Annotated in this window: 49 protein-coding genes (1 of these 49 running past the window's edge); 22 read left to right on the top strand and 27 right to left on the bottom strand. The window is 64.9% G+C overall.

Annotated elements, in window-relative coordinates; translation table 11 throughout:
• Nucleotides 1-669 carry the start of a twin-arginine translocase subunit TatC gene (locus tag GWG54_RS01715; protein ID WP_167936133.1) on the bottom strand. The gene continues 1,692 nt to the left of window position 1, outside the view, so the window shows 669 of its 2,361 coding nt (coding positions 1-669); the start codon lies at nt 667-669; the stop codon falls past the left edge of the window.
• 143 nt (nt 670-812) lie between these two features.
• Here GWG54_RS01715 and GWG54_RS01710 point away from each other — a divergent pair, with 143 nt between their 5' ends.
• Both GWG54_RS01710 and GWG54_RS01705 read left to right on the top strand, forming a co-directional pair.
• A complete protein-coding gene (locus tag GWG54_RS01710; RefSeq protein WP_167936132.1) occupies nt 813-1,745 on the top strand; it encodes a twin-arginine translocase subunit TatC in 933 nt (310 codons plus the stop codon).
• A gap of 303 nt (nt 1,746-2,048) precedes the next feature.
• Nucleotides 2,049-3,821, top strand: coding sequence for a nitrite/sulfite reductase (locus GWG54_RS01705; RefSeq protein ID WP_167936131.1), 1,773 nt, complete (start codon nt 2,049-2,051; stop codon nt 3,819-3,821).
• Between the two features lie 25 nt (nt 3,822-3,846).
• Here the strand turns inward: GWG54_RS01705 and GWG54_RS01700 are convergent, their stop codons facing one another.
• Nucleotides 3,847-4,206: a hypothetical protein gene (locus GWG54_RS01700; protein WP_008420914.1), complete on the bottom strand. Its 360-nt coding sequence runs from the start codon at nt 4,204-4,206 to the stop codon at nt 3,847-3,849.
• 209 nt (nt 4,207-4,415) lie between these two features.
• Entirely contained in the window at nt 4,416-5,288 is an 873-nt protein-coding gene (gene larE, locus GWG54_RS01695; RefSeq protein ID WP_167936130.1) for an ATP-dependent sacrificial sulfur transferase LarE, read from the bottom strand.
• 194 nt (nt 5,289-5,482) lie between these two features.
• On the opposite strand from larE, the gene GWG54_RS01690 reads away from it, so the two are divergent.
• Nucleotides 5,483-6,052: a DUF6789 family protein gene (locus tag GWG54_RS01690; RefSeq protein ID WP_167936129.1), complete on the top strand. Its 570-nt coding sequence runs from the start codon at nt 5,483-5,485 to the stop codon at nt 6,050-6,052.
• A gap of 46 nt (nt 6,053-6,098) precedes the next feature.
• Here GWG54_RS01690 and GWG54_RS01685 read toward each other — a convergent pair whose 3' ends face one another.
• Nucleotides 6,099-7,190, bottom strand: a complete 1,092-nt coding sequence (locus GWG54_RS01685; protein ID WP_167936128.1) for a glutamate-cysteine ligase family protein — start codon at nt 7,188-7,190, stop codon at nt 6,099-6,101.
• 220 nt (nt 7,191-7,410) lie between these two features.
• Between GWG54_RS01685 and GWG54_RS01680 the strand changes: the two genes are divergently transcribed.
• On the top strand, nt 7,411-7,878 hold the full coding sequence (locus GWG54_RS01680) for a DUF2391 family protein (protein ID WP_167936127.1): 468 nt from the start codon (nt 7,411-7,413) through the stop codon (nt 7,876-7,878).
• Between the two features lie 437 nt (nt 7,879-8,315).
• Here the strand turns inward: GWG54_RS01680 and GWG54_RS01670 are convergent, their stop codons facing one another.
• The 4 genes from GWG54_RS01670 to GWG54_RS01655 form a co-directional block, all read right to left on the bottom strand.
• A complete protein-coding gene (locus tag GWG54_RS01670) occupies nt 8,316-8,537 on the bottom strand; it encodes a hypothetical protein (RefSeq protein ID WP_167936276.1) in 222 nt (73 codons plus the stop codon).
• A gap of 71 nt (nt 8,538-8,608) precedes the next feature.
• A complete protein-coding gene (locus GWG54_RS01665; RefSeq protein WP_167936126.1) occupies nt 8,609-9,424 on the bottom strand; it encodes a TrmB family transcriptional regulator in 816 nt (271 codons plus the stop codon).
• 246 nt (nt 9,425-9,670) lie between these two features.
• Nucleotides 9,671-10,138, bottom strand: coding sequence for a response regulator (locus tag GWG54_RS01660; RefSeq protein WP_167936125.1), 468 nt, complete (start codon nt 10,136-10,138; stop codon nt 9,671-9,673).
• A gap of 38 nt (nt 10,139-10,176) precedes the next feature.
• On the bottom strand, nt 10,177-10,479 hold the full coding sequence (locus GWG54_RS01655) for a hypothetical protein (protein WP_167936124.1): 303 nt from the start codon (nt 10,477-10,479) through the stop codon (nt 10,177-10,179).
• A 182-nt stretch (nt 10,480-10,661) separates the two neighbouring features.
• Between GWG54_RS01655 and GWG54_RS01650 the strand changes: the two genes are divergently transcribed.
• Nucleotides 10,662-12,671 carry a helix-hairpin-helix domain-containing protein gene (locus GWG54_RS01650; RefSeq protein ID WP_167936123.1) on the top strand — a complete coding sequence of 670 codons (2,010 nt, stop codon included), beginning with the start codon at nt 10,662-10,664 and terminating at the stop codon, nt 12,669-12,671.
• Nucleotides 12,672-12,833: 162 nt separating this feature from the next.
• A complete protein-coding gene (locus tag GWG54_RS01645) occupies nt 12,834-14,510 on the top strand; it encodes an alkaline phosphatase family protein (RefSeq protein ID WP_167936122.1) in 1,677 nt (558 codons plus the stop codon).
• A 43-nt stretch (nt 14,511-14,553) separates the two neighbouring features.
• Here the strand turns inward: GWG54_RS01645 and GWG54_RS01640 are convergent, their stop codons facing one another.
• Nucleotides 14,554-15,645 carry a polysaccharide deacetylase family protein gene (locus GWG54_RS01640; protein ID WP_167936121.1) on the bottom strand — a complete coding sequence of 364 codons (1,092 nt, stop codon included), beginning with the start codon at nt 15,643-15,645 and terminating at the stop codon, nt 14,554-14,556.
• A gap of 270 nt (nt 15,646-15,915) precedes the next feature.
• Between GWG54_RS01640 and GWG54_RS01635 the strand changes: the two genes are divergently transcribed.
• Together GWG54_RS01635 and GWG54_RS01630 are read left to right on the top strand one after the other, a co-directional pair.
• Nucleotides 15,916-17,556 carry an oligosaccharide flippase family protein gene (locus tag GWG54_RS01635; protein ID WP_167936120.1) on the top strand — a complete coding sequence of 547 codons (1,641 nt, stop codon included), beginning with the start codon at nt 15,916-15,918 and terminating at the stop codon, nt 17,554-17,556.
• Nucleotides 17,557-17,673: 117 nt separating this feature from the next.
• On the top strand, nt 17,674-18,648 hold the full coding sequence (locus GWG54_RS01630) for a glycosyltransferase (RefSeq protein WP_167936119.1): 975 nt from the start codon (nt 17,674-17,676) through the stop codon (nt 18,646-18,648).
• Between the two features lie 230 nt (nt 18,649-18,878).
• Here GWG54_RS01630 and GWG54_RS01625 read toward each other — a convergent pair whose 3' ends face one another.
• Nucleotides 18,879-20,228 carry a polysaccharide deacetylase family protein gene (locus tag GWG54_RS01625; protein ID WP_167936118.1) on the bottom strand — a complete coding sequence of 450 codons (1,350 nt, stop codon included), beginning with the start codon at nt 20,226-20,228 and terminating at the stop codon, nt 18,879-18,881.
• Nucleotides 20,229-20,555: 327 nt separating this feature from the next.
• Here GWG54_RS01625 and GWG54_RS01620 point away from each other — a divergent pair, with 327 nt between their 5' ends.
• Nucleotides 20,556-22,244 carry a hypothetical protein gene (locus tag GWG54_RS01620; RefSeq protein ID WP_167936117.1) on the top strand — a complete coding sequence of 563 codons (1,689 nt, stop codon included), beginning with the start codon at nt 20,556-20,558 and terminating at the stop codon, nt 22,242-22,244.
• Nucleotides 22,245-22,465: 221 nt separating this feature from the next.
• Nucleotides 22,466-22,906, top strand: coding sequence for a hypothetical protein (locus GWG54_RS01615; RefSeq protein ID WP_167936116.1), 441 nt, complete (start codon nt 22,466-22,468; stop codon nt 22,904-22,906).
• A gap of 16 nt (nt 22,907-22,922) precedes the next feature.
• Here the strand turns inward: GWG54_RS01615 and GWG54_RS01610 are convergent, their stop codons facing one another.
• Nucleotides 22,923-23,510: a hypothetical protein gene (locus GWG54_RS01610; RefSeq protein WP_167936115.1), complete on the bottom strand. Its 588-nt coding sequence runs from the start codon at nt 23,508-23,510 to the stop codon at nt 22,923-22,925.
• Nucleotides 23,511-23,910: 400 nt separating this feature from the next.
• Between GWG54_RS01610 and GWG54_RS01605 the strand changes: the two genes are divergently transcribed.
• Both GWG54_RS01605 and GWG54_RS01600 read left to right on the top strand, forming a co-directional pair.
• Complete coding sequence (locus GWG54_RS01605; protein WP_167936114.1) at nt 23,911-24,903, top strand: DUF1616 domain-containing protein; 993 nt, start codon at nt 23,911-23,913, stop codon at nt 24,901-24,903.
• Between the two features lie 234 nt (nt 24,904-25,137).
• Complete coding sequence (locus GWG54_RS01600) at nt 25,138-25,461, top strand: hypothetical protein (RefSeq protein ID WP_167936113.1); 324 nt, start codon at nt 25,138-25,140, stop codon at nt 25,459-25,461.
• A 401-nt stretch (nt 25,462-25,862) separates the two neighbouring features.
• Here the strand turns inward: GWG54_RS01600 and GWG54_RS01595 are convergent, their stop codons facing one another.
• Genes GWG54_RS01595 through GWG54_RS01575 form a run of 5 tightly spaced genes read right to left on the bottom strand, consistent with a single transcriptional unit; the run spans nt 25,863 to nt 32,312 of the window.
• On the bottom strand, nt 25,863-27,851 hold the full coding sequence (locus GWG54_RS01595; protein ID WP_167936112.1) for a hypothetical protein: 1,989 nt from the start codon (nt 27,849-27,851) through the stop codon (nt 25,863-25,865).
• Nucleotides 27,841-28,830, bottom strand: a complete 990-nt coding sequence (locus GWG54_RS01590; RefSeq protein WP_167936111.1) for a glycosyltransferase family 4 protein — start codon at nt 28,828-28,830, stop codon at nt 27,841-27,843. Before GWG54_RS01590 ends, GWG54_RS01595 begins: the two co-directional genes overlap by 11 nt.
• Nucleotides 28,831-28,836: 6 nt before the next feature.
• Nucleotides 28,837-29,904 carry a DUF354 domain-containing protein gene (locus GWG54_RS01585; RefSeq protein ID WP_167936110.1) on the bottom strand — a complete coding sequence of 356 codons (1,068 nt, stop codon included), beginning with the start codon at nt 29,902-29,904 and terminating at the stop codon, nt 28,837-28,839.
• Nucleotides 29,905-30,945, bottom strand: coding sequence for a glycosyltransferase family 2 protein (locus tag GWG54_RS01580; RefSeq protein WP_167936109.1), 1,041 nt, complete (start codon nt 30,943-30,945; stop codon nt 29,905-29,907).
• Nucleotides 30,945-32,312: a nucleotide sugar dehydrogenase gene (locus GWG54_RS01575; protein WP_167936108.1), complete on the bottom strand. Its 1,368-nt coding sequence runs from the start codon at nt 32,310-32,312 to the stop codon at nt 30,945-30,947. The genes GWG54_RS01580 and GWG54_RS01575 overlap by 1 nt, the downstream gene beginning before the upstream one ends.
• A gap of 337 nt (nt 32,313-32,649) precedes the next feature.
• Between GWG54_RS01575 and GWG54_RS01570 the strand changes: the two genes are divergently transcribed.
• A complete protein-coding gene (locus GWG54_RS01570; RefSeq protein ID WP_245242729.1) occupies nt 32,650-33,294 on the top strand; it encodes a MarR family transcriptional regulator in 645 nt (214 codons plus the stop codon).
• A gap of 510 nt (nt 33,295-33,804) precedes the next feature.
• Complete coding sequence (gene glmS / locus GWG54_RS01565) at nt 33,805-35,610, top strand: glutamine--fructose-6-phosphate transaminase (isomerizing) (RefSeq protein ID WP_167936107.1); 1,806 nt, start codon at nt 33,805-33,807, stop codon at nt 35,608-35,610.
• A gap of 676 nt (nt 35,611-36,286) precedes the next feature.
• On the opposite strand, the gene GWG54_RS01560 is transcribed toward glmS, so the two are convergent.
• Nucleotides 36,287-36,919 (bottom strand): hypothetical protein, encoded by a 633-nt coding sequence (locus GWG54_RS01560; protein ID WP_209438214.1) that lies wholly within the window; start codon nt 36,917-36,919, stop codon nt 36,287-36,289.
• Between the two features lie 415 nt (nt 36,920-37,334).
• On the opposite strand from GWG54_RS01560, the gene GWG54_RS01555 reads away from it, so the two are divergent.
• Together GWG54_RS01555 and GWG54_RS01550 are read left to right on the top strand one after the other, a co-directional pair.
• Nucleotides 37,335-38,465: an ORC1-type DNA replication protein gene (locus tag GWG54_RS01555; protein WP_008420861.1), complete on the top strand. Its 1,131-nt coding sequence runs from the start codon at nt 37,335-37,337 to the stop codon at nt 38,463-38,465.
• A 69-nt stretch (nt 38,466-38,534) separates the two neighbouring features.
• Nucleotides 38,535-39,629 carry a trans-acting enoyl reductase family protein gene (locus tag GWG54_RS01550; RefSeq protein WP_167936106.1) on the top strand — a complete coding sequence of 365 codons (1,095 nt, stop codon included), beginning with the start codon at nt 38,535-38,537 and terminating at the stop codon, nt 39,627-39,629.
• A 282-nt stretch (nt 39,630-39,911) separates the two neighbouring features.
• Here the strand turns inward: GWG54_RS01550 and GWG54_RS01545 are convergent, their stop codons facing one another.
• A complete protein-coding gene (locus GWG54_RS01545) occupies nt 39,912-40,181 on the bottom strand; it encodes a hypothetical protein (protein WP_209438213.1) in 270 nt (89 codons plus the stop codon).
• A 269-nt stretch (nt 40,182-40,450) separates the two neighbouring features.
• On the opposite strand from GWG54_RS01545, the gene GWG54_RS01540 reads away from it, so the two are divergent.
• Together GWG54_RS01540 and uvrB are read left to right on the top strand one after the other, a co-directional pair.
• Nucleotides 40,451-41,335 (top strand): DUF4397 domain-containing protein, encoded by an 885-nt coding sequence (locus tag GWG54_RS01540; protein WP_167936104.1) that lies wholly within the window; start codon nt 40,451-40,453, stop codon nt 41,333-41,335.
• Nucleotides 41,336-41,481: 146 nt separating this feature from the next.
• Nucleotides 41,482-43,539 carry an excinuclease ABC subunit UvrB gene (gene uvrB / locus GWG54_RS01535; protein WP_167936103.1) on the top strand — a complete coding sequence of 686 codons (2,058 nt, stop codon included), beginning with the start codon at nt 41,482-41,484 and terminating at the stop codon, nt 43,537-43,539.
• 25 nt (nt 43,540-43,564) lie between these two features.
• Here the strand turns inward: uvrB and GWG54_RS01530 are convergent, their stop codons facing one another.
• From GWG54_RS01530 to GWG54_RS01510, 5 genes are all read right to left on the bottom strand, one after another.
• Nucleotides 43,565-44,788 carry a putative manganese transporter gene (locus GWG54_RS01530; protein ID WP_167936102.1) on the bottom strand — a complete coding sequence of 408 codons (1,224 nt, stop codon included), beginning with the start codon at nt 44,786-44,788 and terminating at the stop codon, nt 43,565-43,567.
• 148 nt (nt 44,789-44,936) lie between these two features.
• Complete coding sequence (nrfD, locus tag GWG54_RS01525) at nt 44,937-46,256, bottom strand: NrfD/PsrC family molybdoenzyme membrane anchor subunit (RefSeq protein WP_167936101.1); 1,320 nt, start codon at nt 46,254-46,256, stop codon at nt 44,937-44,939.
• Between the two features lie 91 nt (nt 46,257-46,347).
• The gene (locus GWG54_RS01520; RefSeq protein WP_167936100.1) at nt 46,348-46,830 is read right to left on the bottom strand and encodes a GNAT family N-acetyltransferase; all 483 of its coding nucleotides are present in this window, start codon (nt 46,828-46,830) and stop codon (nt 46,348-46,350) included.
• 67 nt (nt 46,831-46,897) lie between these two features.
• The gene (locus tag GWG54_RS01515) at nt 46,898-47,194 is read right to left on the bottom strand and encodes a translation initiation factor (RefSeq protein WP_167936099.1); all 297 of its coding nucleotides are present in this window, start codon (nt 47,192-47,194) and stop codon (nt 46,898-46,900) included.
• 88 nt (nt 47,195-47,282) lie between these two features.
• Nucleotides 47,283-49,040 (bottom strand): excinuclease ABC subunit C, encoded by a 1,758-nt coding sequence (locus GWG54_RS01510; protein WP_167936098.1) that lies wholly within the window; start codon nt 49,038-49,040, stop codon nt 47,283-47,285.
• Between the two features lie 139 nt (nt 49,041-49,179).
• On the opposite strand from GWG54_RS01510, the gene GWG54_RS01505 reads away from it, so the two are divergent.
• The 4 genes from GWG54_RS01505 (at nt 49,180) to GWG54_RS01490 (ending at nt 52,504) form a co-directional block, all read left to right on the top strand.
• Nucleotides 49,180-49,437, top strand: coding sequence for a hypothetical protein (locus tag GWG54_RS01505; protein WP_167936097.1), 258 nt, complete (start codon nt 49,180-49,182; stop codon nt 49,435-49,437).
• A gap of 89 nt (nt 49,438-49,526) precedes the next feature.
• Nucleotides 49,527-50,447, top strand: coding sequence for an ABC transporter ATP-binding protein (locus tag GWG54_RS01500; protein WP_167936096.1), 921 nt, complete (start codon nt 49,527-49,529; stop codon nt 50,445-50,447).
• Entirely contained in the window at nt 50,444-51,403 is a 960-nt protein-coding gene (locus GWG54_RS01495; protein WP_167936095.1) for an ABC transporter permease, read from the top strand. Before GWG54_RS01500 ends, GWG54_RS01495 begins: the two co-directional genes overlap by 4 nt.
• A gap of 99 nt (nt 51,404-51,502) precedes the next feature.
• Nucleotides 51,503-52,504 carry a TRC40/GET3/ArsA family transport-energizing ATPase gene (locus tag GWG54_RS01490; protein ID WP_167936094.1) on the top strand — a complete coding sequence of 334 codons (1,002 nt, stop codon included), beginning with the start codon at nt 51,503-51,505 and terminating at the stop codon, nt 52,502-52,504.
• Between the two features lie 498 nt (nt 52,505-53,002).
• On the opposite strand, the gene ligA is transcribed toward GWG54_RS01490, so the two are convergent.
• The 4 genes from ligA to GWG54_RS01470 form a co-directional block, all read right to left on the bottom strand.
• On the bottom strand, nt 53,003-55,093 hold the full coding sequence (ligA, locus tag GWG54_RS01485) for an NAD-dependent DNA ligase LigA (RefSeq protein WP_167936093.1): 2,091 nt from the start codon (nt 55,091-55,093) through the stop codon (nt 53,003-53,005).
• Between the two features lie 80 nt (nt 55,094-55,173).
• Nucleotides 55,174-55,566 (bottom strand): 2Fe-2S iron-sulfur cluster-binding protein, encoded by a 393-nt coding sequence (locus GWG54_RS01480; protein ID WP_167936092.1) that lies wholly within the window; start codon nt 55,564-55,566, stop codon nt 55,174-55,176.
• Nucleotides 55,563-56,963 carry a selenium-binding protein SBP56-related protein gene (locus GWG54_RS01475; protein ID WP_167936091.1) on the bottom strand — a complete coding sequence of 467 codons (1,401 nt, stop codon included), beginning with the start codon at nt 56,961-56,963 and terminating at the stop codon, nt 55,563-55,565. Before GWG54_RS01475 ends, GWG54_RS01480 begins: the two co-directional genes overlap by 4 nt.
• A gap of 57 nt (nt 56,964-57,020) precedes the next feature.
• On the bottom strand, nt 57,021-57,383 hold the full coding sequence (locus GWG54_RS01470; protein WP_167936090.1) for a 2Fe-2S iron-sulfur cluster-binding protein: 363 nt from the start codon (nt 57,381-57,383) through the stop codon (nt 57,021-57,023).
• Between the last annotated feature and the right edge of the window lie 288 nt (nt 57,384-57,671).

Raw genomic sequence — 57,671 nt, 5'->3', positions numbered from 1 at the left:
AACCGTGATCGCGACCGTCGCGTGGCGCCACTTGTTGCGGAACGTCTCGTAGGGGACGATCTCCGTGTAGGAGAGTATCCCCATGAACAGCGGCATCTGGGCCGCGAGACCGAAGGAAAGCGTCAGCAGGGCGATGAACTCGGTAAACTCGGTGATGCCCCAGCTGGGGGTGACCCCGGCGTCGAACGCCACGGCGCCGAGGAACTCGAACGCGAACGGAAAGAAGATCGCGTACGCGTAGAAGACCCCGACGAAAAACAGGACGAACGAGGTCGCCGCGAAGCCGGCCAGGTGAACCTTCGTGATCGGCACCGTCGAGCGGTACCCGCGTTCGCGCAGCTTCTGTCGGGAGAAGTACAGCAGGGCGGGGATCGAGACGACGATTCCGACCAACACGCCGATCTTCGCCTGCAGGAGGATGACCTCGAACGGGGTCCGGGTGATGATGTTGGTCGCGTCGGCGACGACCTGGTTCATTTCCGAGGTCGCCGTCTGCTTGAGGAAGTCCCAGATCCAGATCCGGAGCGCGTAGAAGGACCCGAGGAACCCGACGACGAAGACGATGAACACCTTCTGGAGGTGCGTTTGCAGGCTCGAGAGCATCGCGCCGAGCGTCTCCCGGCCGCTGTTGATTGCTCGGGCCGTGTCCTCGTCGACGGCAGAACTCATTTGCTGGTGGATCGTAACCGACATCCGGTTATCAACCTTTCGTGTACGAAACGGCCGTTTCGGGAACCGACGGCGGCTCCCCGGCCGGTTCCGGTGGCCGTAAGAAAAGGCCTATAACTGACGGGCTATCTATATCTCGATAGATGTCGGACGAGTCGGCCACCGATGGGGACGTCGACCCCCCCGAAGAGCCGCGGGACGGTTCCGCGGCGGGGAACCCGAGCGACGTCGACGGACCGGTCGACGACGAACCCGAACTCGAGACCGACGGCGAGGGGATCGTCGGCGACCGTCAGGAGGACTCGGAACCGGACTACCCCGATCCGGACGACGAAGTCGGCGGGATCTCGACCCCGCCGGACGACGAGGAGATGCCCCTGGCCGACCACATCGAGGAGATGGTGCTCCGGCTCGCGGTCGTGTTCCTCGTCGGGGCGGCCGGGACCGCGATCGGGCTGCTGTGGGCCTCCCAGGCGATCGATCACGTCTGGCACAACGTCTTTCCCTCGCAGTTCGAGCAGGTGCCGCCGCCGCATATCTACCACCCGCTCGAGCTGTGGCTGACCCGGATCAAGCTCTCGGCGCTGCTGGGCGTCATGGTCGCACTGCCGATGTTCGTCTACCAGTGTTACCTGTTCATGAAACCGGGGCTGTACCCCCACGAGCGAAAGTACTACCTCGCGGCGGTGCCGACGAGCGTCGTCCTCGGCGGGATCGGCATGGTCTTTTCGTACCTGCTCGTCCTGCCGATCCTCTTCCAGTACTTCACCTTCTACGCCGAGGGAAGCGCGGACATCGCCTACGCGCTCGGGGACACGTTCGACCTGATCATCACCCTGACGGGCTTTCTCGCGATCGTCTTCCAGATTCCGCTGTTTATCATGCTTGCGATCATGATGGGCGTGACGACCCGGAAGTGGCTCGCGAACAAGCGCCTGTACTTCTGGGCCGGGTTCGCGGGGCTGTCGTTCATGTTCACGATGGATCCGACGGGGATGGCCCCCATCATCGTCGCGATCACCATGATCGCCCTGTTCGAGGGGACGCTGTTGTTGCTGAAGTGGACCGACAGGTGACGCGGCTCGACCGAATCGGCGACGCTCTCCTCCCCTGATCGTGTTTCGACTCGAGGTCCTCGACCGTCGGTTCCGCCTCGAAATCGAGCGCTCGAGCGTCCGCTCGGTTCGGATATATTCCCTTATACAGATTAGAGCTGATTGGAGATCCGACGCTCGGCGTCCAAATCCGTAGATAGGTGGTTGTTTGTAAACGATTACAGTTATACAAGTACCGATCGTGTGGGTAAAACGTGACTCGAGCCATGTTCGGAGAGAAAAAGCCCGAATTCGGATCCGATCGTCATATTGAGGTGACCGACGATGGCGCATAAGAAGGAAGCCCAAAAGGAGGGCTGTTACGGCGACGAGGTTCGCGAGCACGTCCTCGGGTTCGCCGAGAACGGCGGCTACGAGGCGATTCCGGAGGACGAACGCGAGGAGTGGTTCACCCGGTTCAAGTTCTGGGGACTGTTCCACCAGCGCGACGGTCAGGAGTCGTACTTCATGATGCGGCTGACCAACGCCGGCGGCGTCCTCGAGCCCGGCCAGCTGCGGACGATCGCCGAGGTCGCCCGCGACTACGCGACGGGACCCGTCGAGAACCCCGAGTTCGGCAACGGCTGGCTGGACCTGACGACCCGGCAGTCGATCCAGCTCCACTGGCTCAGACTCGAGGACGTCCCCGAGATCTGGGAGAAACTCGAGTCGGTCGGCGTCTCCTCCCGGTCGGCGGGCGGGGACACGATGCGCAACATCTCCGGGTCGGCACTCCGTGGCAAGGTCGAAGAGTACGTCGACTCGGGGCCGCTGCTCGAGCGGTTCCAAGAGGAACTCCGCGGGGACGACGCGCTCGCGAACATGCCCCGAAAATTCAACATCAGCGTGACGGGCTCGAAGTCGGGCTGTGCCCAGGACGCGCTTAACGACGTGGGTTTCGAGCCGGCACGCAAGGAGATCGACGGAGAACTCGTCAGGGGGTTCAACGTCCGCGTCGGCGGCGGTCTCGGCGGTCGCCAGCCCCGCGCCGCGAGCCCGCTCGACGTCTTCGTCCGCCCCGAGAACGCCTCCGAGGTCGGCCGCGGGTTCGTCGAGCTCTACCACGACCACGGCGACCGCCAGAACCGATCGAAGAACCGCACGCGCTTTTTCGTCGAGGACTGGGGCGAGGAGCGGATCCGCGAGACGCTCCAGGCGGAGTACGTCGAGTTCGAGCTCGAGACCGCGGGCGAGAGCTTCCGCGAGGAGTACACCTACAACGCCGGCAAACCCGCCGAGGCGGGCAAACGCGATCACGTCGGCGTTCACGACCAGAAGGGCGAGGGCATGCATTACGTCGGGCTAACGGTCCCGGTCGGCCGTCTGCCCGCCGAGGACGCCCTCGAACTCGCCGACCTCGCCGACGAGTACGGCTCGGGCGAACTGCGGCTCACGCGCCGGCAGAACCCCGTGATCGTCGACGTCCACGCGGACGCCCTCGAGGCGCTGCTCGGCGAGGAGCTGCTCTCCGAGTACCGCCCCGAGCCCAGCCCGTTCGAGCGCGGCGCGATGGCCTGTACCGGGACGGAGTTCTGTTCGATCGCGCTGACCGAGACGAAAGCCCGGATGGCCCGCACGCTGCGCTGGCTCAACAAGAACGTCGACCTTCCCGACGACGTCGGCACGATCAAGCTACACTACTCGGGCTGTACGGCCGACTGCGGGCAGGCGATGACCGCCGACATCGGCCTGCAGGGGATGCGCGCCCGCAAGGACGGCGAGATGGTCGAGGCGTTCGACATCGGCGTCGGCGGCGGGGTCGGCGAGGATCCCTCCTTCGTCGAGTGGATCCAGCAGCGGGTTCCCGCCGACGAGGCGCCCGGGGCGATCAAAAACCTGCTCGAGGCCTTCGCCGCCCACCGCGAGGCGGGACAGACGTTCCGCCAGTGGGTCGAGGCGACCGGAACCGAGGCGCTGATCGAGTTCTGTGAACCCGAGGAAACCGACTTCGAGGCGCCGTACATGACCGACGCCAAGCAGTCCTGGTACCCGTTCGCGGAGACGGAGTCGCTGGCGGAGGCGACCGCGAAGAGCTCGCTGGTTCCCTCCGACGACTGAGCCGTTTTCGTTCGTTTCGTTCTCCCTACCGGTGGTCCGCCGTTCGTCGGCGCGCGTACTCGAGGGCGTCCTCGAGGGTTCCGGGCCCGTCGTAGCGCGCGGAAAACAGCTTCATGAACTCGCGGGCGATCCGATCGCACCGTTCGAACGTCAGCACGGTTCTGACGGGTTTCGTCTCGGAGAGCTCCAGTCCCGGGTAGCTCGTGACCGTGAGCGCGTAGCCGGGGTGAGAGTCGCCCTCGAGGGCGGCCGGAGCGACCTTCACCCGCAGGTCGTCGGACTCGTGACGGTAGGCGAGGTAGCGCAGCTCCCGATCGCTGTCGGCCGCGCTGTAGGTTCGGTCAGTTTCGATCCTCCAGGGGGACGGGGCGTCCTCGTCGTCCATCGGTCATCGATACCCTTCGGACGGCTACGTTCGCATCGACTTGCGCAATATTTCCGAAACATTCCGCAGAAACTCCTTCGTGGTCGCATTTCGGATCTCGAATCCCGTTAAATACTGGGCGCTCGACTACTTATACCTGGAATAACTGGACGATAAACGAATGGGTTCCGCCGAAGGGAACGCGAAACGACGCGCACGTGCCGACGCGATCAGGTCGACTCCGCTGCGAAGACGTCCTCGACGACCGCGTCGTCCTCGGGATCGCGCTCGGTTTCGCCTTCGGGACTGACGCTTCCGGTTCGGTAGCCGTGTAGATCAAGCGTGACGTGGTCGAAGCCGATCTCCGAGAGCTCCTCGCGGACGGTCTCGACGAACTCGAGTTCGAGCGCGCGCTCGAGTTCGTCGGGCGAGACCTCGATGCGGGCCAGGCCGTCGTGGTCGCGCACGCGGAACTGGTCGAACCCCCACTGCCGGAGCAGCGCCTCCGCTCGCTCGACCCTCGTCAGGCGGTCCTCGGTGACCTCGAGCCCGGTCGGAATCCGCGAGGACAGACAGGCCATCGACGGCTTGTCGGCCACCGAGAGGCCGTAGTGTTCGGCGATCTCGCGGACCGCTTCCTTGTCGACGTCGTGAGCCAGCAGCGGGGAGTGGACCTCGAGTTCCTCGACGGCCTGCAGTCCCGGTCGGTGGCCCGCGCCCGGATCGTCCGCGTTGGTTCCGTCACAGACCGTCCCGATCCCGAGCTCGCGGGCGGTCTCGAGCATCTCGCCCAGCCGCATCGTTCGACAGTGGTAGCACCGATCGTCGTCGTTCTCGACGAACGCGTCGCTCTCGAGCTCGGAGAACTCGACGATCTCGTGGCGGATGCCGATCTCGTCGGCGACCCGCCGCGCGTCCTCGAGTTCGGCCGCCGGCAGCGTCTCGCTTTTGGCGGTGCAGGCGACCGCGTCCTCGCCGAGGGCGTCCTCGGCGATGGCGGCCACCACGCTCGAGTCGACCCCGCCGGAGAAGGCGATCAACACGCCGTCGCGATCCTCGAGGTCCGCGCGCGCGTCCTCGAGTTTCGCCTCGACCGTTGTCATGGCCCCTCGTTCGAACCGGACGGGCAAAAGCGCGTTGTCGTTCGGACGATCCGGCGCGTCGGTTCCCCGCGGCTCCGAGCGCGCTCGCGGACTCCGAACGAGGTGGAACGCTTCGGCGTTCCACCTCGGTGTCGGCCGTCCACTGCACGCCCGGCTGTTAAGTTCGTGTTCGCGGTAGGTGCCACGAGAACACCATGATCGTCTCCGAACGCATTCGACGACTGCGGTCGAAAACGGGTTCCTCGGACGTCACCGGTGCGACGGCCGAGCAGTCCCGAACCGAGCACGCCGCGCGCGCGGCGGTCCGGGGGGTCCAGGCGGGATTCGTCGCGACGCTGATCATGACGGCCTTCCGGCTGCCGATCCTGCGCTCCCTGCCGCCGTCGGCGAACTTCTGGTCGACGTACGTCAGCGGCGACGAACCCGAGAATCACCCGATCATCGGGCTAATCCTCCATCTCGTCTACGGAATTCAGGGCGGGATGATATTCGGCGCGCTGTTCGCGCTGTTCGACGCCGATCGTTCGATCGAACCCGAACAGCGCGGTCTGGTCTGGGGATCGGTGTTCGGCATGGGACTGTCGGCCTTTGGCTCGCAGATCATGCTCAAGGAACTGCTCGACATTCGCCTCGATGCCGACGAACTCGCGCTGTTTCACGCCGCGCACCTCGTCTACGGGCTCTCGCTGGGCGCCTGGGTCGGCTCGCGCACCGAGGGCGTCGAGGACCCCGAAGACGAGTACGAGTACGACGACGGAAACTGATCGCTCGCTCCCGCGACTCCGCACCGCCGCGTTTCTCGACCGCGGCTCAGTTCGTCGCGGCTAACCGTTCGACGTCCGATTCGAGCCGACCCGCACACTCGAGGCGCAGCTCGCGGGCGTCGCTTTTGGTCACGTACTGGCGGCCGTCGATCTGGGTCGCGATCGGGTGGTAGTCGGGGACGGAAACCCCCATTCGATCGAGGTAGTTCACGACGGGGGTCGACTCGAGACCGTTCCGAATCGCCGCGCCGGCGAGGTCGAAAGCGGTATCGTAGTCGGGGAGCCGGACCCCCTCGTTCGTGACGTGGCCTGCCTCGGTCCCGTTGTCGCCGTCGTCGATCTCGACGTTCGTGTGGTGGAGCGTCTCCATCACGCCGTAGAGCTCTTCGACGAGCCCCAGCAGCTGGCTCGGGAGCGCCGCGTCCGGCGAGCGCCACTCGACGGTCGGCATCTCGTCGCGCAGCCGAACGGGCGTCCAGACGACGTCGTCCGCGGCGAAGTGCTCGGCGACCGCGTCGGCCTCGACGCCGGCCGCGAGCGCTTCGTCCTCGAACTCCTCGAAACACCGCTCGAGACGGCGGGACCACTCGCCGACGCTCTCGACGTAGTTCCAGAGCTGGCCGTGGCGCGGAAAGTCGGCGTACCCCTGCTTGCGGTAACAGTGCGCCCGCGCGCTGTTGGCGACGCGCTCACCCTGGTAGTACGGCGACGAGCTAACGAGCGCGAGCGCCGGGTCCAGTGCGATGAGCGCGTTGAGCTGGTCCGTCACGTTGCGCTGCTCGAAGTGGACGTGGGTCCCGGCGCAGTAGTTCGCGTAGTCGAAGTCCGAGCCGATAACCGCCTTCTGGATCCGTCCGCGCTCGCCGGGGCGGCGCTCGATCCCGTCGCAGTTGATCGGGGTGCCGAGCGGAACGAGCCCCTTGTCGGCCCGTCGGGCCGCGGCGAGTACCCCCCCGAGTTGCTCGACGAACGTCTCTCGGAGTTCCGCGACCGAACGACACGGCGGCGTCTTCAGCTCGAGCAGCGGTTCGACGAACTCTCGTTCCGTGTACTCGGAGACGTCCGCGAGCGATTCGGGTGCGGTTAGATCGCCGTCGTCGTCGATCACCCAGTACTCGACTTCGATACTCGTGTTCATCGTGAGTTGGAGCTACGGTAGTTCGTCGGGTCGTGGGACCGATCGGAGCGCACGAATCGACATCCTTCGTGACAGATTCGAGGGGCCCTCGCGCGGAACCTGGCGTGCCTGCACCAGCCTGCCGTATTTCGGTTCTCGTCTCGGCGACCGGGCCCTCCGTTTCCGGTTTGGGACTCGCGTATCGGTTGGTATTTCACCTCCGGACCGCTACCCCACGGCCGTGAAACTCCGACGCCCCCGTCGTCCCCGACGGTTTCGACCGGCGGACTCCGCACAGCAGGTCGTCGGCGGATTCCTGCTCGCGGGTCCGTTCGTCGTCACCGAGGAGGTCTGGGTTCTGGCGGCGAACATGAGCAACGTCCAGGCGCTCGTCACGATCGGCGTCGTGTTCGCCATCGGGTACGCGGCGCTGTACACGGCCGACACCGAACACGATCCGACGGCCGAACAGCGTGTCGGGAGCGTCGTCCCGGTCCGGTTCGTCTCGCTCATGTGCGTCTCGTTCGGCTCGGTGACGATCCTGGCGCTCCTGTTCGACGCCCCCGACACCTTCCTCGACGTCGACGGCCTGAACGCCGAGATGGCGCTGATCACGCTCAAGGCCGTAAGCGTCGGCTCGATCTTCAGCGTCGTCGGGGCGGCGACGGCCGACAGCGTCTTCTCGCAGCGGTCCGTCGACGGCGAGTGACGGCGTCGTCGTTCTCGGTCTCGCCGTTCCGCCCGTCGAGGGCTCCGAGCGCGTAACCCGTCGCACGTACAGGGTCGATACCGATTACTCGAGCCGACGTCCTCTCGAGCGTGACCGACGACGAGCGACACGAGCCCGAGAATCGATGCGACGACCGACGAGTGGAACGATCCGTAACTCGAGGACCTCGACACGGACGATCCGAGCGAGGGCGACGATCGCTTTCTCCTCTCGGCGTCGGGATTCACGTCGGAGAACGTCACCGACCTGAAGTTGCCAGTCGTCGAGCCGAGCGGTGAGCTGGACAAAAATGCCCTGCAGACGGCCAAAAGCGGCGGACACGGCGTCGGCGCGGTCGAGGACCTCGACGACGACCTGCGGACGAAGCTCGAGGTGCTGGCGAACGCTTCGAGGTGGCCGACTTCGGCAACCAGACGCTACGCCGTCGCGGTCTCGGCGTCGTCGGACCGAAACAGGTTGATGACTCCCTGTGCGGCCATTCCAACCATCACCCACTTCCAGGCGAGGACGGCGACGCCGAACAGCAGGGCCGCGCGAGCGCGGTTGCCCCGCTGGTAGGCCCGCTTCGCGTTGCCGAGCACCGACACGACCGTGAGCGACCGCGTCGCGGTCGACCCGAGGAGCCTCTTGAGTACCATATTCTCCCTTACGGCGTTGGAAGGATAACGACGGTCCCGGATCTCGCAAGGCCGTAAGTGGCCGATTCGGACTACCGTCCGGGATCTTCGACGGCGGGTAGTCCCGCCGTCAGCAGCCGCCGGAGGAGTACGACGACGCCGTTCTGTAATCCCCGGGCGAAGACCGCCTGCTCCGCCGGCTCGTCGTCCGTAGACTCCGGATAGTACGATCCGATCAGGAGCGTCCCCCGATCGACGAGCAGGATTCGACTGATCGCGACCTCTTCGTTGTTCTTCGGCCCCGTGAGCCAGTCGAGTCCCGTTTCGAACACGCGCGCCTTCGGAAGGGCCTGTTCGAGCGATCGGGTAATCGAGTCGGTCGGGCCGCCGAGGACGACCGAAATCCCGTGATCGGTCGCCGTCCGAAGGGTGTCGAACAGCGACTCGGAGAGGGCGTCTTCGTCGACGACGAGGAGTGCGATCTCCGAGTCGGCCTCGCCGATCAACTCGAAGGTCCGCGACTCGATCGCGTTCTGGCCCGTCAGCGACCATACCTCCTGAACGTGGCCCTCGTCATCGATCTCTTCTGTCTTCGTGTTCTGCAGATGGGTTTCGAGCGTGTCGATGCGGTCGTTGTAGCGCTGTCGGAGGATCTCCGTCGCCTCGTCGGTTCCGACGGCGCGATACAGTTGCGGACTCGAGTGCTGGACTTCGACCAGACCCTGGGACTCGAGGACGCGGATCGCGTCGTACACCCTCGTCCGTGGAACCTCGGAAATTTCGTGGATCTCCTTGGCCGTTCCGCTCGGCAGTTTGCTCAACGCTATAAAACAGCGTGCTTCGTACTCCTGTAGCCCGAGGTCCTGTAACAGGCTAACCGCTTCGTCCGTTGTCTTGTCCTGAGTCATGGCCCAACCACGAATTTGGATAACCGAACACCTACTGTAGAGCGTACGGATGGAAAAGAATTCAGGTTCGATGTCCTCACGGCCGCATCGACCGCTGATGGCTTTCACCCGAATAATCACACAAGCTACTTGAGTACACGCCCGAAAGGGAAGAGTGGCGAGTCCCGTCGTGGTTGGGCTAGAGCGGGACTCGCCAGTCGACTTCTCCGAAATCGACGAACAAACAGCGACGGCGGAAACCGCGACTTATCGGTCCGTCGGCGGCAACCGCGCCTGCTCGAACCAGAACCGATCGATCGCCTCGACGATCGAGACGAACTCCCCGGGATCGACGGGTTTCGTCAGGTAGGCGTTGGCGGTCGCGGTATAACACCTCGAGACATCGTCCTCGTCGGCCGAACTCGTCAGTATCAACACCGGTAGTCGCCGCAGCCGTCGATCGTTCCTGATCCGCTCGAGAACGTCACAGCCGCCGTGACCGGGCAGATTCAGGTCCAGCAACACGAGATCGGGCGGCGGAACCGCCGAATACTCGTCGGACTGGGAGAGGGCCGCCAGCGCTTCGTCTCCCGTACTGACGGCGTGGAGCTCCGTTTCGACGGTAGTCCGCGCGGTTTCGAACGCCTCCCGAGTCAACCGGACGTCGCCGGGGTTGTCGTCGACCAGAAGGACGTCGATCGGTTCGTCGACGTGTTGGTGGATGTGGGTCGCCATCGTGGTTACGAGCGGGTACAGTCGGTTTCGAACGCCGTTTATGGGTCTCGGCTGACGGCGAGTCGTGGCTGGTGCTCGGCGAGTAGTTCCAGAAGCGGTTCGATCTTCTCGAACTGCGGCCCCTTCTCGACGACGCCCGCTCCCGGACCCCAGCGAACGAACCCGCAATCGACCAGTTTCGGGAGGTGGACGTGATGCCGCTCGAGGGCAGCGATTTCCCGGCTCTCGAATCCGTCCGGCGGGGAGTCGAGGTCGAGCGGTTCGCTCAGGAGTGCAAACAGTATCCGTCGCCGCTGTTCGTTCGCTAGCGTCTCGAAGACCCTGTCGTAACTCTCGATCATTAGTGACTACGCTTGGACCCGAACGCTGTTTATCCTCCCACATTTTTACGAAGTGGCGGGTTTTGATTAACCGAGTGACGATGATCGGTCCGCCGAACCGTCCCGCGCCGGGGACGCCGACGGGATCGGAAGCCCGGACGGGACCTTTTTCTCACTTCGGTCTGATACGCCGGTCGAGAACGATGGACCTCGAGTCGATCCCGGGCGTCGGCGAGAAAACCGCCCGGTCGCTGTCGGCCCTCGACGATCCCGAGCGAGCGCTGCGAACTGGCGACGTCGCGGCGATCGCGTCGGCGCCCGGCATCTCGCAGGGCCGGGCCGCCCGCATCGCGCGCGGCGCGATCCGGTACGAACACGACGACCCCGGCGAGTTCCTCGCGACGGACCGGGCCCGGGAGGTCTACCGGAGCCTGCTCGAGTTGCTCAAGGACCGTACCGTCACCGACTACGCGGCCCAGCGACTCGAGACGCTGTATCCGAGTTCGCGGCGCTCGCGCATCGAGGAGGTCCAGGCGTTCGCCGAGGCGGCGATCGCCCGCGAGCCCGATCCCGAGGTCCTCGAGGCGCTCGAGGGCGTCGAGCCGCTCCGGCAACCCGACGACGTTCGGGTCCGCGAGCGCTGTCTGGCGACGACCGACGCGGAGCGCTACGCCGAGGCGAGGGAGGCGATCCCGGAACTCCCGGTCGAGGTCGTCGAGGACGCACAGGGGCTGGCCGAGCTCGCCCGCGGGTATGCGACGGTGATCGCGCTCGACGAGTCGTTCGCGGGGATCGCCGTCGAAGGCGACGTCCGGGTCGAGCCGGACGCCCTCGAGAACCCGGCCGAGGTCGTCCCCGAGCGGTCGCTGGCGTTTTTCGCGCGCAATCGGGATCGGATCCGGGCCGCGATCGAGGTCCACCGCGTCGTCGAGCTCGACGCGGACTGTGACCTCGCGGCGCTCGAGGACGGACTCTCCCGGCTCGCTGCGGACGGGACCGTCGCGGGCGACGCGGAGCTCGATCGACTGACGGCGGCCGCCGACGACGTCGACGCCGCGGTCGGGACGGCCGAGACCGTCGCGAACGACCACCTGCGGAAGGCGATCCGCGAGCAGGACGTCACGATCGAGGGGTCGGACCTGCTCTCGCTGGTCGAGCGCGGCGCGGGCGTCGATTCGCTGCTCTCCCGGGAACTGGCCGACGAGCACGCGGCGGCCGTCGAGGCCGCCCGCGAACACGTGATCGACGCGCTCGCGCTCGAGCCCGGCGAGGCCGAACTGGCTCGCCGGCTCTTCGCCGACGAACCGACGTTTCCGGTCGAGCGCGACGAGGACGCGGTCGCCCGTCTGCGGACCGAGCTGACCGCGGCCAAGGAGCGACGCGCGAGCCGTCTCAAACGGGAACTCGCGGCCGACCTGGCCGGCCAGCGGGAGGCAGCCCGCCGGCTCGTCCGCGACGCGCTCGAACTCGACGTCGAACTGGCCGTCGCCCGCTTTGCCGACGAGTTCGCGTGTACGATGCCGACGGTCGGCGACGACGACGTCGGGTTCGCGATCGAGGGCGGTCGATCCCCGCTGCTCGACGAACCCGTCGAGGCGATCGATCCCGTCGACTACGAGGTCTCCGGCGTCGCCCTGCTGTCGGGGGTCAACAGCGGCGGGAAGACCTCGACGCTGGATCTGGTGGCGAGTATCGTCGTGCTCGCTCACATGGGACTGCCCGTTCCCGCCGCGGACGCGCGTCTCCGGCGGTTCGACGACCTCCACTACCACGCGAAGACCCAGGGAACCCTCGACGCCGGAGCCTTCGAGTCGACGGTCAGGGAGTTCGCCGACCTGGCCCGGAGCGGCGAGGGGTCGCTCGTGTTGGTCGACGAACTCGAGAGCATCACCGAACCCGGCGCCAGCGCGAAGATCATCGCCGGAATCCTCGAGGCGCTCTCGGAGAACGGCGCGACCGCCGTGTTCGTCTCCCACCTGGCGGGCGAGATCAGGGAGACGGCCGGTTTCGACGTGACCGTCGACGGGATCCAGGCCGTCGGGCTGGTCGATGGCGAACTCGAGGTCGAGCGCTCCCCGGTGAAGGATCGGCTGGCCCGTTCGACGCCGGAGCTGATCGTCGAGAAGCTCGCGGACGAGTCCGACCACCGCCGGGAGTCGGATCTCGGCCCCGGAGATTCGTTCTACGCCCGACTGCTAGAAAAGTTCGATTAACGTACCGGTCATTATTTTGTATAGTCACCTAGAACACACTTTTTGACTGTCGGACGCTGTTAATTAGGAGATAATAAGGTGGTACCGACCCTCGCTTCGAACCGACGCGGCTAGTTCGAACCGATATCGGTTTGCTATGAACGAACACCCCCCCACCAGAACATGGAACGGAGCGCGCCGTCTCGAACCGACCGATCGGAACCGCACGACGAATCTACCGGTATGAACACGCTCTTAATCGGGATCGACGCCGGGGATCTCTCCGTCTTCGACGACCTCGACGAATCGGAGGAGATCCCGACGATCCACCGCCTCTGTTCCGAGGGAGCGAGCGCGCCGCTCGAGTCCCAGATCCCGCCGTGGACGCCCAGCGCCTGGCCGTCGATGTACACGGGCGCCAACCCGGGGAAACACGGCGCCTTCGGCTTCGTCGGCTACGACGGGTACGACTGGCACGTGACCAGCAGCGACGACGTCAACGAGCACACGGTCTGGTCGCTGCTCGATCGCCACGGCTACTCGAGCGTCGTCGTCAACGCGCCGATCACCCACCCGCCCGAGGAGTTCGACGGCGCCCTGTTACCCGGGTTCATCGGTCCGGAGAACCCGGACTGTCACCCGGACGGGCTGCTCGAGGAGGTTCGCGAGGCGATCGGCGACTACCGCGTGTACCCCTCCTACTCGCGCGACGACAGCGCGCTACCCGACTCCGAGAAGATGACGGAGTACCGGAACCTGATCCGCATGCGCGGCGCGGCGTTTCGGTACCTCGCCGAGGAGTACGACCCCGACTTCGGGTTCGTCCAGTTCCAGAAGACCGACACCGTCTTCCACGAGTTCTTCGGCGACGAGGAGAAAGTTCGCTCTGTCTACGAGACGACCGACGACGAGATCGCCGCGATCCTCGAGCGGTTCGATCCCGACCACGTCTTCGTCGCCAGCGACCACGGGATGGGCGAGTACGACGGCTACGAGTTCCGGGTCAACGAGTTCCTCAAGGACCGGGGCTACGTCGAGACGACCGCCTCCGGGAAGGGGATGCCCTCCTGGACGCCGATGCGACGCAAGCTCCGCGAGGGCGAGGAGTCCGAGACCTGGGAGCCCAGTCTCGGCGAGCGCGCCGCCGCGGCCGTCGCGGATCGGTTCGGAATCACCGCCCGAAACGTCGGCGCGGCCCTCGAGCGCGTCGGCCTGGCCGAGACCGTCAAGAAGTTCGCGCCCGACGGGGTCGCTCGAACCGCGAACGAGCAGGTCGACTTCGAGAACTCGCAGGCGTACGTTCGAGCCCGCACCGAACTCGGCGTCCGGATCAACCTCGAGGGCCGCGACCCCGAGGGCGTCGTTTCGGCGGACGACTACGAACGGCTCCGCGAGGAGCTCATCCGCGAACTCGAGACCGTCGAGACGCCGGAGGGCGAACCGGTATTCGAGACCGTCGCGCCCCGGGAGCAGTACTTCCACGGCGAGTACGCCGACGACGCGGTCGACGTCGTGACGATCCCCGCCGAGTTCGACCACGCGATCTCCGAGCAGCTCCGGGGCGAGTACTTCGCTCCGGCCGAGCCCTGGAACCACAAGCTCAACGGCGTGTTCGCCGCTGCCGGAGACGGCGTCGACGAGGACGAACCCCTCGAGCGGGCGCACCTGTTCGACGTCGCGCCGACGATCCTGGCGTCGTTCGACGTGCCCTACAGCGACCGGATGGACGGGAGCGTGATCCCGGTCGTCGACTCGGCCGGTTCGACGTCGTACCCGGCGTACGACGAGTCCGACACGAACCGGACAGAAGCCGGCGAGGAAGTGACCGAACGACTGGCCGACCTCGGCTACATGAACTGAGCGCCGTTCCGGCCGTCATCGATCGGGCGGGTCTCGAGTCCGCTTACGACGACTCGGCGGCGACGGCCCGGAACGCGTCGGTGAGCGTGACGACCGTCAGATCGCGCTCCTCGATCCACTCGAGCATCGTGCGAATTCCCTCCCCGTCGACCTCCTCCTTGAACGAGTGGGCGCCGACGATGCCGATCGCACCCTGCGTGGCGACCTCGTCGAGTTGCATCTGGATGTTTTGGGGATCGGCATACTCGATGAAATAATTACGGTTGGTATCGAACGGATCGAACGACTCGCGGTCGTTGACCATCGATCCGGGGTTGGCGTTCGCAATTCCGTCGTAGTACTCGCCGGCGATCTCGACCGTCCACTCGTCGCAGATGTCGTACGGCGCGAGCAGCGTGTCGACCTCGAACCCCCACTCCTCGAGCTGGGCCTTCGAGTCGCCGAGGAACTCGTGCATGAGCTCCTCCGGGTAGCGCTCGACGGTCTCGCCGGCGGCGAAGGACTCTCCGACGGGTTCGTCGAACTCGAGGTAGGCGCCGATCCCGTCGTGGTCGGAGTCGACGACGGTTCGCACCGCCGAGTTCTCGCCGTCGGTGACTTCGATCTCGTACCCGTGGTGGAAGCCGTGATTTCGTTCCTCCGGATAGACGTGGACGTCGTCCGGCTCGACGTCCTCGACGAGTTCGAACTGCCCCAGCGCCGTGTGTGCGGTCGTATGGGAGTTGATCTCCCAGCCGGCCTCGGCGAGCTCCTCGAGGTGTTCGACGTCCATCCAGTCCCTGCCGTCGAAATCCTCGCGCCCGACCCACTCCGTGACGACGCCCGCGCTCGCCGGCGCGTCGAACTCTCGATGGACCGGGAACGCCTGTTCGTAGTCCGTCATCGGCCCGTCGTCGTACGTGAACACGACCGCCCCGCCGTCGATATCCGGAAGCTCCTCGGACTCGGGCTCGCTCGGCGCCTCCTCGTCGGACTGCTCCTCGCCGTCGGATCGGTTCGAATCGTCGGTGCTGGGCCCGCTCTCGCCGTTTTCATCGACGCCGCCGTTCAAACTCTCGAGACAGCCCGCGGTCGCTCCGAGGGCCCCGGTGCTCAGACCGCCGAGGAGCGCCCGACGTGTCGTCTTCTCGTTCATCATGGTTCACTGATAGTTCGTCCCTCCTATTTATCCCCCGATTAACGCCAGCGCCGACCGATCGCCGCCGTCTCTCCGTCAAATTTCGCGACCTCGAGGGCACCGAGATCGTCCGCTCCCGTTCGACCACCCCTTCCGCCCGGCTGCGGGAACTTAATGCGGTTATAATAAGGACTCCCGGAACAGAGATTCGACCACTGTGGGTACTACGCAAACACCGCTAGCTTCGGCGTCGGGAGCGGGCCGACCGCGCTGGCCCCGGAGGTCCGCGTGAACCGGTCCCCTCCCGGCGGTAGTCCGTCGCTCGGTAGCGCTACGGTTGTACTTCTGCTCGCGGGAATCGTCTCGACGCCGCTCCTCTTCCGACTGCTCGGCCCGGCCGGGTTCGGCGACTACTCGTTTCTGCTGTCCCTGTTCGCACTCTACATGCTCCTCGTGCAGTCCGGAATCACCGGCGGCGTCCGCGAGTTCCTCGCGAAGAGTCGATCGATGGCCGACTGGAAGTCGTACGTGGTCGGCTACTTCCTTCGGCTAGCGGTGCTGTTCGCGCTTGCGGCCGCGGTCGTTACGATCCTCGTCTCGCGGAGCGGCTACGTCGCGGCGCTGTTCGGAGCGGAGTACACGGGCTACGTCTACGGACTGGCGCTGCTCGGCATCGCCGTCCAGCTCCAGACCTACTCGCGCGAGGCGCTCGCTGGACTCGACCTCGAGCGCGACGCCGAACGGCTCGACGTCCTCGACAAGATCACCTTCGTCGTCGTCGCGATTCCGCTCGTCGCCCTCGGGTTCGGCGTCTCCGGAGCGCTGGTCGGATACGCGGTTGCGAGTCTCGTCTGTGCCGTCGTCGGGCTCGGATTGGTTCACCGGCGCGTGTCGCTCTCGAGCGCGTTCCGGATCCCGCCCCGGCGGTTCCCCCGACGGGAGCTGCTGACGTTCGGCTCGAGGAACCTCGTCCTGCTGTTCCTGCTCGCCTCGCTCTATCACGTCGACGTGATCATGCTCCAGCGGTTCCGGGAGAGCGCGGCGGTCGGGAACTACCGGGCGGCGCTGCTCCTGGCGGAGGCTCTCTGGTTCGTCCCGATCGTCATCTGGACGGTGCACGGCCGCTCCACCGCGGAGCTGTGGTCCAGAAACCGGTTCGACGAGATCACGGCCCTGGCGTCGAAAACCACCCGTAACACCCTCCTGCTGACCGCGGTCGCGGCCGTCACCCTCGCCACGCTCGCCGACGCCGTCGTTCCGCTGTACTTCGGCCCGGACGCGACGCCGGCGATCGAACCGCTGTTGCTCCTGATTCCCGGCGCGCTCGGGTTCGCCCTGGCGCGTCCCGTCCTCGAGATCGCGACGGACGAGGGGTCGCTCCGATACCCGATCGGGGCGACCGCCTGCGCGGCGGGGCTCAACGTCGTGCTCAACGCCCTGTTGATCCCGGGGTACGGCATGCACGGTGCTGCGCTCGCGACGACGATAGGGTACGGGTCGATGTTCGTCTTCCACGTCCTCGCCGTGCGCCGGATCGGGGTCGATCCGCTCGCGGGTGCGCGACTGGGACGCGCCGCCGCGGCGACCGCGCTGGCCGCGGTACCGATCTTCGCCCTCGCGACCGTCGTCGTCAACCCCTGGCTGTCGTTGCTTCTCGTGCCGCCGTTCGGATTGTTCGTCTATCTCGTCTTCGCCGTGCTGACCGGAACGGTCGCGCCGGCCGAGCCGTTCGACGCACTCGCCGAACTTCCCGAGCCGATCGGTCCTCGAGCCGAACCGATCCGTCGGCGTCTCGAGGGGGTCAACGGCGATCTAACGGTCGTCGGGTGGTTCCAGAGCATGCTCTTTCTGGCCGGTATCACGCTGCTGGTATCGGGACTCCTCCTGGCGACGTTCGGTCCGGACACCGGCGTTCCGGTCTTCGGCTAGTCTGCCCGACCTCGCCGACCGCTCGCCGGGACCCGATCGTCGCGTTCGCCTCCCTCGCGGTAACAACGCGGCTTAGTCCGTCGATAATAAAACGCCGGGGGACCAGTATCGAACGAAATGGCACTGGTTAGCGTCATCGTTCCGACGTACAACCGAGAGGAGACGGTTTCGAGAGCGATCGACAGCGTCCTCGCCCAAACCTACGACGAGCTCGAGGTGGTCGTGGTCGACGACGGATCGACGGACGACACGCGATCGGTCCTCGAGTCCTACGACGACGATCGGGTGCGTCCGATCTACCACGAGACGAATCAGGGGGCGAACGTCGCCCGAAACACGGGGATCGAACACGCACGTGGAAAGTACGTCGCCTTCCTCGACTCCGACGACGAGTGGCGACCGGAGAAGCTCGAGGCCCAGCTCGACGTCCTCGAGAAGCGATCCGAGGAGTGGGTCGCGGCCTACTGCGGCTTCGCGTTCGAGCTCACCGGTCCGATCGATCGACTCCGCGGGCTGGCGGCCAGCGTTCTCTCCCGTGCGGACGACCGACCGCGGATGGAAGGCGGGACGGAACTAATCGGCGAAATCCTCGCCGACAACGTCCACACCGGCGCCGGATCCACGCTGATCGTCCGGACCGACGTCGCGCGGGAAGTCGGGGGGTTCGACGAAACGCTCGATCGCTTCCAGGACCCGGAATTCGTGTTGCGAATTCTCGAGGTCGGGAAGCTCGCGTACGTCGACGAACCGCTGGTCGTCCGCGAGGAGACGGGGACGCCACCGGCGGATACGATCAGACGAGCCGACGAACAGTACCTCTCCCTGTACGCCGAGGACGTCGATCGCTTCGAAGCCGAGGGGTACGCGATCCGCTCGAGTCACGATCTCGTCCTGGCGAAGAGTTACTTCAGCGAGGGCCGACTGCTTCGAGGGTGGTGGCACCTCGCCCGTGCCCGACCCGCGATTCGTCACGTGCCCGGCGTCGTCTGGTCCGCCGTCTCCGGCGTTCGCCGGCGGCCGACGCCGTTTCTCGTCGCCTGCGTCGGCCTCCTCGTCGCCGTGGTCGGAAGCTGGCTCTGGCGCCGTCCCTAGGCACGGCGAACCGAAACGCACCCTACTATTGCATAGCTGTACTGACTATACTTCATAAAACTGCTAAGTTCTGTGCGTGGAATAGCAAACTAACGGCCAGAGGACAACCGTTCAACAAGCGACGCGCCTCGAGGGAGTAATCGGCTCGCCCCTTCGTCAATACACAAAGCGAAGAGATACCGAGCGACGAAACGGCGGCCTCGACGGACGACGGTCGATTCGGAAGGTGATCAGTGACCGTTTCGGCGCATCGTCCAGAGGTCGTCGAAGTCGATGGCCTCGACTCCGTCGGTGTCGGCGATGTACTGTAGTAGCTCCTCGTAGTCGTCTACGCCCATCGTGTTCTCCAGTTCGAACTGGTGGAAGTTCAGAACCGTACACTGACGGTGTTCGGCCGCGATGTCGACGCAGGTCATCGCGGTATCGAGATCGTAGCCGATCGTTCGAGGCAGTACCATCGGATCGAACCCGTGGACGCCGGTCAGGTTCGGACTGCCCGACTGGTTGAACCCGCCTGCGTAGTAGTAGTTCGTGGCGACATCGAGGACTCGAGCGTCGAAGTTGTTGTGCGGAAAGACGAGGTAGTTTCCGCCCTCGAGTTCGGCGTTGACCGCCCAGTTCTTGTCCGTGTTCAACGTATCCTCGAGCTCCGAGTCACTGAGCTCCGTAAGCTGCGTGTGGGTTCCGTGGGCGACAATCTGATCGCCGGCTTCCTGACGCTCCTGAAGCTGATCGATCGTCATGATCCCCTCGCGCTGTCCTCGCACCCACTGACGGACGACGGACGCGACCGCGGTGACATCGTACTCGTCGTGGAGCGAAGCGGCCGGGTCGTAGAAGTCCTGGTATCCGTCGTCCCAGTTGAGGATGACGTATCCCTGATCGGGTTTCTCGTGGGTGCGCAAGTCGTCGACCCACACCTCGGCTTCGGCACCGGTGTTGTGCACGATGATACGGATCTCCTCGATCGAGTTCTGTTCGACGGGAGTCGTACTCTCGCTGAAGAACCCGGGACAGATCCGGAACCAGCCGACGTTGTCGGTGCCGTACGTTATCTCCCGAAGCGAGTAGCTCGCGTGTCCGCCGTAGATGTCCCGCAGCTGGATCTCGAGGGCGATATCGGCGGGTGTCGTCGTCCTGACCGCCAGAGACACGTCGAGGTCTTCCATATCGGTCGCCTCGTCCAGATCGGTCGCGACGGCTACGTTGCCCTCGTTTTCGGCCATGAGCCGAAGGCTCTGGTCGCCCTCGAAGGTGACGTCCTCGTCGACCTCGGCCTGCCCCTGAAGGAGCTCCCAGTCGTCGGCGCTCTCGAAATCGTCGAGCTGGTCGCCGGGCTGTCTGAACTCCTCGCGGCTGTTGTACTCGGTTTCGACGGTGAGTTCCGGCGAATCGTACTCGTCGGAGTCGCCGTTTCCGCTGCTCTCGTTGCTGCTGTTGCCGCCGTTGCCACCGCTCTCGTTGCCGCCGTTACCGTCTCCGTCATTGGAGAGAACGTCCGTGCACCCGGCCGCGGCCGCGAGGGCCGTCGCACTAGAGGCTGCGAGGAATCGTCGGCGGGTGTTCCGTCGTTTCGTCATTGGTGGCTTCGGCTAGCGACAGCAGTGGTATTATTATGGAGCCGATAGGGGGGTAGAACCTTCAGGTTGGGTCGTTTATATGGGTGTTAGTGATGGAGAATATTGTGGATAGAGGGGCTCTATCCGGACAATATCGGGTATTGTAGGTATGTTTATTGGTTACACAGGTATGGTTCACTTTGTCGCTCTCTTAGTGGAACTATAGTTAATGGTGTCTCGTCTCAAGTGCATTATAGTCCGACGCGTGCGTGACGTTCGGTCGAGTCAACTCGCAAGTAGCCCTCGACCAGAGCCCCACGCCGCGAACCGCAGCGAGATGGTCTCGAGATGAATACAGAACTCTTCGGCGTCTTTGGCGGTACAGAAGCGTTTACCCGGTTTCGGTCGATGGACGAGTTCGACGACGTCGTCGTCGGACCGTCCATAACCGTCGGGATCAGAGACTTCGGTCTCGGCACGCCCGGCTGGAGCGCAAGCTACGAAGGGGATACCGGCTGCTGTGTCATCTGGGGGGAAGTGTACGTTCCCGGTCAAGAGACGAACGCCGCTCGTTGGTTCCTCGACGCCTACGAACGCGACGGTACCGACGCGCTGGCCGAGCTCAACGGATCCTACCTCGTGGTCCTCGATACCGGAGACGAGGCTTTCGCCGCGACCGACATGGTCCGTTCCCGCGAGTGTTTCTACACCGACGAACCGGGGGTTCGCGTGTTCGGAACCGACTCCGCGACGGTCGCGGAGACGATATCCGACCCCTCGTTTTGCCGGGACGGCATTCTCGAGTTCCTCCATCTGGGCGTTACGCTCGGCGAGAAAACGAGTATCGAGCAGCTTTCCAGGCTCCCGATCGATAGCCAACTTCGGGCGTCGTCGGTGACGGAACTCGAGCGGTTCGTCTACGATACCAGCGAATTCGACTACGCGGGTACGCTCGCGGATCGGCTCGAACGGGCGATCGATCGCCGATCGATTCTCCCCGGGCGGAAGGGACTACTGCTCTCCGCGGGGTACGACTCTCGGACCTTGCTCTCTCAGCTTCCCGCGATCGAGCACTGTTATACGGTCGGCAACTCGACGGCTCAGGAGGTCATCGGTGCGAAGCGACTCGCGGCCCAGTACGGCGCCGATCACACGGCGTTCGGACCCGACGAGCGGTATCTCTACGCCGACGAATCGAAGGTTCGGTACTCTCAGGGGGTCAAGGAATCGCTGCACATCCACCACGCCGGGTACACCGACGTGATCGACGTCGACACGATCTACCACGGTCTTCTGTGCGACACCTTCTTCCGCGGTCACTTCACCGCACACGTCGACCTCGAGGTGTTCGGCAAGCGAGTCCCGTTCGAACGGCTCGACCCGGACCCCGACCCGATCGACGTCCTTCTCTCACGGTTCGGCTACACTCGGTCGGCGAGCCGGAATCTCGCAGAACGAACGGCCTTCGGCGTCGATCCCGAATCGTTCGTTAGACAGGCCGTCAGAGACGAGTTCGAAGCCGTACTCGACCGGTCCGATTCGATTCAGAACGCGATCAACTGCTGTGGAATCGCCAACCAGCCGTCGATGCCGTTCCACACCCACCTCGCCGACAACTTCTTCGCGTCGTTTCTGGCGACCGACACGGAACTGCTCGACTGGCACCTTCGCGCACCTCCGTCGAAGCGGTCCACCGATACGTTCCTCGAGGCGTGTAAGCAAATCGACCCGGAAATGCTCCGACACCGGCCGCCGGACCGACCGCACAACGTAACGCTGTTCAACGAGATGGAGCGGTTCGTCCGGCGCAAGACCCCGTTTTTCGACTCCTTCGAATCGCCCTGGCCGGATCGGAAACAGCTCTTTACCCGTTACAACTTCGATCAACGACTGTTGCCGGAGCTCGAACACGTCCACGACCTGCCCGCGAGGCACAAGCTTCGCCTTAATGACTTTCTGAGTTGGGTCGAGAGCTGGGACGGCCACGCCGACCAGCATCTATCGTGGATCGGGCGTAATTCCACTCTCGCCCGATAGTTCTTCTCGTAATAGGGGTTTTTCACACGCTGTAAAATGTTTATCCTCGGTTTGAACGCGTGAACAAACGCCCGCAACGAATTTATCACGTGCTATCGAGAGCATATTTATAGTACCAGACGTGTGTGATTGGCAATATGCGTCTGACGCCGTTTGGAAAGACCTCCTCTTCGGACTCGAGTGGCGACGAGTCCACCGTTCAAGCGTCGACGTCTGTTAGAGTGCTCGAGTACGACGAATCGTCGATCGTCTCCGATGACCGCGAGACGAAGACGACCGGAACACCGCACGAGCTCGAATGGAACGTCGTCTCTCTCCTCGAATCGCGCAACGGACCCGTAACGATCGACGAAATCGCCGACCAGCTCTATGACGCCGGCAAAGGCGACGACGTCGAGGCCTGGGGCGACGTTCACGAGCGTCTTTCACAGACCGCCCTCCCCGCTCTCGACGCGTCAGGAGTGATCGAGTTCCGTCCCGAACGCGGAACCGTCTCCCTACCCGACGATCACTCCGGTAGCCGCCGAAACTACCTGCTCGCGTTCGTCCTCGTGGCGTCGTTAGCGCTGATTCTCGCGCCGCTGGCCTTCGAGATTACGGCGGCCGTTTCGGTCATCGGCTTCGTCGCTGCTTGCCTCGGCATCGTCGCTACGAACGACTAGCACCCGGTGCGACCGCTTACCTGACGTACTGACCGATCGTCAGCGTCGTAAACATCAACAGGATCAGCGCGCTCAGTCCGATTCCCGTAATGACGGAAAACAGCGGTAGTTCGAAGAACGCTCCCAGAAGCAAGACCGCACCGGCGCCCGCAGCCCCGATATAGTAATCGTCCCAATCCGCTCCCTTCGTTCCAGCGTCGTTGCTCGTACTGTTGTTCGAATCCGCGTTGAGGTAGTAATCGAGCTGACGTGCGAGCGGTCGCCGTTCGACGACGCCGCGGTTCTGCTGGTAGTCGATGATGCCGGCCTTGTCCAGCTTCGGAAGGTGCGACTGGTAGAGCGGGATGTAGACGCGCTGTCGCTGATCGGAAGTCAATTCCTCGACCGTCGTATCGTTTTCCCAGGCTGCCACCTGCTCGGCGACGTCGCGCATTCGTACGGACTCGTCCGTGCCCTGTAAGTACTCAAGCACCATTCGACGGCGCTCGTTCTGAAGAATATGAAATATCTCGTCGACCGGGAGTTCGTCGTCGTCAGATACGATCTCGTCGTCCCGGTCCTCACCCCTGTTTTCACCCGCCGTAACGGTCTCTGTGGAACTCATCGAGTTGCTCGATCGCACTCACGGACCGGTATTAAAGACTGAAAATCGTCCACAGATGAACGGTTTGACTTCGGTGAAATCCGTACTAACCTACCCGTTCAGACAGTTTCAAATATCGTATTGGGACGAAAGAGCGGTCTAGATGACTATTTTTTTCGTTTTCATATAGAAAAGATAACGTGGCTATGATAACGATCGATACGGTTATTTTCGATATAGAACGTTCTGCTATTCGGAACGAACGCCGAATATCGACCATCCCTCTTCGAACGACCCGACCGGTCGGCGCGTATCCAGCACCGTTCACCCAGTAGCGAGTCGGACGGCGATCCGAAGCCCGACGCCGCGAGCGACAGTTATATGACCGATAACTAAACGCTCGAGATTCGACTCTCCAGTAATGAGTGACTCCAACTGGTGGTTTTTCGATCTGACGCTCGTTATCGTAGTTACCGGTTTCGTCACGTTCGGATTATTTACTGCCGTTTCCGGTCCGATTCGAATCCTCATGGGACTCCCACTGTTGCTCTTTCTTCCCGGCTACGCGTTCGTTTCAGTGTTGTACCCGGACGCACCGGAAACCGAGTATCAGGCGTTCGACGACGAGAGCCCTGGATCCGAGCGATCCGTGCTGAACAACGGCGGGCTCCAACCGATCGAGCGATTTGCCCTCTCGGTCGTCGCGAGCCTCGCGATCGTTCCGGCAGTGACACTCGGTTCGACGGTAACGCCGTGGGGAATCACGTTACTCCCGATTCTCGCCGGGACGGCGCTCGTAACGATTGCGCTATCTCTTCTCGGAATCGTTCAGCGGTACCGTTGTCCCGTGGAACGTCGGTTTACCCCCTCGATATCTGACTCGACGCTGCTGTTTTCCAGTACGGGCGATTCGTTCGGCCGATCCGATCCGAGCGTCAGACCGTACAACATCATGTTTCTGGTCGCGCTGCTCGTACTGGTCGCTATCGCCGGTTTCGCCGTCGCGAACCCGCCCGAGCACGACAGTTACACCGAGTTCTACCTCGAAACCGAGGAGGTCGACGGCGATACCGAATACGTCTACAACGAGTCGCTGTCTACCGGTGAGTCCAATTCGGTGACGGCCTACATCGCAAACGAGGAACAGGAGGAGCGGTCCTACACCACCGTGGTGGCGATCCAGGACGTGAGCTACGGAAACGACAGCGCTACCGTCAACGGCCAGGAAGTACTCACAAGCGAATCGGTGACGGTCTCCGACGGCGAGACTCACGAACAAACCCTCGAGTTCGAACCGACGTCGATCGGTGAGAATCATCGATTAGTCCTGTTCCTCTACGAAGGCGAGGCGCCGGACGACCCGGACGAGGAAAGCGCCTATCGGACGATTACCCTTCCGGTAACGCTCTCGTAGTACCGAGTCGGAATCCGAGCATCAGTCCGCACGGATCAGAAGCCTCCGAACGATTTCGAACTCGTCCGCTTCGTAGCGACGTCGCTTACCGATCGTCGTTTCTGCGTGCTTTGAGCCGTTCAATGAGTACCGATTCTGGCTGATCGATTATCGGAGCCTTTCGACTGTACTGTCCGCCCGAACCGTCGGCACAACACCCCCCGAGAATCGATCCGTCGATCCCGAAGTCGGAGTGTGGGTCGCGACCGTCACGTCCCGGTGATCCTCGTGGTCGACGACCGAAACGAGTTCGCGGCCGTCCTCGAGGCGGGCTACGGCGTGCTCGGGGTAGATTCGATCCCGAACGGCGTCGACAGCGTCGCCCGCGTCAGCGGTGAGGACGACACAGACGGTTCGGTGACGTGGCGAAATCTCGAGCGACTCGACGTCGGCGCGCCAAGCGGTCGTTCTCTCGGGGCTCTCGTAGCGGCGTCGTTTCACGACGATTTGGCATCGATTGCTCCAATCGAACGACCGCAGGTACCGTCTCGGGTCGATCGCGGCCATCCGATCGGCTAGAACCGGACTTCCGAACTGAATCCGTCCCGGTAGGGTTTCGAAGACGATCTGACGATCACTGCACGCGTTCGATTCGCGAACTCCGAACCGTCAGACCGAGCGCCGACGTCGAGTTTCGCGACGATCGTCGCTCGATAAGCGGACATACGTGACTTTCCGAATTCGATTCGGAGAGCCGCGAGCGGAAGTCGAATCGATCCTCTCGTCGGTTCGGAGACGATCTCGTCCTCCGGAATCGGCGTGGAGCCGTTCGAACAACCGATCGATCGTCCCCTCGAGGGAAAGCGAACTGCGATCGCGGGGGTCGAGGCGTCGCTACGGTAGCGATTTCGTCTCGTCGCCTTCGAGGGACTCGCTTCGATCGATCCGCGGGGACGGTACGGAAAGCCCGACTCGAGGACTTACCCTTGTGCGGGCGAGGGCGTACAGAAGCGCACGTCGCCGTTGTCGTACACGGTCGACTGGGTCGTCCGACAGACGCGTTCCGCGGACGGATTGGCGATGTACCCCGGCCCGTCTCCGCTGCTGAAGAAGGTCGCGTCCTCCGACTGCGCCGTTCGGTAGACGACGTAGTCGTGTTCTACGGACCCGTTTTCGGGGAGGACCGCCGGGCTAACCGACGGGTAGGCACCGGTTCGATCGAACACGGTCTGATACGGGTGATCGGTGTGCAGCCGTTGATCCTGACGGAGGTCGCTTCCCTCGGGAGACCCGGTCATTTCACCGATCGTGTCCACCGCCGCGAGTTCGGACTGTTCGTAAGCCAACTGCTCGTGCTGGTTCGAGAACACCGGATTGTCGGGATTGCTCTCCGCGGCGAGCATCATTCCACCCGGATACAGCAAAACGATGACCAGGAGGACGGCGACGACCGGTGCCGGCGAGAGGTTTCGACTGAGCGTCCGGAGCCCGATCGCGCCGACGATCGCCATCAGCGCGTAGAGGAAGGCGAACCACCGCGTCGGAACGAAGTTTCGGATTCCGAACATCGGAAGTCCGAGGACGAAAAACAGCATGATCCCGATTCCGAGCATCAGGGTGAACACCGACTGTTCGGCGCGTCGACGGTGGACGACGTACAGACAGCCGACGAGCGTAATCCCGAGAAGCACGAGGAATCCGATCTCGTTGACGTAGGGAACGATCTGATCGAGTAGCGTCGTTCCCGTATCGGGGACGGCGGCTTCCTCGCTGCCCGATGCGCCGGGCGATGCAAGGTTCAGGAACCCGGCGCTCTCTTCGAGGGTTTCGCCGAACCACTCGAGCACCGTTCCCAGGAACGAGTCTCCCCGGAACGGCGTCAGCGACCAGACGAAGATCGAGAGTCCGAAGTTGAACACGAGGAGGCCGATCAGGTTGACCGGTTTCTTCGTTCGGAACACGCTCGTATCGAGTCTCGTGAGCCCCAACGGCCCGGCCATGAAGACGACCTGCGCGAGAAACGCGGCGCCGAGCAGGACCAGCACGATAAACGTCGACACCTGGTGTGTCAGGATAACCGCGATCGAGAGAAAGACGAGAAACGTGAAGTCGCGACCGGTGTACTCGATCCGCATCACCCGGATCAGCGCGTAGACGATCGCGATGAAGAAGACGAGTCCCATGCTAGTCGGAATCAGGTGGACACCCCACGTGACGGTGTAGCTGGCGACCGAGAACAGCGCCGCGGCGAACGTCGCCCACCGCGACGGGACGAGCAGGTTCGCTCCGGCGTAGACCACCAGAATCGAGAGCGGCATCACGACACCCACCGACAGGTAGACTCCCGTTCGAAGCGAGGCGTCGTAGACCAGCGAGGAGGCGACGACGAACAGGTGGAAAAACGGCGAGGCGAAGTGTTTGTTGTCGCCGATCGCTCCCAGCGACTGTTCGAGATAGATCGACCGGGAGAGATCGGTAATGTGCGTCCAGATGTCGATTCCAATGTACCCCGGGGTCGCGTACAGCGCGGCGAATCGGAACACGAACGCGAATGCGACGATCTGGAACAGGAGCAGGCCGCGGTGGAAGTCCCGGTCGCTCGTGAACAGTATCTGCCCGAACAGCAGGGATCCGACCGCACCCGCGATCACGAAGAACAGCGGCGTGCGGGCTCCCTGCAGGATCGTTACGAGGACCATGATCGCCATCCCGACCGTGACCACGCTCGGTAGCACCCTCGCCGCCGGCGTCGACAGCGTCGGCAGCGTCCGCTCGTCCTCGTTCTGGTGAACGGCGAGCAGATACAGGATACAGCCGAGCCCGACGACGATCGGGATCGTGTTGATGTATATCTGGGAGGCGAAAAATCGGAGCGGAAACAGCAACAGCGCGACCAACAGCCCGGCGATGGCCGCCGCCGTATCCAGCCGCAGCGGCCGCACGTTCGACAGCGATAACCTAGATGCCATGATACGTTCCCTCCCTATCCTCGGTCTGTTCGGGTGATAATTCCGTCGTATCGCGTCCCCGTTGCTCGAGGACGGTCCGATAGCACTCGATGAGTCGATCGCCCATCGATTCGAGGCTCAGGCCGTCGATCACCTCGCGGCCGTTCGATCGACGAGAGCCCGCGAGAACGGACTCGAGTCCGGCCGCCAGCTCTCGGTCGTCGTCGCTGACGACGCAGTTGTCCACTTCGCCGACGGTTTCCCGGACGAAGCCGACGTCGGTCGAGACGACGGGAACGTTGCAGGCCGCGGCTTCCTTGACTGCCATCGGTCCCGCCTCGCGTTTCGAGGTTACGAGGAGGAGATCGCTCGCGTTCATGTAGTACGGCATCTCTTCGTAGGGAACGCCCTCGATCGTCCGAACGTCCAGCTCCGCGTCCGCAAGAGCCGCGATCCGTTCGGCTCGAGGGTAGTCCTTTTCGTCCCTGTCGGGATCGTACGGGAACAGCGCGATCCGTTCGTCGGCGTCCCAGCCGACGCGCTCGCGAGCGTCCCGACGGGGGATCGGCCTGAACAGATCCGTGTCGATACCGAACGGGATCTCGAGGTGATCCACGTCGAGTTCGCGGGACATCGCCGGGCTGGGAACGATCGCCGCGTCGGCGAATCGGGCGCCGTACCGGCTGATCGTCTCGAGCCAGCCCATGTCGCTCATCAGATCCGTTCCCCAGAGACTCATCACCACCGGGCGCGTCGGCTGGGCGAGCGCGAACGGCGCGACGAGTCCGTAGTGTCCGTGCACCAGATCGTAGTCGCCCGTTCGAACGTGGGAGAGCACCTGCGGGTAGAACCGAAGGTAGTCCGTCGGGGTCCGGGGCGAGTCGGCGGTGTACTCGCCCGGAACGCCGATAACGGTACAATCGACACCACGGTCCTCGAGGACGGATATCTGCTGTTCGAAGAACGAACGCGTGGTGGTAATGAGGTGTAGTACGTGCATGTCGTGTCAGTCAGCGTTTGCGGCAAGCGCGGAACGGTCCGGGTCGATCCCCGCGACGGTCTCGAGCTCCCGGACGATGACGTCGGTGACGTCGATTCGGTCGGCCAGGAGCCGTTCCCGCCGTCGATTCCAGGTCCCGTCGTCGCCGGCCTCGATGATCGAAACGGCCTTTTCCAACGAGCGGACGTGTCGATCGTCGCCGTTGAAGTTGAAGACGAGCCCGTACTCCTCCTCGAGTTCCCGCATGTAGCCGAGCGAGAGCGAGTTCACGTAGACCGCCGGGGTGCCAAGCACCGCCGCTTCGGCGGCCATCGTCGCACCCTCGCCGACGAAACAGTCCGCGTAGGCCAACAGGTGGTGCATCTGCTCCGGCGACGTCGTGGTGCGGTTGGATTCGAGCGCCTCCGGCAGGGGAACCTCCGAGGTGATCAGGACGGTCGCCCCGGCGTCCTCGAGGCGCCGGACGGCCTCGACCGGATCGTCGAAGCCGCCCTGTCCCATATCGTGCGAGGAGTCCCAGCTGCTCAGACGCATCACGACGAAGGTGTCGTCGGGCTCCAGTCCGGCATCCTCGAGCACCGACGGATCGGGCTCGAACCGGTCGGGGTGGAGATACGCCAGTTCGTGGTAGCCGGGGTACTCGATCTTCTTCGAGCCGACGTCGCCGTCGTAACACTCGGGGGTACAGACGGTGTCGGCGAACGGGTACGCGAGCATCTTGATCAGCGTGGCGTGCTCGGTGTCGTAGAAGACGACGCTTTTGGCGCCCACGAGTTTCGCCACGTGGGTCGCTGCGGGGCCGCCGATAGCGGTTATGACGTCCGGTTTGATTCGGCGGGCTCGTGCCAGCAGTCGCGCCTCGTAGGTCGCCTGTACCGCCGCCAGCGAGAGCAGCGAGTTCGACTCGCCGGCCAGAATCTCGTGGTCGATCTCGTAGCGATCGAGAAGCTCCGAGACGACCTCGTTCTCGCGCGCGAAGACGAAGACGTCGTGTCCGTCCGCCTCGAGTTCCGCGATAGCGTGTTTGAAGAAGTGGACGTGGGCCGGGTGCTGGATCGTTACGATGACGCGCATCTATCGTCGCACCCCGTTCTCCGCGTTGTTGACGGCGTCGATTCCCATCGCGATCAGGAACGCGACCACACTCGTCGCGAACGCGGAGGCGATTCCGGACAGGTCACGCGTCGAGGCCTCGCCCTTCAGGAGGGACGATCCGACACCGATCGCGGAGGTCAGTGCGCCTGCCAGGGACACGAGTCCGGCTACGTAACTGACCGCGGCCGGATCGAGTCGATCGTCGGAAAGTTGTGTATACATTCGTCGAAGGAATCCTCTGAGGAGGGTTACGGACGTAACAGGGACGAACCGCCTGTACTCGATGGTCGACTCCTCGTCGTCGTACATCGCGGGCATGGAGACGTCGGCGACGCGCATGTCGGCGATATTCAGCCGCACGAGCAGGTCGTTCGGGTACTCGTGGTCGTCGGGGAGCGACTCGACGTCGACCGCCGACAGTGCCTCCTGGGAAATCGCGGTGTAGCCGTTCTGCGGATCCTGAAGCGTCCAGTATCCGCTCGCGATCTTCGTTAGCTGGGTCAACAGCCAGTTTCCGAACAGGCGAAACGGCGGCATCTCCCGCCGACTCTCCCGATCGCCCAGACGGTTCCCCTTCGTGTAATCGGCGACGTCCTCGACGATCGGATCGAGGAGACGCGGAAGCTGTTCCGGATCCATCTGTCCGTCGGCGTCTATCGTGGCCACGATGTCCATCCCGTCTTCGCGCCCGCGGACGTATCCCGTCCTGAGCGCCCCGCCGGCACCTTGATTTTCCTCGTGACGGATCGGGACGATCTCCGTTTCGCCGACCCGTCCCCCGTCAGCTATCGATGCTCGAATTTCGGGTCCGAACTCGCCGTCGGAATCGAGGGGTTCGTCGGTCACCCGTCGCGAGGCCGCCGCGCACTCCCGGATGATCTTCCAGGTGTCGTCGGTCGATCGGTCGTCGACGGCGTAGATCCGATCGACGAACTCCGGCACCGTCGCGAGAACCTCTCCGACGTGAGATTCCTCGTTGTACGCCGGTACGATGACACCGATCGTGTGACCGCGGTACATTATACCCTCCGGTAGACGAACCCGTGGTCGGTCGCATCGTCGGCGTCGAACGCCCCCGCGACGTCGATCAGCGCGGGATCGTCGCCGAGCGCCGTCGCCACGTTCCCGAGATCGAGGTCGTCGAACTCCGCGTGCGGCGTCGCCAGTATGACACCGTCGAAGTCGGCGAACGAAAGTGACTCCTGTACGTCGATCCCGAACGTCTGCTCGACCGCGTCGTCGTCGGCGTGTGGATCGTAGCCGACCACGTCGATACCGTACTGATGGAGCCGATCGATGACGTTCGCAACCTTCGAACTCCGGATGTCACCGACGTTCGGCTTGTAGGATACCCCGAGCACGAGTACTCGGCTCTCACAGAGGGTCTTATGCCCGTCGTTGAGCGCTTTGATCGTCAGCTCGGCGACGTGGTCCGGCATCGACTCGTTGACGTCTCGGCTCGTGAGGATCAACTCCGGGTCGGCGCCGGACTCTTTCGCCCGGTGGGCGAAGAAGTACGGATCGACCGGGATGCAGTGGCCGCCGACCAGCCCCGGCCGGTAGTCGTGGAAGTTCCACTTCGTGCCCGCGGCCTCGAGGACGTCGTGCGTGTCGATATCCATCTTCTCGAGGGCCATTGAGAGCTCGTTCATCAGCGCGATGTTGACGTCGCGCTGGACGTTCTCGACGACCTTGCACGCCTCGGCGACCTCGATCGACGGCGCACGGTGCACGCCCGTGTCGACGACCGACTCGTACAGCGCCGCAACGTTCTCGAGGACGGCATCGTTCTGCCCGCCGACTACTTTGACGACGCTGTCGAGCGAGTGCTCACCGTCGCCCGGCGTCGCCCGCTCCGGCGAGTACGCGACGAAGAAGTCCTCGCCGGCCTCGAGACCGGACGCGTCCTCGATCGCCGGTGCGAACTCCTCGCGCGTGACTCCCGGATACACCGTCGACTCGAGGACCACTGTCGTGTCGCGTGTCAGGTGTTTTCCGACGGTTTCGGCGGCGCTTTCGATAAATGCGAGATTCGGCCGCTCGTCCTCGACGGGCGTGGGGACCGTCACGAGCACGTAATCGGCATCGCGTACCGCCGCCGCGTCGGTCGTGTATGTGATATCTCCGTCGAGAACGGCCGAGTCCGAGAGATCCCCGGTCGTGTCGACCCCGTTCTGCAGCGTTTCGACCTTCGAATCGTCGACGTCGAAGCCGATCACGCGGTAATCAGCCTGCGCGAATCCGACCGCGAGCGGGAGTCCGACGTAACCGAGACCGACGACGCAGACCGTCGCGTTTCGAAGGGGCTCCTCGGTCGGCTGTTCGGTCCGCTCATCGCTCTCCGGTCTGTCAGTTCGTCTCTCAGTATCGCTGAGTGGTGGGGTCATGGTGGTGTATCACGTACCCGGCGCCCGACAACGCGCGCCGGAACATGCGCCGGCCGCCCTCGAGACGGCCGGCACGCCTCGTCCGAACGGAGACAACCGCATCGGTTTACTATATAGCCGATAAACGGCCCCCTCACGCGCCGTTCGGATTCGTCAACAGTGTCGTTGGCTCTCAACCCTCGCTCAGCCTTGGTTTCTGTTCTCAGTCCGTGAGATCTTATTTCGCTGTTAAGCGAATCTGTTTGACCACATAATGAAGTTGGATGTCATATTGTGTGCTAATACGACCGATGTGAATATGTTCTCTCACGTTCGGTCAGACCCGAATCTAGCAACCATGGAGTTCAGAACGATCGATACCGTATCCGAATCCGTCTCCAGCGACGTACTGGTTACCGTCGGCGACGTATCTACAGCCGCGTCGGTTCCGTTGCCTGACGGCGCAATAGTGACTTCAACGGCGACGTCTTTCGCTGTCGTCGCTCAACTCGGTCAGTTTATCGGTGAAACGCCACTCTGGGAACTCGTCTTGGTCGCTGCCGCGGTGGTGATCATCGGCGTCCTTATCGGCGCTCGCCTCATCGAGGCGCTCTCGAACCGCGACGTGACGCTCGATCCGTCGGCGGTATTTGCTACGGACGGCGACGACGAACACGACGACGAAACGTCGACGGATGACCCGACCCACACCTACGAAACGTACATTTCGCCGGATACGCCGGACGAACTACTGAGCGACAGGGGCCAGATCATCCGGATACTCGTCGAAAACGACGGACGAACGTATCAGTATCGGATCGTCGAAGAAACCGGCTGGTCGAAATCGAAGGTCAGCCGCCTCCTCTCGGAGATGCACGACCGGGGTGAGATCGGAAAGGTCTCGGTCGGCCGAGAGAACGCGATCGTTCTCGCCGACCACGGCCCCGACGAATCTTCGGGTACCGATGAGTCGTCCGTCACCGTAACCAACTCGCCGCAGTAATCGCGCTGAACGTCGCTGGCTGTCTTCTCTTTTCCGTATGCGCGCTACTGGTATCGAGTCGTACGGGTACAGCCCTCGGTACCGGGTACGGGATGCCATCGTGCACGCTATGGCGGTTAGTGGTCGAATAAAGACGCGTCGTGCGTCTGCAACAGAACGCGGTCCCTCGATCGCGATAGACCGCCGATCGTCATCGCTTGTCGACGGTATCTCTCTGGAACGATGAACGTGGGTTCTGATTATACAAATGTGTAAAGATACTAACTACATATGGTGGAATAGTGGAACGGATCGTCCGGTTCTCGTTATTCGACCCATAGTAATGGGCCATGTCGGTAACGTATCCTGTAACGCCGGGTCGACGTTTAGGGACGAAAGACCCGGGAGAAGGAGATCTATGACACGTTACAGGACTGCGCGCCGTACTGGCGTACCGACCCGACGGTTGACCGATCCGACCCGCTCTATTTGTACGTTCTCCGCACTCGATCCGACGGAGGTGAGCGGCTGATGTGCGGAATTATCGCCCGTATCGGTACCGACGACGCCGCCGATACGTTGCTGACGGGACTCGAGAATCTCGAGTACCGTGGCTACGATTCGGCTGGGATTGCGGTACAAAACGGCTCGGGCGTAAAGGTACACAAGACGTCCGGCGAAGTATCGGACCTCAAATCGAAGCTCAACTACCTCCCGACCGGAAACGTCGGGATCGGTCACACCCGCTGGAGTACCCACGGTCCGCCGACCGAGGAGAACGCCCACCCTCACACGGACTCCGCCGAGGATATCGCCGTTGTCCACAACGGCGTCATCGACAACTACGCGGAGCTCCGAACGGAGCTGGCCGAGAAGGGACACGTTTTCCAGAGCGATACTGATACCGAGGTCATTCCGCATCTCATTAACGAGTACCGCGACGAGCTGTCGACCGAGGCCGCGGTTCGCAAGGCGGTTGAAACCCTCGAGGGAAGCTACGCGATCGCGGCGATCGTCGAGGACGAGGATCGGGTCTACGCGGCCCGAAAGGGATCCCCGCTGGTGCTCGGTCTCGGAACCGACGACTGGTTCCTCGCCAGCGACGTCCCCGCGTTCCTCGATTACACCGACGAGGTCATCTACCTCGAGGACGGTGACGTCGTCGTTCTCGAACCCGACTCGTACGCGATTACCGACCTGGCTGGCGAACCGGTACACCGCGAGGTCGATACGGTCGACTGGGATCCCGAAGACGCTGGCAAGGGCGAGTTCGACCACTACATGAAAAAGGAGATCCACAGCCAGCCGACCGCCCTCTCGAACACGATCGAGGGCCGCGTCGAGGACGGCGAGGTCTCCCTCGAGGCGCTGCCGGCCGGCTCCTTTACCGACGTCGAGGAGGTCCAGTTCGTCGCCTGTGGCACGTCCTATCACGCCGCGGTGTACGGCGCCCAACTGCTGAAATCGGCCGGTGTTCGCGCCGACGTGATCCGCGCGAGCGAGTACGAGTCCGTCGCCGGTCCGGTCGACGAGACGACGCTGACCGTCGCCGTTACGCAGAGCGGTGAAACGGCCGACACACTGAGCGCCGTCCGCGAAGCGGCCGATCGCGGTGCGCGAACGCTCGCGGTTACCAACGTCGTCGGTTCGACGGCTGCCCGAGAAGCGGACGACGCAGTGTACATTCGAGCCGGCCCGGAGGTCGGCGTCGCCGCGACGAAGACGTTCTCGTCGCAGGCCGTAACGCTCGCGCTGGTCGGACAGCGAATCGTCGCGGACGTTCCCGCTGCCGACCACCCCGACGACGCCGAAGCGATGCTCGAGAGCCTCGCCGACCTCCCCGAACAGGTCGAGTCGATCCTCGAGACGACCGACGCTGAACGACTGGCCAAACGATACATCGACAGCCAGTCGTTTTTCTTCATCGGTAACGGCCTCGGCCACCCGGTCGCTCTCGAGGGCGCGCTGAAGTTCAAGGAGATCACCTACGAGCACGCCGAGGGATTCGCCTCCGGCCAGCTCAAGCACGGTCCGCTCGCGCTCGTGACCGAGCAAACGCCGGTCTTCGCCGTTTGCACCGGTGGCGACGACGGAAAGACGAAGACGAACGCGATCGAGGCCCAGACACGAGGGGCACCGATCGTCTCGGTCTCGCCGGATGACCATCCCGTCGTCGACGCCGCCGACGCCCATCTCTCCGTTCCGGACACCCATCCCGTCTGGACCGGGTTACTGGCGAACGTTCAGCTGCAACTCGTCTCGTACTATGCCGCCGACCTGCTCGATCGGCCGATCGACAAACCGCGGAATCTGGCAAAGAGCGTCACGGTCGAGTGACGGTCCGATAGATCCCTTCGGCGCACCCCAGTCCCTTCTCTCGTCGATCCCTCCACTCGAGTCGAATCCGACTTTTCGGAGCAGTGTGTCGATCCGTTCTTTCGACCCCGGACTCCCGTTCGTCGTCGGTCAACGCGAAGGCAGATGGAGCTCGTACGCTGAAGCGCGTGCATCCGGATCCGTTACGACGGCCACTCCGGCACACCGACATCGTATCTGGGTCGCGTTCTCGATGCAGGTCGTTTGTCGGCACACTCCGTCGGCGAACGCGGGCCATTCGAACGATTGTTGACATCCATCCACGACTAAAGTCGTGGGCTGTCTCCTTGACTTCGTGTAATTCGTCGTTCCGTCACGATGCGAGTTGTCGACGCCGTATCTCGCAACGCGTGCTCACCGATCGGTCTCGAACTACCGGTAGAGACACGTTTCGAACCGCACCCGCTGTCGTCCTACGGTTGCTACCGACGCCAACGAACGCGGTTCGTTACGGGGACCGTCCTGAACGCGTAATCCGGGATACAACTCGAGGAGTCCTCGGTCTGGAACGATCGAAGCGGAAACGTCCGACAGCGCTAAGAACATTCGACCGACCCGCAGTTACACGGACTCAGCGCGAAAGCCCACGACCTCAGTCGGGGGAGGAGGTCAGGAAGGAAACAGCTACGACGTCGAATTATTCGAACCAGACGTCGTCATCGCCGTCATCACTGTCGGAATCGTTGTCGGTGTCGGAATCGTTGTCGGTATCGCTGCCGGTGCCGTTGTCGGCGTCATCACTGTCAGTGTCGTTGTCGCTGTCGGAGTCGTTGTCGCCGTCAGTGTCGTTGTCGCTGTCGGAGTCGTTATCTCCAAACGGCGAGCTATCGCCGTTACCGCCGTCGCTATCATCAGCGCCGTTACCGGTGTCGTCAGCGCTGTTACCGGAGTCGTCAGCGCTGTTACCGGAGTCGTCAGCGCTGTTACCGGAGTCGTCAGCGCTGTTACCGGAGTCGTCGGCGCCGTTGCCGGAGTCAGCTGTGGAGTCTTCCCCGCTGTCGGTATCAGCGCTTCCGTCACCGTCGCTCTCGTCCGTCCCGTTGTTTCCTCCGTCGTCGGTCTCTCCACTGCCCTCCGTGTTCGGCTCGTTGGGGTTCGTCTCCCCGTCGATCTCGTCGTCGTCGGCGCCAGTGATCGTGTCGTTGATACCCGTCCCGCTTGCAGCGAGTGCGATTCCCGCGACGAGAAAACCGATTCCGGCGACGATCAACAGGAGCTGGGCGCCGGTCGAGACCGACCGTGCGTTCTGTTGTGGGCTCGAGTGACTCATACTGAGAGCGTCGATAACCGCGCTGTTGAGGTCCGGTACACCTGTCCTATCCGATACGCCGATGTCGTGAAACCCGGCGTCTCGCGAGCGACGCGGGACCGGTCGAATCGACGACCGGTCGACACGGCTCGCTTCGCGCCGTGGCTCGTCGGATGCGCCCCCAGAGGGAGACTACAGTGGCGCTCGACTCGGTCTCGCGCGTACCACGACGAGATACCTGTTCCCATTGGTTGCTATTTGTGACGTATGACGCTTCATTATACGGCCGTTAAACGAATCGTCTATCTCTCCGGATCGATCGACTCCTCGTGATCAGCGAACGAGATCCGGACTTCCGGACGGTCCGTTTGCGGACTCGATCCGCTTTCGCTTCCCTCGCAAACAACTAAGTAACTACGACAGCGTGGTGAAAGTGATGGCAGACGACCCCGAAGAGGGGATGTTGTCGTGGGACGAGTCCGTGTTCAGAAACGAGCACGTCTTCGAGATCGACTACGTTCCCGAGACGTTCAAACACCGCGAAACGCAGACACAAAACCTCACGTACGCGTTGCGACCGGCGGTTCGCGGCTCCCGTCCGTTGAACGTCATGGTTCGGGGTCCGCCGGGAACGGGGAAGACGACGGCGATCCAGAAGCTGTTCGACAAGGTCGGAACCCAGACCAGCGACGTACGGACGATCCGCGTCAACTGCCAGGTTAACTCGACGCGGTACTCGGTGTTCTCGCGACTGTTCGAGGGAACGTTCGACTACGAGCCCCCGTCTTCGGGGATCTCGTTCAAGAAACTCTTCGGCCAGATCGCCGAGAAACTCGTCGAGGAGGATCGCGTCATGATCGTTGCTCTCGACGACGTCAACTACCTCTTCTACGAAAACGAGGCCTCGGACACGTTGTACTCACTGTTACGTGCCCACGAGGAGTACCCCGGTGCGAAGATCGGTGTCGTCGTCGTCTCCTCCGACCCGACCCTCGAGGTCATCGACGAACTCGACTCGCGGGTTCAGAGCGTCTTTCGGCCCGAAGAGGTGTACTTCCCGGTCTACGACCAGCCCGAGATCGTCGACATTCTCGACGAACGAGTTCGGCGCGGGTTCCGCGACGGGGTTATCTCGCGCGATACCCTCGAGCGCGTCGCCGATCGCACCGCCGAGGGCGGCGATCTTCGGGTCGGGATCGACCTGCTGCGGCGTGCGGGACTCAACGCCGAGATGCGCGGCAGTCGAACCGTCGAGCTGGAAGACGTCGAGGAGGCCTACGAGAAGTCGAAGTACATCAACCTCTCCCGGAGCCTCTCCGGCCTGTCGGATACCGAGCGGGCGTTGCTCGAGGTTATCGCCACCAACGACGGCGGGCGGGCCGGCGAGATATACGAGCGCTTCCACGAGGAGACCGACCTCGGCTACACCCGCTACTCCGAGATCGTCAACAAGCTCGATCAGCTCGGGCTGATCGACGCCGATTACGCCGATATCGAGGGGCGAGGGCGATCGCGGTCGCTGTCGCTGTCCTACGAGAAAGACGCCGTCCTGGATCGCCTCGAGTGATCGGCGTCCCGCGATCGTGGCGTCAACTGCCGGCCTGCCGTTTAACTCCGCCGTCGCGGTCCCGTGTGTATGGGACCGCTCCTGATCTACGGCTCGTACGGATACGTCGGTCGTCTGGTCGCCGAGGACGCGATCGACCGCGGGCTGGATCCGATTCTCGCCGGCCGCGATCGGGACCAGCTGCGCGAACAGGTTACCGTCCTCGAGCAGCCGGGCCGACGGTTCTCACTCGAGGACCCGGACGTCGTCGCCGAGGCCCTCGAGGACGTCGACTGCGTGGTAAACTGCGCCGGACCGTTCTCGAACACGGCCGAGCCGCTGGTCGAGGGCTGTCTGCGTAGCGGCACGGACTATGTCGACATCACCGGCGAGATTCCAGTTATCGAGTCGATCCAGGACCGCGATGACGAGGCCCGAGCGGCCGGCGTCACGCTGTTGCCGGCGGCCGCACTGTCGACGATTCCGATGGACTGCCTGGCCGCCCACCTCGTCGACCGTCTGCCGGAGGCCGACGGCCTCGCGCTCGGCGTCGACTCGCTCCGGATCCCGTCGATCGGCACCGTTCGAACGGTCCTCGAGGGTGCGAACACCGAGGGTGCCGTTCGGCGCGACGGGCGCGTCGAGAGCGTGCCGACGGCCTGGCGAACCCGCGAGATCGACTTCGGTCGCGGCGAGCGCCCGGCGGTAACGATGCCGATGGGTGATATCTGTACGGGCCACTACACCACCGGCGTTCCGAACGTCGAGATGTACGCCATGCTGCCCCAGCCGGCGCGGCTCGCACTCAAATCCCACCGGTACCTCACACCGCTGTTCGAGGCGAAGCCGGTCCGGCGAGTACTGAAGCAGCTGGCGGGGATCCGCGACGGGCCAGCCGAGTGGGCCCGCGAGCGCGGGACGGCCTACGTCTGGGGCGAGGCGCGGGCCGGCGACGACGGCGAACGAGTCGTTTCCCGCCTGCGGACGCCCGACCCGTACGTCATTACCGTCGACGGCGCCGTGACGGTCGCCGAGCGCATCCTCGCCGGCGACGCGGATGCAGGGTTTCAGACCCCCGCCGGCGCGTTCGGCGCCGAGTTCGTCCTCGAGCTCGACGGCGTCGAGGGATTCTTCGACGAGGAGACTCCGGAGGAGACGTCGCCGCTCAGCCCGCTGCTGCGGTGACTGGCTGACCGCACTGGACCACGTCGATCGGGAGTGGACCGCCTTCGCGCGATCGGCAGTCCCCGGCCCAATCCCCACGGCGAACTCCCTCCAACGGCGTACGGAGCGCCGCCCCTTCTCTCAGCCCGTCGAACAGCGAGCGAACTTCGCCGGTGAGGACGGCGCCCGGAACGCGACCCAGGCCGTGCTCTCGGCGTTTCGAACATTACGGGTTCGAGGACCTGCTCGGCGGGACCGACACCGCCGTCGACGCTACGGACCGAACGCCGCGAGAACAGTAGGTCAGGCCTGGTCGAGCCCTTTCCGGTACTCCTCGGCGGTCTCGAGGGCGCTGTCGAGGTGGTCTTTCGTATCGTTCTCGGCGCGATCGCTGAGCTGTCGCATCCCGTTCAGGTGCTCGTCCATGAGCGCGTGATCCGGGCTCTGATCGCCGACGGTGTAGTCTTCGAAGGCGTCGACGTGCTCGCGGATGTCGTCTCGGAGGCCGTCGTCGTCGGCCACTTTCGCCGCCTTTTCCAGTTCGTCGCGTACCTGCTTCAGTTCCTGAGCCATATTCGACGCCACGACGAGCCGTCCCATAACGGTTGGCCAGACACCAGCCCCGCTATGAAGGGCGGGCGACGATCGAGCGCGCTCGTCGCATCGGGCGGTACCGTTTCTCTCGTAGGACGTCCGTACACCGAACGGTTCCCGAGGAAACGACGGGAGAATTACGGCTACTGACTGTCGGGGTTTTGTGCCAGAGGTACCCCTTTACGGTTGCAATGTCCGAATCAGTATCACGACGTACGGCCCTGAAAGTAGTCGGTGTAGCGGGTGGGTTGAGCATCGCCAGCGGCGCTGTCTTCGCACAGGGTGAGCACACGGATGACGAGCGGCCGGCGGACGACGACGCCGCGACCGACTCCGACGATACCGCAGCCGCGGTTCGCATCGCGCACTTCTCGCCGGACGCGCCGAACGTCGACGTCCTCGTCGACGGCGAGCAGGTGCTCGCGGACGTGGCCTACGGAACGATCTCCCCGTACCTGGAACTCGAGCCGGGGACGTACACCGTCGCCATCGCGGCCGCGGACGATCCTGAGACCGTCGCGTTCGAGGGCGAGGTCGACGTCGGGGAGGGGCGCTATACCGTCGCAGCGATCGGGGAACTCGGTGCGGAAACGTTCCGGCCGGAGGTGCTCGTCGACGCCGATCCGCTTCCCAAGGACGCCGCGGACGAGTCGGCGTTCGTCCGCGTCGCGCACTTCTCCCCCGACGCCCCCGCGGTCGACGTCTACGCTGACGACGCGCCGCTCGTCGAGGGCGTTTCCTTCGGCGATGTCTCCGAGTACCTCGCGGTCCCCGCCGGGGAGTACGCGCTCTCGATCCGTCCCGCCGGCGAGGAGACCGAGGTCGCCTCCTTCGACGTCTCGCTCGAGTCGGGAACGGTCTACACCGGGTACGCGATCGGGTACCTCGAACCCCCCGAGGGGGTGACCGACCGCGACTTCACCGTCGAACTGGCCGTCGACGGGCCGGAGGAGGACCACCCCCCGGAGGACGCACCCGGCGACGGGAACGGCGAGGACGAGCCAGCCGACGAAGGAGGATCGGACGACCAGATGGACGCGGCCGAGGAGCAAAAACGGACGGAAAACGATACGAAGCAGACAGCCGAGGCGACGACCGACGCCGCCCAGATGGCGGCGGATCACGACTGTTGAGGGGACCTCGACGGCGTCGCTCGGACGCCCGCCGTGTCCCCTCTCGCGGGCGTGCGGTGAACGACCGGTCTGGAACCGGTGAATTCGAGCCCGCGCTCGCCACCGCATGCGAGCGCGTCAAGTGTCTCGAGTCCCTGATACCGACGATGAGTGACACTCGAGGGCCCCTCCAGCCGGACCGTCCCGACGTCGACCGACCGTTCGAGGTCGACGCGCCGTTCGACCCCGCGGGCGATCAGCCCGAGGCGATCGAACAACTCGCCGACGGCTTTCGCTCCGGGATGGACAAACAGACCCTGCTCGGAGTGACGGGGTCGGGCAAGACCAACACCGTCTCCTGGACGATCGAGGAGATCCAGAAGCCGACGCTGGTCATCGCCCACAACAAGACGCTGGCGGCCCAGCTCTACGAGGAGTTCCGGAACCTCTTTCCCGACAACGCCGTCGAGTACTTCGTCTCCTACTACGACTACTACCAGCCCGAGGCCTACGTCGAACAGACCGACACCTACATCGACAAGGACGCCTCGATCAACGACGAGATCGACCGCCTGCGCCACTCGGCGACCCGGTCGCTGCTGACCCGCGAGGACGTCATCGTCGTCGCTTCGGTGTCGGCGATCTACGGGCTCGGCGATCCCCGGAACTACGTCGACATGTCGATGCGCCTCGAGGTCGGCGAGGAGGTCGGACGCGACGAGTTGCTGGCGCGGCTGGTCGATCTGAACTACGAGCGCAACGACGTCGACTTCACGCAGGGCACCTTCCGCGTGCGGGGTGACACGGTCGAGATCTACCCGATGTACGGCCGCTACGCCGTCCGCGTCGAGCTGTGGGGCGACGAGATCGACCGCATGGTCAAAGTCGACCCGCTCGAGGGCAAGACCCAGGGCGAGCAACGGGCCGTCCTCGTCCACCCGGCGGAGCACTACTCGATCCCCGAGACGAAACTCGAGCGTGCGATGGACGAGATCCGCGACGACCTCGACAGCCGGATCTCCTACTTCGAGCGCCAGGGCGACATGCTCGCGGCCCAGCGCATCGAGGAGCGAACCACCTTCGATCTCGAGATGATGCAGGAGACGGGCTACTGTTCGGGCATCGAGAACTACTCGGTCTACCTCTCGGATCGGGAGTCGGGCGAGGCACCTTACACCTTGCTCGATTACTTCCCGGAGGACTTTCTCACCGTCGTCGACGAGTCCCACCAGACGCTACCCCAGATCAAGGGCCAGTACGAGGGCGACAAGTCCCGAAAGGACTCACTGGTCGAGAACGGGTTCCGGCTGCCGACGGCGTACGACAACCGTCCGCTGACCTTCGAGGAGTTCGAGGAGAAGACCGACCAGACGCTGTACGTTTCGGCGACGCCGGGCGACTACGAGCGCGAGCACAGCGAGCGGATCGTCGAACAGATCGTTCGCCCGACCCACCTCGTCGACCCCGAGATCGAGGTCTCGCCCGCCAGCGGCCAGATCGACGACCTGATGGACCGCATCGACGAGCGGATCGAACGCGACGAACGGACGCTGGTGACGACGCTCACCAAGCGGATGGCCGAGGACCTGACCGAGTACCTCGAGGAGGCCGGCGTCGATGTCGCCTACATGCACGACGAGACGGACACCCTCGAGCGCCACGAGATCATCCGCTCCCTGCGGTTGGGCGAGATCGACGTGCTCGTCGGCATCAACCTCCTGCGGGAGGGGCTGGACATCCCCGAGGTCTCGCTCGTGGGGATCTTAGACGCCGATCAGGAGGGCTTTCTCCGGTCGGAGACGATGCTCGTCCAGACAATGGGACGGGCCGCCCGCAACGTCAACGGCGAGGTCGTCCTCTACGCCGACGACCCCTCGAAGGCGATGGAGTCGGCCATCGCGGAGACGCGACGGCGCCGCAAGATTCAGCGGGAGTACAACGAGGAACACGGGCTCGAGCCGACGACCATCGAGAAGGAAATCGGCGAGACGAACCTGCCCGGAAGCGAGACCGACACGGCGGAGTTCTCGGGCCGCGAGATCGCTGACGACGAGGAGGCCGCCCGCTACGTCGCCGAACTCGAGGATCGCATGGAGGAAGCCGCGGGGAACCTCGAGTTCGAACTGGCGGCGGACATCCGGGACCGAATCAGAGAGGTGCGCGAGGAGTTCGCCCTCGAGGGCGGCGACGACGAGGGGATCGCCCCGCCGGCCGAGGAGTTCTGAGCGGACGCTCTCGAGCGACCGCGACTCAGAGGACGCCGAATCCGAACTCCGCCATCCCGAGGACGGGGCCCCACAGCAAGTGGAGCGCGACGCCGACGACGACCGCGGGCAGGAAGTTGTAGATCGTGGCGACGACGGCGGCCTTCGCGTCGACGGCCAGCAGCGGGAACAGGGCGTCGCCGTCCTGGGCGATCGCGTTGGCCGTCAGCGCCGAGAACGGCAACCCGCCCTCGGCGTAGACGCTGGCGAGCAGGATCTGCGGGCCGCAGCCGGGGATCAGTCCCACGGCAGCCCCGCCGATCGGCGCCAGCGCGCCCGCGGCCGCGGCGACCGTGGCGACGTTGATCCCGGTGAGGAGGACGGCGTACTCGTAGACGAGGAAGGCGACGAGCACCCAGACCGTGACGAAGCTCGTCTCCATCGCCGCGTGCGTGAGCGTGTCGTACACCGACCCGAAGTTGTCCCGCGCACGAGCGATCTCCCCTTCGCCGACGTAGTGGCGACCGACCAGGTAGAGGTACACCGATAGCGCGGCGCCGACGACGCCCGCGACGGTGAACAGGCCGTCAAACCCGAGACCGACGGCGATGTCGACCTCGGGACCGCCCCGAAGCAGGTACAGCGATCCCAGCACCAGCCCGGCGAGGGCGGTCACCCACCACGCGAGGTGGAGCCCGTGCGAGAGCGGTGTCAACACTCGAGAGCGTCGATCCGGCCCCGACTCGTGAGCGTGGGTCGGCGCGGGACCCCCGTAGTCGTGAGCGGGATTCGGTCGAACGCCGCCGGCGACCGCGGTGCCACCGTCCGGTCGCGCCGGCGAGAGCGTCGCGACGGCGGCGTCGACTCGAGCCACGCCGAGTCCGACGGAGTCGACGAGGTAGCCGGTCGCGACGGAGGCGACGAAGGCGACCCCGTAGGCGTACGCCGCGGCCTCGGGCGCGAGCGCGAGGATGACGAACGCCGAGTCGCCCGCGGTGGCGCCAAGCGTCGCGACGACGGTTCCGAAGCTGACCGTCCCGCGGACGTACAGCGGCATGACGACGATCGCGCCGCCGCAGCCGGGCGTGAGTCCGAGGAGACCGCCGAACAGCACCTGCAGTCGTTCGTTGTCCTCGATCGCTCCGAGGAGGGCGCCGTCGGTACGGTACTGGACGAGCGCAAACGCGAGGACCGTGACGGCGACGAACGCGCTCACCTGTACGTAGCCGTCCCGAAGCGACTCGAGGAGGACCCGCAGGAACTCGTTCACGGAATCTCACTCGCGGGACGGCGACGGTCGGCCGGAGGTTTAGCCATGTCTAAAAAGAGGTTTAGTATGGTCGGGTAAATAGTTGCTGGTGACTGCTTACTCCGATCGCGAAGCGAATCGACGGCGTCTCGGGCGAAAACGGTCGACGCTACTCGTGGTCGTCGCCCCGCAGGTGTTCGATCGCGTGGAGCTCGACGACCGGAACGACCTTCGCGACCGAGAGGAAAAACAGCGTCACCATTCCGATCGTTCCCGTGATCGAGGCGAACTCGATCAGACTCGGGAAGTAGGTTCCGGGCGTGGCCGCGTAGATCTCGAAGGTGGGGTGGAAAAAGCCCTCGACGACGAACAGCACCTTCTCGGTCAGCGTCGCGAGGAGGACCAGCACGCCCGCGACGATGGCCCGGCCCCTGGAGAACAGCGCCGGACGGATCGTCTGCGCGAAGATGTACGTAAGTACCAGAAAGACCAGTCCCAGCGCGCCGAGATAGAGGGGGTGGTGCAGCCGCGCCTCCGCCGCGATCTCCGTGTCGACCGGGGGTTTGAACAGCCCGGTTACGTTCTGCTGGAGCTGGAGCCAGAGAAAGAGCAGACAGAAGAAGCCGAGCCACAGCAAGAGTCCGCGGAAGACATCGTCCGTGATGATGTGATCCCAGTCGTACGCCCGACGGAAGCTGGCCGCGACGAGTATCACGCCGCTGATCGCCGAGGTGAGCGCGATCGTGAGAAACTGCGGTCCCTGGACGCCGCCGAACCAGGTGGGGTACGTGGGCAACACGGCGAACAGCCACGGGATCACGCCCCCGTGGAGCAACAGCGGCGCCATGATGATGATCGCGAGCGCGAGCCACCAGACCATCCGCTGGACGATCTCGTCCTCCTGCTCGGAGTAGCCAAGCGTCAGGACCGTGTAGATCGGCCCGAGTTGATCCGGAAGGTCACCGCGGAGGCGGCTCACGTCGTACCGGAGGGTGAGTCCGAGGTACGTTGCCGTCAGCACGAAGTAGGCCGTGATGACGGTCACGTCCCACACCAGCGGCGAGCCGTGAACGGTAATGTGGTAGTGGCCCAGCACGCTCGTAACCATCCGATCGGGACGACCCATGTGAACGAGGATGAAAAAGCCGGCCGCCGAGAGGCCGGCGAGCGTCAGCAGTTCGGCCATCCGGGCGACGGGCATGTACCGCTCCATGCCGAGCAGCCGGACCGCCGCGGAGAGGATGATCCCACCGTGGGCGATGCCGACCCACCAGATGAACGCGCCGATGTAGACTCCCCAGGTGACCCCGCCGCCGGTCCCCCAGTCGGCGAGCCCGGTGACGATCAGCCCCTCCGCGAGCTGGTAGCCCCAGCCGAGCAGAAACAACAGCAGCGCCAGGCCGGCGACGCCGAACAGGATGAAGTACCTCGTCGTCGTGTTCTTGATCGGTCGGAGGATGTCCCCTTCCGTGGGCGCTTTCGTGCTCATTGTGCGAGGTCTTCACACCCTCATGCTGACCGGCTACTTCCATCCGTCCGGTGAGTATGCAAGGCTCCTTTTAAACACTCGAGGCGGACGGCTACAGCTCGAGCGTGTACACCACCTCCCGGCGGGACTCGCCGCCGATCTCTACCTCGCCGTCGCCGGTTCGCTCGAAGCCGAGCCCCTCGTAGAACTCGCGGCCGCCCTCGTTGGAGGCGAGATCGATCGCCCGCATGAGCGACATGTTGAAGTCCTCGAGGTCCTCGCGGAGTCGCTCGTGCAGCGCCGTGCCGATCCCCTCACGCTGGCGGGCGGGGCGGACGTACATCCGCAACACGTCCCCCTCCTCGCCCTGGACGACGCCGTGTGCGAACCCGACGACCTCGCCGTCGTCCTCGGCGACGAGGACGGCCGTTCCCGGCTCAGAGAGCGCTCGCTCGAGTTCCTCGTCGCCGTACCAGTCGTCGATGGTCTCGTCGATGGTCTCGTCGGAGAGTTCCTCATAGGTGTCGTGCCAGGTCTCGCGAGCGATCCGGCGAAGCGATTCGCGGTCGTCGGTCGCGGCGGGTCGGATCTCCATAGCGCGTGCTACGGTAGCAAGGGACAAAGAGTTACTCGCAACTCGAGTTGGACCGGTACAACTGGGGTTACGCTTCGACGTCGAAGCCGCGCTCGTCGAGCAGGTCGGGGACGCGGTCGCGGTGGTCGCCCTGGAGTTCGATGCGTCCCTCGTCGACGGTACCGCCGGTTCCCAGCGAGGATTTGAGGTCGGAGGCGATCGACGTGACCTCCGAGGGCGGCAGGTCGAACCCCTCGACGATCGTCACCGGTTTCCCGTACCGTCGTTTCTCCATGCGGATCGACAGTCGCTGTTCCGCCGCCTCGAGGTCGCCGTGGCTGTCGAGATCATCGAGCAGGTCGTCGATCTCGTCGTCGGTTGGCACGGACGTGTAGAGGGCGCCGCGACGGAAAGCCCTGTGCATCGGTCGGATCGGCGGACCGTTCGCCGCTCGAGGGCTTCGCCGCGATCGATCACAGTCGCTCGGCGATGGTTCGGGCGGTCTTTTCGCCGACGCCGGCGACGCTCCGGAGGTCCTCCGGGCTCGCCTCGCGGACGTTCTCGACGCTGCCGAAGCGACCGAGCAGCCGCTTTCGGGTCTCGGGACCGATTCCGGGAACGTCGTCTAACACCGTCGAGACGTCGTCGCGGATCGTCTGGTGGTATTGGACCGCGAAGCGGTGGGCCTCGTCGCGGACCCGCTGGAGGTGGTGCAGGTGGGGTGCGTCGTCGGGCCAGGAGAACTCGCGGTCGGGCGTCACGACCCGCTCTTCGGCCTTCGCGAGCGCGACGGCGGGCACGTCCCAGCCGACCTCGGCGAGCGCGTCGCGGGCGGCCTCGAGCTGTCCCTCGCCGCCGTCGATCAACAGCAGGTCGGGATCGGGGCGGTCGTCCCGGCCCTCGACGGCCCGACGGGCCCGCCACTCGAGCAGCGCCCGCATGTTCGCGTAGTCGTCGTTCTCGTCGGTCAGCTTCTTCCGGCGGTAGTCGGCCTTTTCGGCGCTGCCGTCGACGAAGGCGACGTCGCTGCCCACGGCGGCTTTCCCCTGGGCGTGGCTGACGTCGAACCCCTCGATCCGCTCGGCCGACTCGATCTCGAGGGCGTCGGCGAGCATGGCGCACTCGTCGCGCCCGCCGACGTTGCGCCGGGCGTTTTTCAGCGCGAGGTCGACGAGCTTCGCCTCGCGACCCGCGCCGGGGACCCGCACGGCGACGCCCTCGGTCTCGAGCCAGGCCGCGACCTCCCCGTCGCCGTGGCGCTCGGGAAGGAGGAGGGCGTCGGGCAGCTCCCGCTCGGCGTAGTACTGGACGAGGAAGGCCGCGAGGACGGCGGGGACCCCGCCCGACTCGGGGGCGTCCGCGGCGGGGTCACCCGTGGGCGCCTCGAGGGTGTGTCGGTCCCGATCGACGAGCTTCCCGCTCTCGGCTCGCAGACGGGCGACCGTCGCGTCCTCGCCCTCGATCGCCACCCCGAGGACGTCGACGGCCCGCTCGTCGCCCGTCGACTGGACGGCCTCGCCGCCCTCGCCGTGGAACGCCTCGACGGTCTCGAGGCGGTCCCGCAGGTTCGCCGCGCGCTCGAAGTTCTTGTCCTGGGCGGCGGCCTCCATCTCGCGGCGCAGCGGGTCCGCGAGAATTCCCGTCTCGCCCTCGAGAAAGCGCTCGACGGCGGTGACGTCCTCGACGTAACTCTCGAGGTCGATCTCGCGGGTACACGGCGCCGTACAGAGCCCCATCTCGTAGTCCAGACAGGGCCGTTCCCGGCCGGAGTACTTGTGGTCCGAACACCCCCGGACGCCGTAGGTCTCCCGCAGGGCCTTCACGACCGTCTCGACCTGTCGTTTGTTCGTGTAGGGACCGAAGACGGTCGCGGACTCGGCGGGGTCGCGGGTGATCTCGATCCGCGGCGCCGGGTGGTCGGTCAGCTGGACCATCGGGTACGATTTGTCGTCCTTCAGCCGGACGTTGTACCGGGGCTGGTGGCGCTTGATGAGGTTCGCCTCGAGCAACAGGGCCTGCGTCTCGGTGTCGGTGACGGCGATTTCGATCCCGTCGGCGCGGTCGACCATTCGACGGATGCGGGCGCTGCGCGGGTCGGCGTAGGATCGAACCCGGTTCCGGAGGTCGACCGCCTTCCCGACGTACAGCGTCGTTCCCTCGGCACGAAACTGGTAGACGCCCGGCTCCCGCGGCAGCGACGTCGCGCGCTCGCGAACCCCCTCGGCGTTCATCGGCGGGCTTACGGCGGCGAGGGGTTTCAGGTTGACTCCTCGCGGAGGGCGCACCCGCCGCTCCGGTCCGCGGTCACCCCGAGCCGACGGTCGGCTCGAACGCGGTACATTCTCGGTGGTGGGCCCGCCAGGTCGGAGTATGACCGAGACGATCCGCTGCTGGCTGGTCGAACGCGAGTACGACGACAAGGGACTGGTGACGCTGACGTACGCGACGCCCGACGGCGAGTCGGTCTACCGCCGGGAGCTGGCGGCGTCGGCCGCGTCGGGAGTAACGGCCGCGAAGGAACTCTCGCCCGACCAGCTCGAGGCCGTCTCCGACGAGGAGACCCGCGAACGGTACGCGACGGAGGTCGACCGAACCGCGGACCGGTACGATCCCGACGATCCGATATAGGGAACCTAATTTCCACAAAAATTCGTTTAGATATTACACCCGAGTGGCAATCCTTATCGGTCGACGGTGTCTTCACACCGCCACCAACCATGCCCGCTATCACGGTCGATGGGCTGACCAAGTCCTACGGTCAGACCCTCGCGCTCGACGATCTCTCCTTCGAGGTCGACGAGGGCGAGGTGTTCGGCTTTCTCGGTCCGAACGGGGCCGGCAAGTCGACGACGATCAACGTCCTCCTGGACTTCGTCCGCCCGACGGCGGGACGGGTCGAGGTGCTCGGACTCGACGCACAGACCCACAGCCGCGAGATCCGAGCGCGAACCGGGGTCCTTCCCGAGGGGTATCGGACCTACGACCGGCTCACCGCCCGCCAGCACCTCGAGTTCGCAATCGACTCGAAGGGGGTCGACGCCGACCCCGAACGGCTGCTCGAGCGCGTGGGGATCGCCGACGCGATCGACAAGAAGGCCGGGGGCTACTCGAAGGGGATGGCCCAGCGGCTCATGCTCGCGATGGCCCTGGTCGGCGAGCCCGACCTGTTGATCCTCGACGAGCCCTCGACGGGACTCGATCCTAACGGCGCCCGCGAGATGCGCGAGATCGTCCGCGAGGAGAACGAGCGCGGCGCGACGGTTTTCTTCTCGAGCCACATCATGGAGCAGGTCGAGTCGGTCTGCGATCGGGTCGGCATCCTCCGGGACGGCGAGATGGTCGCCGTCGACTCCGTCGCGGGCCTGCGAGAGTCGGTCAGCGACGGTACCGTGTTGCGCGTGACCGTCGATCGGATCGACGACGAGGCGATTCGTTCCGTGCGGTCGCTGCCCGACGTCTCCGAGGTAACCGTCGAGAACGAGGCACCGCCGACGCTCGTGATCCGCGTCGACGGCTCGAAGACCGACGTCCTCTCGGCGCTCGAGCGCCAGGGACTCGAGGTGCGTGACTTCTCGACGTCGGAGGCGTCGCTCGACGACGTCTTCCGGTCGTACACGACGGAGGTGAACGCCAGATGAGCGCCGAGACTGCCGACCGCGGCACGACCGCGCCCTCGAGCTCGATCAACCCCGAGAGCGTCGGCGCCGTCGCGAAGAAGGACTTCCAGGATGCGGTTCGATCGTGGCTGTTCTGGGGACTGAGCGTCTTCTTTTTCACCCTCCTCGTCGCGACTACCGGGGCCGTCGCCTACTTCGGCGAGGACCTCGCGGCCCAGGGCGCGACGACGGACGTCCTCGTCGGCTTCGTCAGCGAGATCACGCGGCTGATCATCCCGCTGATCGCGCTGGTGCTTGGCTGGAAGGCCATCGCCGGCGAGCGCGAGAGCGGCAGCATCAAAATCCTGCTCTCGCTGCCCCACTCCCGGAAAGACGTCCTGCTCGGAAAGCTGATCGGGCGCTCCGCGGTGCTGTCGCTGTCGCTGACCCTCGGGTTCGCCCTCGCGGCCGTCGTGGTCGCCGCCCTCATGGGCGGGTTCGACGTCGTCGACTACGTCGGACTGCTGGGAGTCTCGATCGTCTATGGGATCGCCTACACCAGCATCGCCGTCGCGCTGTCCTCGCTAACCCGCTCGACGACGATCGCCGGCGCGGCCATGTTCGGCGTGTTCGTGCTGTTCTACGTCGTCTGGAACTCCCTCTCGACGGCGTTCAGGCTGCTGGCCGACCGGGAGGTGCTCTTTTTCGACACCGTCTCCTACACCACGGAGTTTCAGGGCCAGGAGGTTACCGTCGAGCGCCTCCCCGAGTGGGCGTACTTCGTCATCAACCTCGATCCCGGCGAGGCGTACGGACGGGTCCTGACGCTGGTCACCGACGTCGACACCATCCAGCTTCAGTCCGAACTCGACGCGCAGATGTTCGGCGGCGAACTCCCCTTCTTCCTGCAGGACTGGTTCGCGCTCCTGATCCTCGTGTTCTGGACCGTCGTCCCCGTCGTCGTCGCGCTCTACCGGTTCGATCGCGTCGACCTCTGAGACGAACCGCGGCCTTCGAAGCTGTTCGATCTCGAGACCGTCACGGCGCCGTGACGGGGAACTTAGGTATCCGTCGCCGATACCCGTCACTGAGATCGAATGACCGACTGCATCTTCTACGGCGGCAAGGGCGGCGTCGGCAAGACCACCTGCGCGGCCGCGACGGGCATCCGCCTCGCCGATTTGGGGCGGCGGACGCTGCTCGTCTCGACCGATCCCGCCCACTCGCTGTCAGACTCCCTCGAGACCGACCTCGGTCCCGAGCCCCGCACGCTCGAACTGGAGGGCGACCCCGTCCTCGAGACCGACTCGGCGGGAGCGTCCGGCCTCGAGGAGAACGCCGCCCTCTGGGCGGCCGAGATCGACCCCGAGACGCGCCAGGAGCGCTACGAGGCCCTCGCGAGGGCGCTCGCCGCCGACCTGCGCAGCGCGGGCATCCGGCTCGGCGACGAGGAGGTCGAGCGGATCTTCGCCGCGGGGACGCCCGCGGGCGGCGACGAGATCGCCGCGCTCGACCTCCTGGTGGAGTACGTCGACTCGGGCGACTGGGACGTCGTGGTCTTCGACACCGCGCCGACGGGCCACACGCTGCGGCTGTTCGACACGCCCGCGGTCGCGGGACCGTTCCTCGAGATGCTGGGCTCGCTTCGCGGACAGGCCCGACGGATCGGCACCGCGGCCCGCTCGGCGGTGCTGGGCCCGATGTCGATGTTCGGAGGGAGCGACGGCGGGGCCGACCTCGAGGCGTTTCGGGACCGCCTCGAGCGCGCTCGAGAGCTGTTGCTCGACGCCGAGCGCACGGAGTTCCGGGTCGTCCTCGCGCCCGAGGGAATGGCCATCGCCGAATCCGAGCGCCTCGTCGAGAAGCTCCGGGAGGCGGGGGTCCGGGTCGATCGCCTCGTCGTGAACCGCGTCTTCGAGGATCCCGACGAGGGCTGTTCGCGCTGTCGGTCGCGGTACGAGCGACACGCCGAGCGCGTGGCCGAGATCCGCGAGACGTTTCCCGACCTCGAGGTCGTCACGCTTCCGGAACGGGAGGGCGAGGTGCAGGGGCTCGAGGCGGTTCGATCGATCGCGGAGCGGCTCCCCGCGGAGGCGTAACTGACGTCGGTACTCCGTTTTTTGTTCGCTGGGTCGCGGATCTGAACTGGTCGAACCGTTACATAGGTCGGCGAACGGAACGTCCGGCGTCGAGTCTATAGGCCGGGCCAACCACCATCGGGTGGGACTGAAAGGGGCTGGCCCGCTCGAGGAGCAAGGCGAAGCAAGCACTGGACTGAGCGAAGCGAAGGAAGCGCGCAGCGAGTCGCAGCCCTCGAGCGGGCCAGGGGCTTTCGCGGTACTCACTTCGAGAGCAGGTTCTGCTCGCACGGACACACAGGGGATCGCCACGCCCTCCCCAGCCGATTCGCTCGCTGCGCTCACTCATCCCTCGCGCAGTGTCGACGAGCAGTTCTCGCCGCTGCTCGAACTGCTCGCCAGCGCGCGCCACCGCAGAAGGAGTGAATGGTCCGAAGTAATATGGAGTTCTCCTGTACGTAGCGCGAGTTTCACACGACGCTCCGAATAACGAAATCAAGCTACTCTCTACTGGTAACGCTACTCGAGGTCGATTCCCTTCTCCGCGAGCAGTTCCCGGAACTCCTCTTCCTCGAGCACCGGCACGTCCTCGGCTTCGGCGTCGTCGAGCTTCGTCTGGCCGGGACTGTCGCCGATGACGAGGTAGTCCGTGTTCCCCGAGACGCTGCCCGTCGCCGACCCGCCGCGGGCCTCGACGATCTCCTGGGCCTCGCTGCGGGTTAGGTCCTCGAGCGAGCCCGTGAAGACGAACGTCAGTCCCTCGAGTTCGTCGCCGCCGGACTCGAGCTCCGTTTCTCGAGGCGAGACGTGCTCGAGGATGGCGTCGACGGCAGCGGCGTTGGCCTCGCTGGCGAAGAAGTCGTGGATCTGCTCGGCGACGGTCTCGCCGACGTCGTCGACGTCCTCGAGCGATTCGGGATCGTTCTCCGCGGCCTCGCGGACGGCGTCGAAGGTGCCGAACTCGCGGGCCAGCTCGCGGGCGGTCGTCGGCCCGACGTGGGGGATGCCCAGCGCCGAGAGGAAGTCGGCGAGCGGGGGCTCCCGACTCGAGTCAATCTCGGCGAGCAGATTTTCGGCGCTCGTTTCGCCCCATCCCTCGAGGGCGGTCAGCTCGTCGCGCTCGAGTTCGTAGAGGTCCGCGACCGATTCCAGGAGGCCGGTGTCGACGAGCTGGCGGACGCTCTTCTCCCCCAGCCCCTCGAGGTCGAGCCCGTCGTCGCTCGCGTAGTACTCGATGGATCGGCGGAGCTGGGCGTCACACGCCAGCCCGCCCGTACAGAACGCCATCGGGCCGTCGCGCTCGATGGCGCTGTCACAGACGGGACAGTGCTCGGGCAGCTCGTAGTGACTTTCGGGGTCGTTCTCCGCTCCCTTCTCCACGACCTCCTCGACGTAGGGGATCACGTCGCCCGCGCGCTGGACGCGGACGGTGTCGCCGACGTCGACGTTCTTTGCGGCGATCTCCTCGGGGTTGTGCAGGCTCGCCCGCGAGACGGTGACGCCGCCGACGTCGACGGGCTCGAGCAGGGCGACGGGCGTGACCCGACCGGTGCGACCGATCTGGACCGCCACGTCGACGATCGGGGTCACCTCCGCGCGGGCGGGGAACTTGTAGGCGAACGCGTAGCGGTCGTGTCGCGCCGTCCGCCCGAGTTCCTCGCGAGCCTCGCGGTCGTCGACCTTGATCACGGTGCCGTCGATCTCGTAGTCTAGATCGTCGCGGGCCTCGAGCAGACGGTCGCGGTAGTCGATGGCACCGTCGATATTGTCGACGACCTCCACGCGCTCGTTCACGCGCAGCCCCCAGTCGGGAAAGTGCTCGAGCTCCTCGCGGTGGCTGTCGGCGAGCTCGCTCGCCTCGAGCACGTCGAAGTAGAAGACCTCAAGGGGGCGCTCGGCGACCACCGAGGGGTCGAGCTGGCGGATCGTCCCCGCAGTCGCGTTGCGGGGGTTGGCGAACGGTTCCTCGCCGCGCTCGATCCGTTCGCGGTTGTGCGCCTGGAAGGCGTCCTTGGGCATGTAGACCTCGCCCCGTACGGCCAGAAAGTCGGGGTGGTCGCCGTGCAGCTTCTGCGGAACGGAACCGATCGTGCGGGCGTTTTTCGTCACGTCGTCGCCCTCGCGGCCGTCGCCGCGGGTCACGGCGCGCTCGAGGCGGCCGTCCTCGTAGACGAACTCCATCGAGACGCCGTCGAACTTGGGCTCGCAGACGTAGTCGACGTCGCCGACCTCCCGTCGCACGCGTGAGTCGAAGTCCCGCACGTCCTCCGGCTCGCCGCTTTGCTCGATCGAGAGCATCGGCGCGACGTGCTCGACCGTCTCGAAGGCCTCGATGGGCTCGCCGCCGACGCCGCTGGTCGGGCTGTCGGGACTGGCGAGGTCGAAGGCGTCCTCGAGCTCCCGCAGGCGGGCGAACAGCGCGTCGTACGTTCGGTCAGCGACGAGGGGTTCGTTCTCGACGTAGTACCGGCGGTCGTGCTCGCGGATGGCCTCCCGGAGCAGCGCGACCTGTCGCTCCGCCTCCGCTTCGGAGACGTCCCCGAGCGGCTCGAAGTCGGTCGGCGGCTCCCGGAGGTAGGGGTTGTCCGCGTTCTCGTCGGCGAGGGGCATTCGTTGCTCGAGGGTTACGCCGCGGCTCCGTTAACGTTACTGACGTCGTTCGCGGAGCGCACTCGAGCGAACGACTCCCGTTATTTCCAGGGATTATCGACGAGGCCGCTTCGGGCTCGAGAGCCGACGGCAACCCGGCAGTCCGCTCGCGGGGTCGCGATACACAGCAGGACGTACCCCGCCTCCCGGTGGCGCGGTTTCAGCGCCCGCGGTTCGCGGCGGTACGCGAAAGCGGCTGCGGCGTCGGGATCGTCGGTCGGTTCGGCTGCCGACTCGTCGTCGCTCTCCGCTTTCGCTCGGCTGACCTCGAGCAGGCGTCCCGCGCAGGTTCCACAGGCCCCGGTTCGACAGCCGAACGGAACCGTTCGGTCGGTTCGTTCGCTCGCCTCGAGCACCGTCTCGTCGGCGCCGACCTCGATCGTCCTGCGGGAGCCGTCGGTTCGCTCGAGCGTGACGGCGTACGTCTCGGTCACTGCCAGACGTCGCTGGTGCAGTCGCCGTCGGGCCAGCGGATCTCGTGGGCGCGGGCCGGGCCAGCCGGACACTCGCCCCAGTCGACCAGGAAGTCCTCGTCGAGCTCGAGGGTGCCGTTGCGCGGATCGACGTCGGCCTTCAGCATCACCGATCCTCGCTCCGATTCTTCAGGGTAGAACTGGTCGTCCCACGTGGAGAACAGCGAGGTCGTCCAGTACAGGCGCTCGCCGTCGAGGCTGAGCTGGAGCATCTGCGGCCCGGCCGCGAGTTCGCGACCCTGGACCGCCTGCACGTCGCCGAAGGTTCCACCAACCGACAGCGAGTCGGCCCGCCGCGGGTTCGCGGGATCGGAGACGTCGTACATCCACAGCTCGCCGTGAAGCCAGTTCGAGCCGAACAGGTAGCGGTCGTCCATCGAGAGCAGGATGTCGGTCGTCAGCCCCGGCACGGGCATGTCCCAGTCCTCGTGCTCGCGGGCCTCGAAGTCGATCGCCTTCTCGGCGCGGTACTCCCCGTCCCGATCGCGCCAGAAGTGGAAGATGTTCGAGGAGAGCGCGGCGCCGACGAAGCCGTGGGTCGACTCGGGCGTGTGGAGAAATCGAACTTCGAGGGGAATCTGGCCCTCCTCGCCCAGATCGATCGTCTGCTCGACGGTTCCGTTCTCCCAGTCCCAGAAGTGGATTCGTCGGCCGTACTTCCCGTCCTCGACGTCCTCGAGGTCGAACCCCGGGTAGTAGGTCTTCGGGGCGGCCCACTCCGTCGAGACCATCACGTTCTGCCGGGGCTGGTACCAGTAGTCGTAGTTCATCTCGATCTCGCCCGGCGGCTCCCAGCGCCCCTCGATCTCGAAGTCGTGGTTCAGCTCGAGGAAGCCGCCCGGGAGTTCGCCGTCGGCATCGCCGAGCATGCTGACGATGATCTTCCCCTCGGGCACGCAGTGGACCGTGTGGGGCGCCGAGAGATCGTACTCGAAGACGTCCTCGGGCTCGATCACCTCGACCAGTTCGGGATTTCTGCGATCCTTCGTGTCGACGACGTGGATGCGAGAGGACCGCTGGCCGGGGACGATCAGGTGCCGGCGCTCGAGGCCCTCGACGTGACACGACGACGAGCAGGCGTTCCACCCGAAGTGGTGGAGTTCGTCGCCCTTCTCGGGCATCTCGACGCGGTCGACGATCTCGCAGTAGGTCTCGGAGTCGGGATCGAGGTCGACGACGGCGACGAAGTCGGGTTCGTCGATATCGGTCCCGGTGTAGAGGCTCATCACGTAGGCGAGTTCCTCCCGCTCGCTCTCCTCGAGGGCAGCCTGCGGGGTCGCATAGCCCGGTCCCTCGTGGCCGTGATGCTCGTGATCGTGGCTCGGCTCGACGTCGTCAGGTGTGTCAGCATCACTCATGAGAGGGGCTACCTCGAGCACAGGGATAAGTCTGCCCCGGCGGTTCGGCCGGGGGAACTATCCCCAGGGACTGTCGCCCAGCTCGCTGCGAACCATCGGACCGACCTCGATTCGGCAGTCGGCTCGAGGGTGGGCGATACACAACAGCGCGTAGCCGTCGGCCCGATCGGATTCCTCGAGCGCCCGCGGCGGCCGCCGGTAGTCGACGGCGTCCGCGGCGTGTGGCCGCCCGTCGCCCGCTTCGTCCTCGAGCGCGATCACCCGCCCGACGCAGGCCGTGCAGGTTCCCTTTCGGCAGTCGGAGGGAAGGCGAATCCCCTCGCGCAGGGCCGCGTCGAGTACCGTCTCCCGGGGCTCGACGGCCACCGTCTCGGTTCGGCCGTCGGGCCACTCGAGGGTGACCTCGTGCGATCCCGTCATCGCCCGTTCCTCCCCGTCGGTCGTCGTCCGTGCCGTTCGTCCATACGTGCCGGTACGTCGTCTGGCGGGAAAAGCTCCGCGCGGGCGGGACAGTGAAAGTCGGGCTGCGAGGAGTTGACATCCCCCCGCCCTAAAGGGCGAGGATTCCACGACGTGGAGTTTGAGGTTCCGTGTTTCCTCGGGGTTCAAGTACGCTTTCGCGTGACCCTTCGACGGGAGCCGTCCAATTGTGACCGAGGACGTGCATTGCAACGGGTACAGCCCTGTCAACGGGGCCTTCCCATCCAG

Source organism: Natronococcus sp. JC468 (assembly GCF_012163165.1).
GTDB lineage: Archaea > Halobacteriota > Halobacteria > Halobacteriales > Natrialbaceae > Natronococcus > Natronococcus jeotgali.
Note: the sequence above shows the minus strand (reverse complement) of the source record. Positions and strands in the feature narration are given on the sequence as shown.

Excerpts from the sequence above, each read along its gene's own strand:
- GWG54_RS01710 (WP_167936132.1), top strand. The coding sequence starts at position 813 with ATGTCGGACGAGTCGGCCACCGATGGGGACGTCGACCCCCCCGAAGAG.
- GWG54_RS01705 (WP_167936131.1), top strand. The coding sequence starts at position 2,049 with ATGGCGCATAAGAAGGAAGCCCAAAAGGAGGGCTGTTACGGCGACGAG.
- GWG54_RS01700 (WP_008420914.1), bottom strand. The coding sequence starts at position 4,206 with ATGGACGACGAGGACGCCCCGTCCCCCTGGAGGATCGAAACTGACCGA.
- larE (WP_167936130.1), bottom strand. The coding sequence starts at position 5,288 with ATGACAACGGTCGAGGCGAAACTCGAGGACGCGCGCGCGGACCTCGAG.
- GWG54_RS01690 (WP_167936129.1), top strand. The coding sequence starts at position 5,483 with ATGATCGTCTCCGAACGCATTCGACGACTGCGGTCGAAAACGGGTTCC.
- GWG54_RS01685 (WP_167936128.1), bottom strand. The coding sequence starts at position 7,190 with ATGAACACGAGTATCGAAGTCGAGTACTGGGTGATCGACGACGACGGC.
- GWG54_RS01670 (WP_167936276.1), bottom strand. The coding sequence starts at position 8,537 with ATGGTACTCAAGAGGCTCCTCGGGTCGACCGCGACGCGGTCGCTCACG.
- GWG54_RS01665 (WP_167936126.1), bottom strand. The coding sequence starts at position 9,424 with ATGACTCAGGACAAGACAACGGACGAAGCGGTTAGCCTGTTACAGGAC.
- GWG54_RS01660 (WP_167936125.1), bottom strand. The coding sequence starts at position 10,138 with ATGGCGACCCACATCCACCAACACGTCGACGAACCGATCGACGTCCTT.
- GWG54_RS01655 (WP_167936124.1), bottom strand. The coding sequence starts at position 10,479 with ATGATCGAGAGTTACGACAGGGTCTTCGAGACGCTAGCGAACGAACAG.
- GWG54_RS01650 (WP_167936123.1), top strand. The coding sequence starts at position 10,662 with ATGGACCTCGAGTCGATCCCGGGCGTCGGCGAGAAAACCGCCCGGTCG.
- GWG54_RS01645 (WP_167936122.1), top strand. The coding sequence starts at position 12,834 with ATGGAACGGAGCGCGCCGTCTCGAACCGACCGATCGGAACCGCACGAC.
- GWG54_RS01640 (WP_167936121.1), bottom strand. The coding sequence starts at position 15,645 with ATGAACGAGAAGACGACACGTCGGGCGCTCCTCGGCGGTCTGAGCACC.
- GWG54_RS01630 (WP_167936119.1), top strand. The coding sequence starts at position 17,674 with ATGGCACTGGTTAGCGTCATCGTTCCGACGTACAACCGAGAGGAGACG.
- GWG54_RS01625 (WP_167936118.1), bottom strand. The coding sequence starts at position 20,228 with ATGACGAAACGACGGAACACCCGCCGACGATTCCTCGCAGCCTCTAGT.
- GWG54_RS01620 (WP_167936117.1), top strand. The coding sequence starts at position 20,556 with ATGAATACAGAACTCTTCGGCGTCTTTGGCGGTACAGAAGCGTTTACC.
- GWG54_RS01610 (WP_167936115.1), bottom strand. The coding sequence starts at position 23,510 with ATGAGTTCCACAGAGACCGTTACGGCGGGTGAAAACAGGGGTGAGGAC.
- GWG54_RS01605 (WP_167936114.1), top strand. The coding sequence starts at position 23,911 with ATGAGTGACTCCAACTGGTGGTTTTTCGATCTGACGCTCGTTATCGTA.
- GWG54_RS01595 (WP_167936112.1), bottom strand. The coding sequence starts at position 27,851 with ATGGCATCTAGGTTATCGCTGTCGAACGTGCGGCCGCTGCGGCTGGAT.
- GWG54_RS01590 (WP_167936111.1), bottom strand. The coding sequence starts at position 28,830 with ATGCACGTACTACACCTCATTACCACCACGCGTTCGTTCTTCGAACAG.
- GWG54_RS01585 (WP_167936110.1), bottom strand. The coding sequence starts at position 29,904 with ATGCGCGTCATCGTAACGATCCAGCACCCGGCCCACGTCCACTTCTTC.
- GWG54_RS01580 (WP_167936109.1), bottom strand. The coding sequence starts at position 30,945 with ATGTACCGCGGTCACACGATCGGTGTCATCGTACCGGCGTACAACGAG.
- GWG54_RS01575 (WP_167936108.1), bottom strand. The coding sequence starts at position 32,312 with ATGACCCCACCACTCAGCGATACTGAGAGACGAACTGACAGACCGGAG.
- GWG54_RS01570 (WP_245242729.1), top strand. The coding sequence starts at position 32,650 with ATGGAGTTCAGAACGATCGATACCGTATCCGAATCCGTCTCCAGCGAC.
- glmS (WP_167936107.1), top strand. The coding sequence starts at position 33,805 with ATGTGCGGAATTATCGCCCGTATCGGTACCGACGACGCCGCCGATACG.
- GWG54_RS01560 (WP_209438214.1), bottom strand. The coding sequence starts at position 36,919 with ATGAGTCACTCGAGCCCACAACAGAACGCACGGTCGGTCTCGACCGGC.
- GWG54_RS01555 (WP_008420861.1), top strand. The coding sequence starts at position 37,335 with ATGGCAGACGACCCCGAAGAGGGGATGTTGTCGTGGGACGAGTCCGTG.
- GWG54_RS01550 (WP_167936106.1), top strand. The coding sequence starts at position 38,535 with ATGGGACCGCTCCTGATCTACGGCTCGTACGGATACGTCGGTCGTCTG.
- GWG54_RS01545 (WP_209438213.1), bottom strand. The coding sequence starts at position 40,181 with ATGGCTCAGGAACTGAAGCAGGTACGCGACGAACTGGAAAAGGCGGCG.
- uvrB (WP_167936103.1), top strand. The coding sequence starts at position 41,482 with ATGAGTGACACTCGAGGGCCCCTCCAGCCGGACCGTCCCGACGTCGAC.
- nrfD (WP_167936101.1), bottom strand. The coding sequence starts at position 46,256 with ATGAGCACGAAAGCGCCCACGGAAGGGGACATCCTCCGACCGATCAAG.
- GWG54_RS01520 (WP_167936100.1), bottom strand. The coding sequence starts at position 46,830 with ATGGAGATCCGACCCGCCGCGACCGACGACCGCGAATCGCTTCGCCGG.
- GWG54_RS01510 (WP_167936098.1), bottom strand. The coding sequence starts at position 49,040 with ATGAACGCCGAGGGGGTTCGCGAGCGCGCGACGTCGCTGCCGCGGGAG.
- GWG54_RS01505 (WP_167936097.1), top strand. The coding sequence starts at position 49,180 with ATGACCGAGACGATCCGCTGCTGGCTGGTCGAACGCGAGTACGACGAC.
- GWG54_RS01500 (WP_167936096.1), top strand. The coding sequence starts at position 49,527 with ATGCCCGCTATCACGGTCGATGGGCTGACCAAGTCCTACGGTCAGACC.
- GWG54_RS01495 (WP_167936095.1), top strand. The coding sequence starts at position 50,444 with ATGAGCGCCGAGACTGCCGACCGCGGCACGACCGCGCCCTCGAGCTCG.
- GWG54_RS01490 (WP_167936094.1), top strand. The coding sequence starts at position 51,503 with ATGACCGACTGCATCTTCTACGGCGGCAAGGGCGGCGTCGGCAAGACC.
- ligA (WP_167936093.1), bottom strand. The coding sequence starts at position 55,093 with ATGCCCCTCGCCGACGAGAACGCGGACAACCCCTACCTCCGGGAGCCG.
- GWG54_RS01475 (WP_167936091.1), bottom strand. The coding sequence starts at position 56,963 with ATGAGTGATGCTGACACACCTGACGACGTCGAGCCGAGCCACGATCAC.
- GWG54_RS01470 (WP_167936090.1), bottom strand. The coding sequence starts at position 57,383 with ATGACGGGATCGCACGAGGTCACCCTCGAGTGGCCCGACGGCCGAACC.